The organism is Actinoplanes sp. NPDC026670, from assembly GCF_040638175.1.
GTDB lineage: Bacteria > Actinomycetota > Actinomycetes > Mycobacteriales > Micromonosporaceae > Actinoplanes.
The window spans coordinates 191,861-240,842 of sequence record NZ_JBEZXU010000008.1; the positions used below are offsets into that span (position 1 = coordinate 191,861).

Sequence of the window (48,982 nt, forward strand, 5' to 3'; positions counted from 1 at the left end):
GCGGCACCGAAGCTGGTTGCCCGCGCGCGGCACCGAAGCTGGTTGCCTGCGGCGCGGCGCTGAAACCGGTTGCCCGCGGCGTAGCCCTGAAACCGGTTGCCCACGGCGCGGGAGCCCGGGAACCATCGGCCGTATGAGCACACCCGAACCGGTCGCCGGAGCACAGCAGGGTCCCGATCCGGCCGCCCGATCGCCGGATGGATCTGATCCGGTCGCCCGATCGCCGGATGGATCTGATCCGGTCGCCCAGGCGCCGCAGGTCTCCGACCTGGTTGACCGCGCATCCCGGGTTCCTGATCTGGTCGCCCGTGCGCATCACCGGGCCGAACGGCTGGGATTCGGCATGTCCTGCGAAGAACCGGTTGGCCCCCTGCTCGCCGTCCTCGCCGCTGGGGTCGCGCCGGGCGGCCGAATCCTGGAGCTCGGCACCGGTGCCGGCATCGGCACCGCCTGGCTGGCCAGCGGCCTGACCGGTCGCGACGACGCCACCCTCACCACCGTCGAACTCGACCCGGTCCTGGTCACCGCCTTCCGGGACTCGCCGTGGCCGTCCTGGACCGAGATCCTCGAAGGCGACGCCGCAGCCCTCCTGCCCGGGCTCGGCCGGTTCGACCTGATCTTCGCCGACGCGGTGGCCGGCAAATGGACCGGTCTCGACCTGACCCTGAACGCCCTGGCCCCCGGCGGAGTCCTGATCGTCGACGACATGGACCTGTCCCGCTACACCGATTCCGAACACCGCGCAGCCGTCCAGCGGGTCGAGGACACCTTGGCCACCGACACGCGCCTGCTCACCGTCCGAATCCCGGCCGGCACCCACCTGACTGTCGCCACCCGCCGCCGCTAGAACACCCTTCGCGGTCGAGGTCTGGGTTCCCTGCCGCGACCTTGTGAGGTTGCCGCTCGTCGTTCGCCGTTCGTCGTTCGCCGTTCGCCGTTCGCCATTCGTCGTTCGCCGCTCGCCGCTCGCCGCTCGCCGCTCGCCGCTCGTGGATCTTGCACGAGTTTTCACGCTCGCGCCGATGTTGCAGCCTTTTGCGCGTCCCGACGGGAAGAAGGCTGCAAGATCTCCCCGGCGCAGTGGATCTTGCACGAAAAGCCACTCCCAAACGTGAAGAACCGTGCAAGATCGCTGCGAAGGTGGAGAACCGTGCAAGATCTACAGGGCTGGCTGGGGCGCTATTCTATTGCGAATAGGATATTTCGGTCATCGGCTGGGCGCCTCAGTTGCGTGCGTGACCGGTGCGACAGCCCGAAGGCTGGGCGGGAAAACGTCGCACGGCAGAGGTTTGACCGCGGACACGGCGAAAGCCTTGAAGCACCTTTCCGGGCAACCGCAACGTCACACGATCTGTGGGACGAGCACGGCCGGGATCGCCTATCCGGCTCGGGTGACGGAGTCCGTGGCCGGTGAGGTGTGAAGTTGATCAGCGGCCTGCCGGGCCGGACGGGGTGCCGGTCGTGGTGCGGACCACCAGGCGGGGCGGGATGATCACGGCCCGGGGGCCGGACGGGGTGCCCTCGATGCGTTCCACCGCGCGTTCGATGGCTCGGGCGGCGAGGCCGTCGATGTCCTGGCCGATCGTGGTCAGGTCGATGTGGGCCAGGCGGCTCAGGCTGGTGTCGTCGTAACCGACGACGCTCAGGTCGCCGGGGACGCTCAGGCCGTTGCGGCGCACCACGTCGAGCAGGCCGGTGGCGCTCAGGTCGTTGAACACGGTCACCGCGGTCGGCGGGTCCACCAGCAGTTTCTCGGCGGCCCGGGCGCCGTCCTCCTCGGCCGCGCCACCCGGCACCACCCGGATGTGCTCGGCCAGGCCGTGCCGGCGCATCGCCTCCTGGTAGCCGGCGCGCCGCTCGGCCGAGCCGTGCACGGTGCCGCCGTCCACGTGTGCGATCCGCTGGTGCCCCAGCGAGACCAGGTGGTCGACGGCCTGGTGGGAGCCGAGCGCGTCGTCGTTGTGCACCACGTCGACGTCCTTGCGGCGGGCGCTGCGCATCATCGCCACCACCGGCAGGCGGGCCGCGATCGACGCCAGTTCGGACGAGCGCATGTTGCCCCCGAACAGGACGATCGCCTCGCACCGGTCCTGGAGCAGGTCGCCGACGGCCGTACGCTCGCCGCGTCTCGGTGTCACCGCGCTCAGGGTGAGCTGGTAACCGGCTGCGCCCGCCGCGTCGTAGAGCCCGGTGAGCAGGTCGTGATGGAACGGGTGCCGCACGTCGAAGACCACCCCGAGCAGCCGGCTGCGGCCGCTGCGCAGCAGGCGGGCCCGGCTGTCCGGCCGGTAGCCGAGCTCCTGCGCGACCTTCAGCACCCGCTCGCGGGTGGACTCCCCGGCGCCCGGCGCGCCCCGCATCACGATCGACACACACGCCACCGACACCCCGGCCTCGGCCGCGACGTCGGCGAGCGTGATCCGCCGCTCCCCTGAACGCATGCCGCGATGGTACGGGGTGTGACAACTAGAACGTTCTACCGACATGGCAACTAGAACGTTCTAGGATCCTGGGAGTGGACACTCTCACCCCCGGCCGTCGCTGGGCCGCCCTGCTCGCGCTCTCCCTCGGCGGCTTCGGGCTCGGCCTGACCGAGTTCTCCGCCATGGGCCTGCTGCCCGAGATGGCTCGCGACCTGCTGCCCGCCGAATACGCCGCCGCGCCGTCGGACGCCGTTGCCCAGGCCGGCTGGATGATCACCAGTTACGCGCTTGGTGTCGTGGCCGGCGCGCCCACCATCGCGGCGCTCACCGCCCGGCTGCCCCGGAAGAAGCTCGTGCTCGGGCTGCTCGGGCTCTTCCTCGTGGGCACCCTGCTGTCAGTCGCAGCGCCCACGTTCGAGCTGGTCCTGGCCGGGCGGTTCGTGGGGGCCCTCGCCCACGGCGCGTACTTCGGCGCGGCCGCGATCCTGGCCGGGCGCATCCTCGGCCCCGGCAACCAGGGCAAAGGCTTCGCCATCGTGCTCGGCGGCCTGACCGCGTCCAACCTGCTCGGGGTGCCACTGGTCACCAGCCTCGGGCAGAGCCACGGATGGCGTACGGCGTACCTCATCGTGTCCTTGATCTTCGCTCTCAGCCTCCTGGCCGTGCTCGCGACCGTGCCCACCGTCGCCGCCGCCCCGGGCGGCTCGCCGCGCGCCGAGTTGCGTGCCTTCCGCTCGCCGCGGGTGTGGCTGGCGTCCGCCGTCGTGGCGGTCGGCACCGCCGGGTTCTTCGCCGTGAACAGCTACATCGCGCCGATCACCACCCAGGTGGCCGGGCTGCCGGACAGCGCCGTGCCCTACGTGATGGCGCTGATGGGGCTCGGCATGACCGTCGGCATCGCGCTCGGCGGGGCGGCCGCCGACCGCGACCTGCGCAAGACCATCAGGTACGGGTTCGGGGCCGTCGTCGCCGCGGTCGTCGTCTTCGGGATCGCCGCCGCCCATCCGGCCGCGCTCTTCCCGGCCGCGTTCCTGGTCGGGGTGACCAGCGCGTTCATCGGGCCGGCGCTCCAGTCGCACCTGATCGAGTCCGCGCCCGGAACCCAGCTGATGGGCGCGGCGGTCAACCAGTCCGCGGCCAACGTCGCCAACAGCCTGGGCGCGGCCCTCGGTGGCGCCGCCATCGCGGCCGGCTGGGGATACGTGTCACCGGTGTGGATCGGCGCCGTCCTGGCCGCGGCCGGTCTGCTGCTCGCGCTCCGCAGCCTGCGTCCCGCCCCGGCGCCTACCCCGGCCGCGGCCCCCGAGCCGGTCCCGGCCTGACCGCCGGCCGTCGCTCACAACGGTCAAACGCACCGCAATACCGCCGTAGGCGACGGCTGGCGGTCGGGCCTGCCGGTCGGCCGTCGCTCACGGTGGTCAAACGCACTGCAATACCGCTTTGGGCGACGGCCGGCGGGTGGCTGTGATTACTAGAACGTTCTATTCACGATGGGACTAGAACGTTCTAGGGTGCGGGGGTGGACACACTGAACTCCGGGCGCCGCTGGGCCGCGCTCATCGCGCTGTCGCTGGGCGGGTTCGGGCTCGGGCTGACCGAGTTCGTCGCCATGGGGCTGCTTCCCGACATGGCACGTGACCTGCTGCCCGGGACGTATGCGGCCTCGGTTCCGGACGCGCTCGCGCAGACCGGGTGGATGATCACGATCTACGCGCTCGGGGTCGTCGTGGGCGCGCCCACCATCGCCGTGCTGACCACCCGGGTGCCCCGGCGGCGGCTCGTCGTCGGGCTGCTCGTGCTGTTCGTGGCCGGGACCGCCGCGTCCGCGCTCGCGCCCACCTTCGAGCTCGTGCTGGCCGCCCGGTTCGTCGCGGCGCTCGGGCACGGGGCGTACTTCGGGGCGGCCGGCATTCTCGCGGCCACCATCCTCGGGCCGGGCAACCACGGCAAAGGCGTGTCGATCGTCATCGGCGGGCTGACCGCGGCCAACCTGATCGGGGTTCCGCTGATCACGGTGCTCGGGCAGTCGCGCGGATGGGAGGCGGCATATCTGGCGGTGGCGGCCGTGTTCGCGTTCAGCCTGGTCGCGGTGCTCACGACCGTACCGTCGACGGATGCCCCGACCGGCGGATCACCTCGCGCCGAACTGCAGGCCTTCCGCTCGCCGCAGGTCTGGCTCGTCGCCCTGGCCGTCGCCGTCGGCACCAGCGGGTTCTTCGCGGTGAACAGCTACGTCGCCCCGATCACCACGCACGTGGCCGGCCTCGAGGAGTCGACGATCCCGTGGGTGCTGGCGGCGATGGGGCTCGGCATGACCGTCGGCATCGCGCTCGGCGGCGTGGCCGCCGACCGTGACCTGCGGCGCAGTGTGCTGTTCGGGTTCGGCGGGCTGATCGGTTCGGTGGCGTTCTTCGCGCTGACCGCGGGACATCCGGCCGGGCTGGTGGTCGGCGCGTTCCTGGTCGGGGCGGCCAGCCTGTTCATCGTTCCGGCGCTCCAGTCGCGGCTGATCACGGTGGCGCCCGGGGCACAGTTGATGGGCGCGGCGGTCAACCAGTCGTCACTGAACATCGCCAACAGCATCGGGGCCGCCCTCGGCGGAACTGTCATCGCGGCCGGGTGGGGTTATCTCGCGTCGGCCTGGCTGGGCATCGCCCTGTCGTTTGCGGGGCTGCTGCTGGCGCTGCTCAGTTTCCGCCTCGACCGGCGTCCGGCGTCTGCCGAGGCGGTGGGGGAGCCGGTCCTGGTCTGAGCGCGGTCCGGACACCGGCGTTGTGATCATCCCGACGGGGCAGGGGCGCTGATCGGAACTCGGCCCCGTCGGCGGGCGTCGGAAACAGCATGACTTTCATCGGCGCTTCGCGTGCTGCCCTGTTCCTCGCCGTTCTCGCCGTGGTCGCCGCCGGGTGCACCTCGGAACGGCCCAGCGTGACCGGCCCGTCCGCGTCGGCGCCTGCCGCATCCGTGCAGCCATCCACGATCCCGGGGTCTCGGGCGCCGGACGGGTGGCAGACCATCGAGTATTCGGGGGTGCGGGTGGACGTGCCCGGGGACTGGGTGCGGGTGGATACCAAGGAGTGCGAGTTCGAGGCCGTGCGGTGGCAACCGGCCGGCGCGCCGGCGTGCCGGGTCACCAGTGGGCTCGTCTTCTACCTGGAGGCGACGTTCGACCCGGCGTACGGGCCCGGCATCCACCAGGGCAAGGACGGCACCTGGTCGGGGTACGTGTTCGCCGGTGAGTACGCGGTCTTCATGGCCGGGACCGACCGCCGGCTGATTCAGGACGTGCTGGACACGGCCCGGCCGCGCGTCCGGCGGTGAGTGGGCAACCAGCCCGGCGGCCGCGTGTCACCGTGCCGGCATCGCATCGACGGGGGGCAGCGATGCCGGCACGGGGTCCTGGTGTCGGGCCTGCTCAGGAGGCCGCGGTGGCGGTGGGCTTGAGGACCGAGCAGGTTTCGACGGCCTTCTTGACCGTGGCGTCGGAGGTGTCCGGGTTCGCGGTGTCGGTGACGCCGTTCTCCTTCAGGCAGTTCTCGTAGGCGGCGTTCGCGCCGCGGCCGCCACCACCGTTGCCGTTGCCGCCGTTGCCGCGGCCGGCGCCCATGCTCGGGCGCAGCGACGCGCAGGCCTCCTGAGCCTTCGTCCAGGTCGCGTCGTCGACACCTTCGGGCTTGCTGAAGGCGCCGCCACCGCCGGGGAAGCCGCCGCCACCACGGGTGCCGCCGCTGCCTTGCGGCCGGGGCTGGCCGGACGGGCGGACCCCGTCGGGCGCGCCCGAGGGGAAGCCGGCTCCGTCCGGGGCGCCGGACGGGCGGGCGCCGCCGTTGCCCATGCCGCCGCCGGGACCGCCGGACGGCATGGTGATGGTGACGCCGTTCTTGCTGAGACATTCGGTGTAGGCCGCGAACGCCGTGTTGCCTCCGCCGTTCTGGCCCGTGGTGCCGCTGTTGTCCGTGGTCGCCTCGTCCGAGCCGCACGCCGCCGAGAAGAGCATGGCGACCGAGACCGCGACGACGGCTACGGCGCGGCGGGGCGCCTTCGAACTGATCACCGGCACGGGGAATCTCCTTAAATCGGCACTGGTGCGGGGACGTGTGAAGGAAAGCGGCCGCACCTGTGCACAAGGTCGGACGATCCTAGGAGTTACCTAAGAACACGTTTCGGTGCTCCGAGCGAACTCCCAGGTAGGACCGAGCCCGCGGCGAGGACTGATCGCCACACTCGGCGACCATGGGTGTTGCACTGGCCGGTCGCCGGCGTTTGATCTGGCTCGCCGTGGCGGTCGTCGTGCTCGCGTTGATCGCCTTCGGCGTGGTGCGTGCGCTGACGGCCGGCGCGGCGCAGGAGGAGTCGAAGGCGGCCGAGCTCGTCGCGGCCGACAAGGGGGCGGTGACCACCGAGGTCGCCACCACCGGCACGTTGCAGGCGGCGCAGACGCGGAGCCTGTCGTTCGCGGTGTCGGCCGAGGTGGAGACGATCAAGGTGCGGGCCGGCAACACGGTGACCGCGGGGCAGGTGCTGGCCACCGTCGACGACGCGGACGCGGCGGAGAAGGTCGACGACGCTTCGACCACCCTGTCGGACGCCTATGACTCCCTCGAGGAAGCCGAGTCGGCTGCCACCTCCACCTCTTCGGGGTCCGAAGGCTGCAATGTGGCGGCGGCCTACACCTCGGTCTCGCCGAGTGCTTCGGTCTCGGCGTCCCCATCGGCGTCGGCTTCTCCGTCGGCCACGGCGTCCCCGACGCCCTCGAAGACGACGTCGAAGCCGCGCGCCACGGCCACGAAGACCTGCTCCACGTCGTCCACCGGCGGCTCCGGCTCGACTCGCGGCGGCGGCTCCAGCAGCGGCGACGCCATCCTCAGCGCTCAGCAGCGGGTCAACGCGGCCGAGGTGGCGCTGGAGGAGGCCGAGGAGAACCTGGAGGGGGCCACCATCAAGGCGCCGATCGCCGGGAAGATCATCTCGGTGAGCGGCAAGGTGGGCAGCACCGCCAAGTCCGGCTCCACCTTCATCACCCTGGCCGACATCTACGACATGCAGATCAGCGCCGACTTCCCGGAGGCCGACGCCGACCACCTGGAGGTCACCCAGAAAGCGGTGATCACCCTCGCCGACCGGCCCGGCGAGACGTTCGACGCGACAGTGGTGCAGGTCGACCCGGTCGGCACCAGCGACGGCACGCTCACCCGGTTCGGTGTGGTGCTCTCCTTCAACGACGCGCCGGACGAGCTGCTCGTCGGGCAGAGCGCCAACGTACGGGTGACAACCGGCAGCAAGGATGATGTGCTGCGGGTGCCCAGCACGGCGGTGCACGATGTGTCCGGGGACAGCGGCACCGTCCTCAAGGACGGCGTCGAAACCCAGGTCAAACTGGGGTTGCGTGGCGACCAGTACACCGAGATCGCCTCCGGGATCACCGAGGGCGACCAGGTCGCGAAGTCCTGGTAAGGCAGGATCCTCTCCACCCGTTCATAGGTCATTCAAAGAAAACGCTGATAGTTCTGTACGGTGCTTTCCGAAACCCGAGGTCCCGTGACCCTCACTGACGCCGCGGCCCGGCCCTTCCGGGTCCTGGTCGTCGACGACGAGCCGAACATCTCCGCGCTGCTCAGCGCGACGCTGCGGCTGGTCGCCTTCGACGTCCGCGTGGCCGAGACCGGACACGGCGCCCTCGTGGCGGTGCAGGAATTCGAGCCGGATCTGATCGTCCTGGACGTGATGCTCCCGGACGTCGACGGGATCGAGGTGGCACGGCGGCTGCGGGCCGCCGGCCACCAGGTTCCGGTCCTGTTCCTCACCGCCCGTGACGCGGTGGAGGATCGCATCCTGGGGCTGTCAGCCGGCGCGGACGACTATGTCACCAAGCCGTTCAGTCTCGAGGAGGTCGTGCTACGGATACGCGCGATCCTGCGCCGCAGCCAGCCGGAGGAGCCGCAAGAGGACACCGGGGTGCTGCGGTACGCGGACCTGGAACTGGACGAGGACGCGCACGAGGTGCGGCGCTCGGGCCGGCTGATCGAGCTGTCCCCGACCGAGTTCAACCTGCTGCGGTACCTGATGATCAACGCGGGCCGGGTGGTCAGCAAGGCACAGATCCTGGACCGGGTGTGGAAGTACGACTTCGGCGGCGACGGCCGGATCGTGGAGTCCTACGTCTACTACCTGCGCCGAAAGATCGACAAGACCGATCCGCCCTTGATCCACACGGTGCGGGGGGTGGGGTACGCGTTGAGGCTGCCCCGAAGCGACGATTGATCCCGTGGCGGTACTGGACTCTCAAATCCAGGCTCGTCCTGGTCGTCGGGGTGCTCTCCGGCGTGGCGCTGATCGTCGCCAACGTGGTCGGGGTGCTGCTGATCCAGCGCTACCTGGAAGACCGTATCGACGAGCAGCTGATCGGGATCAGCCGGCCGATGTCGGAGTTCTCGCCCAGCCCGAACGGCGGCTTCGTCCCGCGCGGCGGCCGCGGTCGTGTCATCGGCCCCGACCAGGTCATCTACTTCATCGACGCGGACGGCACGCTGGACACCAGCCGCAGCGACACCGCCAGCGACGTGCGCCCGGCGGTGCCGTCCCTGGAGGAGGCTGCCGCGCAGGCCGTCACGCGTACGCCCTACACGGTCTCGACCGACGGCGCGGACTGGCGGATGATCGCCGTCGAACGAGGTGACAGCGGCTCGTTCGCGGTGATCGGCACGTCGCTGGACGAGGTCGAGCAGACCACCCAGCAGCTGATGCTGATCGACGCCGGCGTCCTGATGCTGGTACTGACCGCGCTGGCCTTCGGCGCCGCGTTCGTGGTGCGGATCGGGTTGCGGCCGCTCACCGAGATGGAGGCGGTCGCCGCGGACATCTCCGGCGGCAACCTGTCCGGCCGGGTCCCCGGCACCGACCCGCACACCGAACCGGGCCGCCTCGGTCTCGCCCTGAACGCGATGCTCACCCGGATCGAGGGGGAGGTCGACGCGCGTACCGCCTCGGAGCACCGGCTGCGGCAGTTCGTCGCGGACGCCTCGCACGAGTTGCGTACCCCGCTGACCTCGATCCGCGGCTGGGCCGAGCTGTACCGCCGGGGTGGTGCCCCGCCCGGCCCGCAGCTGGACGAGACGATGGGCCGGATCGAGGCCGAGTCGGCGCGGATGGCGGTGCTGGTCGAGGACCTGCTGCGGCTGGCCCGGATGGACCAGCACCGCACCCTCGACCTGCGGCGGATCGACCTGCTGGAGATCGCGGCGGACACCATCCGGGACGCGCACGCCCGGATGCCCGGCCGTCAGGTGCTGCTGGCCGGGCTCAGCGACTTCGAGGACACCTTCGAACCGGCCACCGTGCTGGGCGACGACCACGGGTTGCGGCAGGTGGTGACGAACCTGGTGGCGAACGCGCTGAGCCACACCCCGGACGGCACCACGGTGACGGTCCGGGTCGGGCTGGACGGCGACGACGCGGTGCTCGCGGTGTGTGACGACGGCCCGGGGGTGCCGCCGGAGCACGCGGCGCGCGTCTTCGAGCGGCTCTACCGGGCCGATTCGAGCCGTTCCCGGGCCAAGGGCGGCGGTTCCGGGCTGGGCCTGGCGATCGTGGCGGCCATCGTGCAGCAGCATGCCGGCCGGGTGGAGCTGTTGGAGACCCCGGGCGGCGGGGCCACGTTCCGTGTGGCGTTGCCTGCGGTCGGTGACTCCGTGTGAGGTTTTGAGGTGGCTCCCAGGTTGCGCCGAAGCTCCTCATAGCCCGTAGCTCCAGAGTGTGCGCCATGAAGGTACGTCTGAGCCGCCACCCGTCGTTGGTGGTCAACGCCGTGATCGGCGTAGTGCTCGTCGCCGGGGCCTATACGGTGTACGAGACATTTTCCGGAACCGACGACGGGGCGACGGCCGCGACGGCCTCCGAGCGAACTGTCACCGTCCAGCAGGGCACGGTGACGAAGACCGCCACCGCGGACGGCACGCTGGAGAGCGCCAGCACCGCCAGCGCCACCTTCGAGACCAGCGGCACGGTCACCTCGATCAGCGTCAAGGTCGGTGACAAGGTCAAGAAGGGCCAGGTCCTGGCCAAGGTCGACCCGGCCGCCGCGCAGCGCTCACTGGACGCCGCCGAGGCCGACCTGGACGCCGCCCAGGACTCCCTGGACCGCGCCGAGGACGCCGGCTCGGACACCTCCGACGCCGAGAACCAGGTGACCGAGGCGAACCTCGCGGTCGACGAGGCCGAGGCGGCGGTCGAGGGCACCACCCTGACCGCCCCGATGGCCGGCACGGTCACCGCGGTCAACGGCACGCTCGGCGGCTCGGCCTCCGGAAGCAGCTCGTCGAGCTCCGGTTCCTCCTCAGGCGGCGGCTCCTCGGCCGGTGGTGGCTCGTCGAGCTCCTCGACATCGTCAAGCAGCAGCGGCTTCGTCGAGATCGCCGACCTCACCAAGATGCAGGTGTCGGCCAGCTTCGCCGAGGCGGACGCCACCAGCCTCAAGGACGGCCAGGTCGCCACGGTCACCTGGAACGCGCTCAGCGGCACCTCGCAGAGCGCCAAGGTCGCCGCCATCGACCCGTCCGCGACCACCTCCAACAGTGTGGTCACCTACGGCGTCACCCTCTCCCTGGACAAGGTGCCCACCGGCGCCAAGGTCGGCCAGACCGTCTCGGTCTCGGTCACCACCGGCTCCAAGGAGAACGTGGTCCTGGTCAACGCGGCCGCGATCACCTCGGTCGGCAACCGGCACACGGTCACCGTGGTCGCGGGCGGCGTCCAGGAGAACCGGTCGGTGGAGATCGGCCTGGAGGGCGACAGCGCCACCGAGGTCACCTCCGGGCTCACCGCAGGCGAGCAGGTCGTCGTCAAGACCACCTCGACGAGTACGGGCAGCGGCACCCAGCAGGGTGGCGGCGGATTCCCGGGCGGCGGAACCGGGTTCGGCGGCGGTGGCCTCACCGGTGGCGGCGGGGCGGCCCCCGGCGGCGGCGGGAGGCGTCAATGAGCAAGCCGGTGCTCCAGGTCACCGACCTGAAGAAGATCTACGGCCAGGGCGAGGCGACGGTGCACGCGCTGCGCGGGGTCTCCGCCACCGTGCACCGCGGCGACTACGTGGCCATCATGGGCTCGTCCGGCTCCGGCAAGTCGACCCTGATGAACATCCTCGGCGCGCTCGACATCCCCACCTCCGGGCAGTACCTGCTGGACGGCGTGGACGTGAGCAAGCTGTCCGACGGGCAGCTGGCGCTCGCCCGGAACCGGCTCATCGGGTTCATCTTCCAGTCGTTCAACCTCATTCCGCGTACGACGGCCGTGGCGAACGTGGAGCTGCCGCTGGCGTACGCCGGGGTGAAACCGAAGGAGCGCCGCCGGCGCGCCATGGAGGCCCTCGACGTGGTGGGCCTGGCCGACCGTGGCGGTCACGAGCCCAACCAGCTCTCCGGCGGCCAGCAGCAGCGTGTCGCGGTGGCCCGGGCCCTGGTCACCGAACCGGCGCTGCTGCTCGCCGACGAGCCCACCGGCAACCTGGACTCCAAGTCCACCGACGACGTGCTCCAGGTCTTCGACGACCTGAGCACCGCCGGCCGGACCATCGTGATCATCACGCACGAGGACGAGGTCGGCGCCCGTGCCAAGCGGCTGATCCGCCTGGTCGACGGCGCGATCGTCACCGACGTCCGGCAGTCGCCGATCCACCTGCCGCCGGTCGGCCCGCATCCGGCGGGCCACTCCTATCAGCCACCGGCCGGGCGCGCCGCGGTGTACTCCGGAGGGCGACACTCCCAGTGAACTTCTTCGAGGTAGTCCGTTTCTCGCTGCGCGGCCTGTCGGCCAACAAGCTGCGCTCCGCACTGACCATGCTCGGCATCCTGATCGGTGTCGCCGCGGTCATCCTGCTCGTCGCGGTCGGCAACGGCTCGGCCAAGACGATCAGCGACCGGATCGAGGCGCTCGGCACCAACACCATCACCGTGATGAGCACCGGTCGCGGCGGATCCAGCAGCACCGCCCTCACCAAGGACATGGCCGACGCGCTGATCGACCCGGAGCTGGCGCCGGACGTCAAGTCGGTGTCGCCGGTGGTCAGCTCGTCGTCGGCGACGATGACCTACGAGGGCACCGACCACTCGGTGGCCACCTTCGTCGGCACCACACCGTCCTGGTTCGCCGCCTCCACCACCCCGGTCGGGCGGGGCTCGGCGTTCACTGAGGACGACGTCGACCAGGGCCGGCGGGTCGTGGTGATCGGGCAGACCGTCGCCGAGGAGCTGTTCCCCGGTGTCGACCCGATCGACAAGCAGGTCACCGTCGGCGGCGCGCTGTTCACCATCGTCGGGGTGCTGGCGGAGAAGAGCTCCACCGGCTTCAACGACTCCAACGACACCGCGGTCGCCCCGCTCACCGCGGTGCAGCAGGTGCTCACCGGGTACGGCGCGCTCACCTCGATCATCGTGGAGGCCACCGACCCGGACAAAGTGGACGCCGCCCAGTCCGAGGTGTCCACGATCCTCAACCAGAAGCTGGACGTCGACTCGTCGTCGACCAGCACGCCGTACCGGATCCAGAACGCGTCCTCGCTGCTGGAGACCCAGACCGAGACCGCCGACACGTTCACCACCCTGCTCGGGGCGGTGGCCGCGATCAGCCTGCTGGTCGGCGGCATCGGCATCACCAACATCATGCTCGTGACGGTGACCGAGCGGACCCGGGAGATCGGCATCCGCAAGGCCCTCGGCGCGCCCCGCCGGGTCATCCTGACCCAGTTCCTGATCGAGGCGAGTCTGTTGAGTGTGCTGGGCGGCGCCCTCGGGGTGGCCGCCGCCCTGATCGGGAGCCAGTTCGAGATCGTCGGGGTGAAACCGGTGATCGTGCCCAGTTCGATCGGGTACGCCGTCGGCGTGTCCATCGCGATCGGCCTGTTCTTCGGCGGCCTGCCCGCCGCCCGCGCCGCCCGCCTGCGTCCCATCGACGCGCTGCGCTACGAGTGAGGACCCAGCAATGACGACGATGAACGACGAGACCGCGATCATCACCAAGATCGACGAACCGGACCGCGACGGCCTCTCCGCCGAGCTGGCGGCGGCCGCGCCGAAGAAGTGGTGGAACAAGGGCACCGTCGGCCTCGGGGTGGCGGTGCTGCTGATGGGCGGCTTCCTCGGCGGGGTGCAGGCGCAGAAGCAGTGGGGGACCAGCACCACCAGCGCGGCCGGCGGCTTCCCCAGCGGCGGGATGCGGGGAAGCGGAGGTGGCGGCAACTTCCCGGGCGGGCTGAGCGCCAGCGGCGCCCCCGGCGGCTTCGGCGGCCAGGGATCGGCGGGCACCACGACGGCTGCCGCCGTGGGCACCACCGGGAAGGTCAAGCTGGTCAACGGCAAGACCATCTACGTGGAGACCGAGGACGGCACGGTCGTCACCGTGAAGACCGACGGATCGACCACCGTCAAAACCGCGACGAAGGGCAAGCTCGCCGACGTCAAGGCCGGTCAATCGATCACTGTCGAAGGGGCGACCGCCGACGACGGATCGGTCACCGCGACCTCGGTGACCGCCACGAAATGACCCAGGTGTGACATACCCGCGAACTTATTGATGGGTGTGCGTCTCTGTTCCTAGGCTGACCACTTCAGATCTAGGGGGTGAGAGCCAAGTGCCCTCTCTGCACGGCCGGGAGGCCCTGCTCGCGGCCATCGACGCCCGGCTCTCCGCCGGCGGCGGGGTCGCCCTGCAGGGCCCGCCCGGCATCGGCCGGACCGCGCTGCTCGACGCCGTCGCCGACCAGGCCACGGCCCGGGGCGAGCTGGTCCTGCGCCTGCGCCCGGCCCGGGGCGAGCGGGTTCTGGCCTACGCCGGGATCGCCGACCTCCTCCGCCAGATCCCGGCCGAGGCGGTCGCCGCCCTGGCCCCCGCGCCACGGCACTCGCTCGCCGCAATGCGTCAGGGCCGGCCGTCCCGCACCGGCGTGCCGGCCCTGGCCCGGCGGCTCGTCCTGCCCGAGCTGCTGGCGCACTGCGCGCGTACCGGGCCGGTCCTGATCGTCCTCGACGACGCCCAGTGGCTCGACCCCGAGTCGGCCGAGCTGATCGGTTTCGCCATGCGGCGGCGACCAGGCGCCCGGGTCCGGATGGTCGCCGCCGAGCGCCGCCCCGGCCCGTCCCGCGCCATCCGGCTCTGCCCGGCCCCGGCGGTCGAGCTGGCCGTTGCGCCGCTGTCCCCGGACGATCTGACCGCCCTGCTCGAATCCCACGGGCTGCCCTGCCGGACCGCCAGCCAGCTGCACCGGGCCAGCGGCGGCAACCCGTTCCTCGCCCTGGAGCTCGGCGGCGCCGTCGCCCGCGGACCGTCCTGGCGGCCGGCCCCGCTGCCCGAGACGGTCCGCGAGATGGCCCGCGAACGGCTCGCGCTGCTCCCCGCCGACGTGGCCGAGACGCTGCTCACCGCGGCGCTGGCCACCGAGCCGACGATCGGGCTGATGCTGCGCGCCGGCCGCGACGACGCCGCCCGTGAGCTGCGGGTCGCCGTCGCCGCCGGGGTGATCGAGGTGTCCGGGGAGCGGATCCGGTTCACGCCGCCGATGCTGGGCCAGGTGCTCGCCGAGGAGACTCCGGCGGCCGACCGGAGCCGTGTCCATGCCGGGCTCGCCGCGGCCGCGTACGACCCGGTCGAGGCTCTTCGCCAGCAGGCGCTGCGCACCGCCCGCCCGGACGCCGCAGTGGCCGCCGACCTGGCCGCCGCGGCCGGCCGCTGCGCGCAGCGCGGCGCCGAACGCACCGCCGCCGAGCTGTACCTTCTCGCCGCCGACCGCTGCCCGCCGGACCGGTCCGCGGACCGTCTCGACTGGCTGGTCACCGCCGCCCGCACGGCCATCACCGGCGGCTCACCGGCGCTGGCCGGCCGGGCCGCCGAGGCCGTCCTGGCCGCCGACGCCCCGGCCGGGCACCGGGTCCGGGCCCGGCTGGTGCTGCTCGACCTGGCCGGCCAGGCGCTCGCCGAGATGGGCGAGACGTTCGCCGCCGCGCTCGCCGAAGCCGGCGACGACCCGGTGCTCGCGGCGCCGGTGCGGCTGCGGCTGACCTGGGCCGCGTTCCTGGTCGGCGACCTGGACGCCGGCGCCGACGAGGCCCGCCGGGCCGAGGAGGCCGCCCGGCTCAGTGGCGACCTGACGATCGAGGCGATGGCGCTGACCATGCAGGCGCAGCTCCAGCGGGTGCGCGGCGAGGACCGCTGGCAGGACACCCTGGACCGGGCGATGGCGCTGCCCGCCCCACCGGCGCCCGACTGGCTGCACTACGGCCCGCACTACATGGCCGCCCGGTTCGCGCTCTTCGACGACCGGCTCGACGAGGCCCGCGCAGAACTGCTGCGGTTGCTCGCGGTCGCCGAGCACGACCGGGTCGGCGAAGCCCGGGTCGAGGTGCTGCGCAGCCTCTCCGAGGTGGCCACCAGGGCGGGCCGGTGCCAGGAGGCTCTGCGGTACGCCCACCGCGCGGTCCGGGCCGCACAGGAGGCGGGCCTCAGCCCCGGGCCGACCTGGTACACCGCCGCGGTCGCCGAACTGGCCGGCGGCAGCCTGGAAGCGGCCGCCGGATTCGCCAGGCGCGGCATCAGGTCGTCGCAGCAGGAGGGCGACAGCCTCTACCTGCGCCGGCTGCTGCATGCGCTGGGCCAGGCACAGGTCCGGGCCGGTGACACCCGGGCCGGCGTGGTCACGTTGCGGCAGCTGCGCGACCAGGAGGCGGAGGCGGGCAGCTCCGACCCGATGATCGTCAGGTGGCGCGCCGACCTGGCCGCGGCCCTCGCGTCCCTCGGCGAGCACGCCGAGGCGGCGACCACGCTCGCGCTGGCCCGGGCGGCCGCCGAGCGGCTGGGCAGCACCCCGGCGCTCACCGGTTACCTGCACCGGGCCGCGGCGATTGTCAACTCCGAGTCCGGGCAGGCCGACACGGCGGCCGATCTGGCCAACGCGGCGGCCCGGCACTTCGAGCTGCTGCGGCAGCCCGTCGAGCAGGCTCACGCCCTGCTGGTGGTGGCCGGCGCCGAACGCCGGCGGCGACGATACGCGGCCGCACGGCAGGCGATCGGCGAGGCATCGACCCTTTTCCGTACGGCCGAGGCCCGTCCGTGGCTGCTGGAGGCGGAGCGGGCGCTGGCGCGTACCGAAGGCACTCCCGACCAGGGCCTGACGTCGACCGAACTGCGGATCGCCGGGATGGTGCGGGACGGCGCCAGCAACCGGGAGATCGCCACCCGCCTGTACCTGAGTGTCAAGACCGTCGAGGCCACGCTGACCCGGGTGTACCGCAAGCTCGGTGTGCGCTCCCGGACCCAGTTGCTGTCGGCCCTGCCGGTCGGGACCGTTATTCCCGTGGGCGAGATCACCAACCCGTCCTGACCAGCGGATCCACAACGCACAGTGACCCGGGTTACCGGAATCCGGTGGTGGCGATCACTTTCCGCACAGGAGTTTTACCTGGTGGATTTGGGGATGACGCACGGCCGGAGGATCGTTGAACACGTCAGAGTCCCCGTCACTATCCGTCGAGGAGTCTCGCCGTGAAGTTCCTCCGTAATGCCCGTAAGGCCGTCGCCGACCGTCTCGCCGAGCGCCGCGCCCACCGCCGCCTCAGCGACGAGCTGGCCGCTTTCCGCACCGCCGCGGAACGCAGCGAACTCGACCTGATGCTCGGTCGGCACAGCGCCGCCGAGACCGCCGAGATCGACGCCATCCTGAGCCGCCAGGACGCCACCCGCCGCTACAGCGAGTCCCTGCACACCGCGTACCGCGGCTGATCCCTCCAGCTCGGCCGGCCCGGACCGTCCCTGGGCGCGGCCTCTTCGGAAACCCCTGGTGTGCGGTTCGTGCACCGGGGGTTTCCGCGTTCTCAGGCTTCGATACCGAGGTGTTCCGTATCACTTAAGACCCCTGCCGATTGCGGTGATCATCTGAACGCGTAGTCTCTTCACGTTCAGCGGCCACCACCGCTCGGCGAACCGGCCGTCATCCCCGCAGCTCAGAAGGCTTTCGCGGGTTCGGGCCGGCTGATCCGCCGGCTGACCCCGATCTCGGGCCGCCGGCGGATCCGCTCTCAGAAGATCGAGTCGACCCACTCCGGGTGGTCGATGAACGGGTTCCGGTTGTGCTGGTACCGCTCGAAGATGATCTCGTTGCGGCGGCGCTCGGACGCATCCACCGGATCCCGGTCGTGCCACACCTTCAACACCGACAGCCGACCCAGCCGTGACGGCCTGTTGGACGGGACGGTTTCGGATACCTCCAGGTCCCGCTCCCGATCCTCATACCGCACGGCCATGTAGAAGAGCATCCGCGCGACGTCACCCTTGACCGCGTTCCTCGGCTCCCAGGAGTCATCGTCGAACCGGTTGCCTGGCGCCCTTGCGTAGGGCCTGTCGCTGACATCGAAGTCCAGGTGGCCCCGGTCCCCATTGACCGTCTTGTCCTCCGGACGCAGATGATGCAGGTCGGTGCCGGGGCCGGGATCGGTGTCGAACGGACCGCGCGACTTCGGCCAGACGTGCTCACGGTTCCACTGGCCGTCGTTGCCGCCGTTGAGTGCCTTGGACCGGCTGAACCCCGAATAGAACAGGATCACGTTGGCCCGATTGGCCGGGTCCTCGTCGGTCACCTTGAGGGCGTCCCACACCCGCTCGTACGTGATGGGCGTCGCCCCGGTCGAGATGATGCCGTGCAGGGCGTCCTTCAGGCGTTCCCCGGTCAGCCCACGCGCCGCGTCGTAGTAGTCGGCGTCCGCGGCCGGCGCGGGAGCCGGCGTCAGGGCCAGGGCGAGCACCCCGGCGGCGAGCACCGTCAGCACCCGGCGTGGCGAGGTCGATTTGCGCACAGCACTCCGTTCACCTGCGAATATCAGCGTGCCGAGCGTAGAAAGGCCAGCCGCTCCACCCCGTCGGAAACGCCGGTCCGCTCCCTCGAACGGGCGTACCGCGTACTACCGTCTCGGCATGACCTTCTCGATCGTCGCCCGTTCCGCGGACGGGACCGTGCACGGCGTGGCCGTGGCCAGCAAGTTCCTCGGGGTCGGCGCGGCTGTCCCGGCCGCTCTCGCCGACGTCGGCGCGGTGGCCACCCAGTCGTATGCGAACCTCGCCTACCGCCCGCAGGCCCTGACGCTGCTCGGCACCGGAGTGACCGCGACCGGCACGGTCCAGGCGCTGATCGCCGGCGACGGCGGACCGGTCACGCACCGGCAGGTCGGCGTGGTCGGCGTGGACGGTCCGGGCGCCACGTTCACCGGCGACCAGTGTCATCCGTGGGCCGGTGGGGTCGCCGGGGACGGCTACGCGATCCAGGGCAACATGCTGGCCGGGCCGCAGGTGGTCGCCGACATGGAGGCCGCGTGGCTGGCCGGCGCCGATCAGTCGCGGTTGCCGTACCGGCTGCTCGACGCGCTTCGCGCCGGTGACCTGGCCGGCGGTGACCGGCGTGGGCGGCAGAGCGCCGCGTTGCTGGTGGTGGCGAAGGGCATGGGGTACGGCGGAACCAGTGACGTCCTGGCCGACCTCCGCGTCGACGACCACCCGGACCCGGTCACCGAGCTGGCCCGGCTGCTGGAGTTGCACACCCTCTACTTCGAGCGCCCCGACCCGGCCACGCTGATCCCGCTCACCGGCGACATCGCCGACGAGGTCCGCACCAGGCTGGAGAAGGCCGGGCACACCGGCCCCGACCTGGACGAGGTCCTGGCGAGCTGGGCCGGCATCGAGAACCTGGAGGAACGCATCGTGGCCGGCGCCATCGACCCGCTGGTCCTGGCCCAGTTGCGAGCGGCGGCTCAGGCCGGCTGACGGCGGCGGCTCCGGACACCGGACAGCAGGCCGGACACGATCGCGCAGCCCACGGTCAGGCCGACCAGGAGCATGAGGGCGCCGACGGCGTACAGGCCGGTGGTGTCGGAGGCGGCTGCGTTGCGGGTCCAGGCGGCGGTGAACGCCAGCGTCAGCGCCGCCGACGCCAGCACCGGGTGGACACCGGCCAGCACGGCGGCGGCCAGCAGGACCAGCAGGGCGAGCCCGCAGGCGGCGACCTGCGCGACCTCGTAGGAGTTGCCCGGACCGAGGAAGACGGCCCATGCCAGCACGGAGAGGGCGGCCACCAGCACGGTGGCCAGGGCCTGGAACATGAGTCCACGTTTAGCTGACATGGACGTGACCTTAGAACATGAAGTCACGGAGGCGCTGCTGCTGGCCCGCGCCGCCGCGATGATCGGCATCGACAGGGCTTTATAGCCTGGCGGGGAGCTCTCGGGTGTGACGATCGGGAGGAACCGATGCGTTGGTCAGCGAGTGTCGCCGTACTGCTGATGCTGTTGTCCGGTTGTAGTTTCGGGGTCCGGGTGGAGTATTCGGACTCCGCGGCGGATTCGCCGGCCGAGTCCGGGAGATACCTGCCGGGGCCGTGGCAGGAGTCGGACTGCATCACGCAGTTCGCCGGCGGCTGGACCAAGGTCGCCTGCACCGACCCCGACGCCCAGGCGACCGTCACGAAGGTCAGCCACGCCGAGGGCAACCAGCGGTTCACCCTGAAACCGGACTGCCCGCCCGGCACCGACCAGGCGGTGAGCCTGCCCGGCGCGACCTCGCAGACCTACGTCTGCGCCCGCAACCTGAAACCGCCGCACCCCGGCGACCCGGGCATGGGCGGCGGCATCATCGAGGTCGGCGACTGCCTCCACGGCGACGGCAAGAACGTCGCCGAGGCCCCGTGCGACGGCTCCGGCGACAAACCCAACTACAAGATCTTCCAGATCGGCGGCAAGTGCCCGGTCGAGCGCACCGACGAGGCGTTCAACCTGGGCGCCACCGTGCTCGGCGTCCCCGAGGGCGGCTACGCCTGCGCCGAGAAACTGTGATCCCGGCCCGTCGTGCGGGCCGGGATCAACAGGTCACAGCCGGGCCAGCGCCGACGACGGATCCTCCATCGCATCGGCCACCGAACGCAGGAAACCGGCCGCCGCGCCGCCGTCACACACCCGATGATCAAAGACAAAGGACAACTGCGCGATCTTTCGTACGGCCAGAGCACCGTCCACCACCCACGGGCGGTCGATGATCCGGCCGACGCCGAGCATGGCCACCTGCGGGTGGTTGATGATCGCCGCGCTGCCGTCGACCCGGAACGCGCCGTAGTTGTTCAGCGTGAACGTCCCGGCCGACAGTTCGGCGGGTGTCGACTCGCCGCGCAGCGCCCGTGCCGTCACGTCCCGGATCGCCACGTCCAGGGTGGTCGCCGTCATCGTCCCGGCGCCGGTCACCGCCGGAACCACCAGACCGCGAGGGCTCTGCACGGCGATGCCGAGGTTGATCCGGTCGAGTTCGACGATCTCCTGCCGTTCGGTGTCGAGGCGGGCGTTGAACACCGGATACTCTCGCAGCGCGGCCACCGTGAACCGCGCCACATACGCCATCAGGCCCGGCGCGCCGGGTTTGCCGCGGCCGCGTTCGCGCAGCTCCCACAGGGCGGTCGCGTCGACGTCCACCCACACCGTGGCCTCGGGGATCTCGGCCCGGCTGCGACTGAGAACGGCCGCCACCTGCTTCCGGAACCCGTTCAGCGGAACCCGCCGCTCCCCGCTCCCGGCCGCCGGCTCACCGGCGTGCGCGGACGTCGTCGTTCCACTGTGCGCCACCGCGGGACGGGCCGCCGGTTCACTCGCCGGGGCCGCCGGTGTGTGCCTGGTCCGGGCCGCTGCCTCGACGTCCTGCCTGGTGATCACGCTGCCCGGGCCGGTGCCCCGGAGCGTGGACAGGTCGACGCCGTTCTCCCGGGCCAGCCGCCGGACCAGCGGCGACGCCACCTTCGGCGCGGCCGGGCGGGCGGGCGGCTCGGGAGCGGCCGGCCGGGAATTGCGGGGACGGCGGTGCCGGGCGGCTGCGGCCGGGCCGGGCGTGGTTCCGTACCCGATGAGGACGTTGCCCGATCCGGCCCGCTCCTCCTCGCGGTAGGTCGCGGCCGCGGCCGTCTCGCTCGCGGCGCCCGGATCCGCTTTCTCCGCTTTCTTCACGGCGGCCGGATCCGCTTTTTCCGCGGTGGCCGGATCCGCTTTCTCCACGGCGACCGTGATCAGTGGGGCGCCCACGTCGAGCGTGCTGCCCTCGGCGGCGTGCCGGGTGGCGACCCGGCCGGCGTGCGGCGACGGGACCTCGACCATCGCCTTGGCGGTCTCCACCTCGACGATCGGCTGGTCGACGACGATGATGTCGCCCTCGGCGACGAGCCAGCGGACGATCTCCGCCTCGGTCAGGCCTTCGCCGAGATCCGGGAGGACGAAGGTGCGGGCGGGGGCGGTCACGCGTACTCCCATTGCAGCTCGTCGACGGCGTCCAGGATGCGGTCGACCGACGGGAGATGGACGTGCTCCAGCTTCGGCGGCGGGTAGGGGATGTCGAAACCGGTGACCCGCCGGATCGGGGCGTGCAGCGAGTGGAAGCAGCGTTCCGTCACACGGGCCACCACCTCCGACGACACACTCGCGAACCCGGCCGCCTCGGCGACCACCACGGCCCGCCCGGTCGACCGGACCGCCGCGCACACCGTCTCGTCGTCGAACGGCACGATCGAGCGCAGGTCGACCACCTGCAGGCTGCGGCCCTCCTGGGCGGCCGCCTCGGCCGCCTCCAGCGCCACCGGCACCGCTGGGCCGTAGGCGATCAGCGTGGCGTCGGTGCCCGGCCGGCGGACCACCGCCTTGCCGATCGGCGGCGCCTGACCCGTCAGATCCGCCTCGACCTTCGAGAAGTACAGCTTCTTCGGTTCCAGGAAGACGACCGGGTCGGCCGACTCGATCGCTTCGCGGAGCAGCCCGTACGCGTCCGCCGGATCCGACGGCGCGATGACGTGCAGGCCCGGCGTGTGCGCGTAGTACGCCTCCGACGAGTCGCAGTGATGCTCGACCCCGCCGATCCCACCGGCGTACGGCACCCGGATGACCAGCGGCACCTCCACCCGGCCGCGAGTGCGGTTGCGCATCTTCGCCGCGTGGCTGACCAGCTGCTCGAACGCCGGATACGCGAACGCGTCGAACTGCATCTCCACGACCGGGCGCATCCCGTTCATCGCCATCCCGATCGCCATGCCGAGAATCCCCGACTCGGCGAGCGGCGTGTCGAAGCAGCGCTGCTCGCCGAACTCGGCCGACAGCCCGTCGGTCACCCGGAAGACACCGCCGAGCGGGCCGACGTCCTCCCCGAACACGACCACCGACGGGTCGGCGCGCATCGCGTCACGCATCGCCCGGTTCAGGGCGGTGGCCATGGTGATCTTCTCCGGCATCAGCTGACCTCCTCACGGGACAGTTCGTCGGCGACCAGGGCCTGCTGCTCCCGCAGTTGCGGGGTGGGCTGCGCGTAGACGTGCGCGAACAGGTCCCGGTAGTCGGCCGACGTCTCCTCGTTCAGGCCCGCCCGCATCCGCTCGGCCAACTGTTCGGCCTGCTCGGCGTACCCCCGCGAGGTTTGATCGTCGAGAAGCCCGCGCCCCAGCAGATAGGTCTCCAGCCGAGTGATCGGGTCGCGGGCCAGCCACGGGGTCACCTCGTCGGCGGAACGGTAACGACCCGGATCGTCGGCGTTCGTGTGCGCCTGCACCCGGTAGGTGTGCGCCTCCACCAGCTGCGGGCCCTCACCCGCCCGCGCCCGCGCCACGGCGGCGCCGAGCACCTTCAGCAGGGCGGCGACGTCGTTGCCGTCGACCCGTTCGCCTGCCACGCCGTACCCGATGCCCTTGTGCGCCAGCGACGGCGCCGCCGTCTGGCGGGCCAGCGGGACCGAGATCGCATACTCGTTGTTCTGGATGAAGAACACCACGGGGGTACGGAAGACCGCAGCGAAGTTGAGCGCCTCGTGGAAGTCGCCCTCACTGGTCGCGCCGTCACCGCAGACCGCCATCACGACTGTCGGCTCGCCGCGCAGCCGGGCCGCGTGCGCCACCCCGACCGCGTGCAGCAGATGTGTGGCCAGGGGCGTGGCCTGCGGCGCGACCCGGGTGGCGTGCGGGTCGTAGCCGCTGTGCCAGTCGCCGCGCAGCAGGGTCAGCGCCTGCACCGGGTCGACACCGCGGGCCACGATCGCCGCGCTGTCCCGGTAGGTGGGGAACAACCAGTCGCCGTCGCCGAGCACCTGGACGCAGGCGACCTGGCAGGCCTCCTGCCCGTGCGAGGACGGATAGACGGCCAGCCGGCCTTGGCGGACCAGGGCGTTCGCCTGGTCGTTGAAACGCCGGGCGGAGATCAGCGCGGCGTACGCACGCACCAGTGCCTGAGGGTCGGGCAGATCGTGGCCGACGTGCGGAACGGGGTGGCCGTCCGGGTCGATGAGCGTCACCGGCTCCGTGGACGGCAGCAGGAGAGCTGCGTCACGTGTCATGCAGGAATTGTGTCCAGCTTGCCAAACGATCACCATAGGCGGGGAAAAGACGAGATATTGTTTCGCATAGGGCCGTCTTCCAGGGCCGATCGTCTTCGCCCCGGCCGCCGTCGACCCACCCGAGAAGACAGGTGGCCACGCACGTTCCCGCGGGGTTGGGCGGCCGGGCGTGGCCGGAAAGGCTGGTGGCCGCATGATCGACGACACCGACCGGCGGATCCTCGCCGAACTCGGCCGGGACGGGCGGATGTCCATGCGCACGCTCGCTGAGACGCTGCACATCTCGCGTGCCAACGCCTACGCCCGGGTCGCCCGTCTCCAGCAGGACGGGGTGATCCGCGGTTTCCACGCCGACGTCGACCCGGTCGCGGCCGGCCTGACCACGGCCGCCTACGTGACGCTCAACCTCCAGCAGGCGAACTGGCGTGAGGTGCTGGGCCGCCTGCGTTCCCTGCCCGGGGTGGTGCACATCGGGCTGGTCGGCGGCGACTTCGACGTGATCCTGCTGGTCCGGGTGGCCGACAACACCGAGCTGCGACACCTGGTCCTCGACGAGATCCAGGGCATGGCCGGAGTGGTGAGCACCCGCACCCTCCTGCTCTTCGAGGAGTCCACCCCAGCCGGCCGCCCCACCCCCTAAACCTCCACACTGCTGTGCGCTGCCAGCCCTGCCACAGATCTTGTCGACTTCGGTCACGCCACTCCACAAGATCGACAGGAGGCTGGGACCTCGAAAGCTCTCCATTCAGAGCCTCCGTGGCCGGGATCTGCCGTCTGTTCCCGGCCGGGACCGCGAGCCGTCGCTGAGCACCGGAATGCGGGCGGTATTTCCTGTGTGAGCGACGGCCGGGACCGCGAGCCGTCGCTGACCGCTGGAATGCGGGCGGTTTTACCGTGTTCAGCGACGGCTGGGACCGCCGGCCGTCGCTGAGCGCGGGAATGCGGGCGGTTTTGCCGTGTTCAGCGACGGCTGAGGCCGCCGGCCGTCGTTGACCGCTGGAATGCGGGCGGCATTACCGTGCTGGGCGACGGCTGGCGGTCTGTGGCTCGTTCTGCGGGGTCGGCTGCTGTGGGTGGCGTGGGCCGGCAACGTTGACCAGCGCACACGTTGGCGGTTTGCGTGCGCTGGTCATCGCCCGAGCAGGGACGAGAGCACACGCACGGCTGATCGTGGGCGTTCAGCCACGCTGGGACGACGACCCGGGCACACGCAACGCCAACGTGTGCTCCTGTCATCGCTGCGGCGCTGCCCGCCGGTGGCGTTCGACGCGCCGGATTGGCTGGTTCTGGCCGCTGTTCGGGGGCGCGTTTGACAGCTGTGGCGGCTAGCCGGGCGGTTGTGGCCGGTTCTGGCCCGCTGTCTTCGGGCGGGGCGGGGCCAGCGAAAGCGGGTCCCGGGGGTCTGAGCCGTGAGTGGGCCGGCTCTGAATGGGTTTCATCAGCCGACCAGTGGCAGGGTCACCGCGAGCGGCCAGGTCACGACGAGGGCGCCGGTCAGGGCGGTCAGCCAGGTGGGCGCGGAACGCCGGTTGAGCAGGAAGCTCCACAGTGTCTGCCAGAGCAGCAGGCCGATCAGCGGGAACAGCACCAGCACCACGAAGCCGTGGGTCAGCCCGGTGACGGCCGCGGCGGCCAGCACGACCACGAAGACCGCGGCGACCGCGAGCAGGGCGATCGGGTCGCCGCCGGTGACACGTTCGGCCGCGTAGGCGAACAGGGCGAACGCCGCCCAGATGATCAGAAGCAGCCACCAGCGGTCCCCGACAGGCAAAGCATGGGTCAACCCCAGATGCACGGGTACGGCGATCGCGATCGCCGCATACGGCAGCACCAGCAGGAGCCGGCCCCGGCCGAGCCCCGCCCCGGCCGAGCGGTCATCCCCGCCCGCCTCATCAAGGACACCGCCGTGCCCGGCCGCCTCATCAAGGACACCGCCGTGCCCGGCCGCCTCATCAAGGACACCGCCGTGCCCGGCCGCCTCATCAAGGGCGCCGCCGTGCCTGGCCGTCTCGTCGAGGGCGCCGTCGTGCCCGGCCGCCTTGTCAAGGGCGCCGTCGTTCCTGGCTGCCTCGTCAGGGATGCCGTCGTGCCCGGCTGCCTCGTTCCCGCCGCGGGCGCTCGTGGCTGCCTCATTGTCGGCACGGGCGCGCCTGGTGTCGTACAGCAGCAGGATCGTGCCGGTGACGGCTGCGTAAACGGTGACGTAACCGGCGATCGCGAGGGGCAGCAGCGTGGTCGGCAGGAGCCGGGCGGTCACCGCGCCGACCGCCGCCGCAACCGTCGCGACCACCGTGACCGTGACGCGGGTGCGGAGCGTCCCCCGTGGTGTCGCCGGACGTGCGACGCCGATCCGGGCCACCAGCGGGTGGAAGCCGATCAGGAAGGCCAGCCCGAGCAGGGCGGCCCCGGCGAGACGGCGGCCGGGGAACGGGATCGCGGCGCTGTCGAGTGGCCCGCCGAAGGTCTGGTCGAGCCAGGCGACCGTCTCCCGATGGGTGGCCGGCGCGTACAGGACGGTGATGTGCTCGACGCCGGGGATGACCCGGACCGCGCGGTCGGCACGTTGCGCGGCGACCGTGGTGGCGGCCTCCCGGAAGCCGGGGAACTCCAGGCCGCCGACGACGGTGAGTAGCCGGGCCGGGCGTTCGGCGGAGGCGGCGACCGCGCTCGGCAGGGAGATCGCCACGGTCGCGGTGACGTCCGGGTGGGCGGCCGAGTATCTGGTGACGGCGCCCGCGCCCATCGAGTGCCCGACCAGCGCGATCCGGGCCGGGTCGACGTCGGGCATCGAGCGCAGGTACGCCACCGCGGCGGCCAGGTCGGCTTGCAGGGCCTCGGTGGAGTTCTCGGTGCTCGCGGTCTGATCGGGCAGCGGGTGGGTGTTGGCGCCGTGCCCGGCGAGGTCGAGCAGCACGACCGGGTAGCCGCGGGCGGCGAGGGTGTCACCGAACGGGGCCATCAGCCGGGCCGACCCGGAGAAGCCGTGCGCCACGACGACACCCGGACGGCGGCCGCCGGCTGCCGGGTGCACCACGTCGAGCGGCACCCCGGCCGCGGTGACGTGCTCCCGGCGCAGGCCGTCGCCGGCTCCGGCGATCAGCCAGGCGCCACCGGCCAGCAGGACGAGCAGAAGCAGCAGCGTACGTCTCAAGGAGCCCCTCCCGCGGCGGATCCTATCGTCCGTTGTCACCGCGCTGTAGATTCCTGGCCGTGAGCGGGAGTGAAATGGCGCAGAGCCAGGTACTGGTGGGCGCCGCGAAACTGCCCGGCGTCCGAATCGACCGGGCCGCATATCTTCGGGATGCCCTGAAGCGTTTCTGCACCGAGGACGAGATTCGCCGCGCCATCGACGAGAGCCCCGCGGCGGCCGGTATTCCCCGTGAATTCCTCGACCGGGCGGCGAACGAGTCGATCAACTCCGAGGCGGGCCGGGCCAGTGCGCTGTCGGCCGCTGCCGGGCTGCCCGGCCTGCTGTTCCTGCCGGCCACGGTGCCCGCCGACGCGGCCCAGTATTTCGGGCACATGCTGCGGATCGCGCAGCAGCTGGCGTATCTCTACAGCTGGCCCGACCTGTTCGGCGACGACGTCGACGAGGCGTCCGAGGGTGTGCTGACCCTCCTCGTCGGCGTGATGGTCGGGATCCGGCCGGCGGGCGACGCGGTGGAGAGGGTCGCCGGCCTGCTCGCCGAGGAGCCGTCGCGGGAGTCGATCACCAAGGGCCTGGTCTACCCGGTGGTGGCGAAGGTGGCCGCCTACCTCGGGGTGGAAATGGCGAAACAGACATTCGCCCGTTCCATTTCCAAAGCCGTCCCGATCCTCGGCGCTGTGGTGTCCGGTGGATTCACCCTGGCGACCTTTCTGCCGATGGCCCGAAGGCTGAAGAATCACCTCGCCGGCCTGCCGCTGGCGAATCCGGCGCATCGGGTGATCAGCGCGGATTTCGAGGAGTCCCGGCCCGACAGCCCGGCGTGATCCGATGTGACAGCATCGCGGTATGGCGCGAATGTCCGCAGTGGAGCGACGGGTCCGGGCGGCGTTCCATGCCGGCGCCGAGATCGAGTTCTCGGCGGGTGATCCGCCCCTGCCCGGCGCGGTGGTGGCCGGCCTGCTGTGCCGGCCCGTCGACCGGGCCGAGCATCCGCGGGCGGCGCTGCGGCTGCGTGGCGCCACCATCACCGGCCCGGTCGACGTCACCGACGCCGAGATCGCGGTGCCGGTGCGGTTCCGTGACTGCCGGTTCGAGGAGGCCGTCGACTTCTCCGGCGCGCAGCCGGCCGATCTGCGGTTCACCGGCTGCGAGCTGCGCGGGCTGCGGGCCCGGCTGGTGGCGGTGCGGGGTGACGTCAGCCTGGCCGGCTGCGCCGTCGAAGGTCCGGTCGACCTGTGTGACGCCCGGGTCGGTGGTGACCTCGTCCTGGAGCGGGCCCGCCTGGACAACCCGTCCGGCCGGGCGCTCGCCGCGGCCCGGCTGACCGTCGGCGGCAGCCTGCTCGGCGCCGGCCTGCACGCGGCCGGGGAGCTGTGGCTCGACGGCGCCCAGGTGGGCGGGAGCCTGGTGCTCGACGGGGCGGTCCTGCGCAACCCGTCGAAGCGGGCGGTCGCCGGTGACCGCTTGGTGGTCGGCGGGAACCTGCGTGCCGGGGACGGGTTCGACGTACACGGTGATCTGCTTCTGATCCATGTTCAGGTGGGTGGTCAGCTCTGGTTCGTCGGTGCGAAACTGACCGCCCCGGACGGGTGGGCACTGCATCTGGGCGGTGGAAAGGCCGACAGTGTGTGGCTGTGTTTCGCCGAGGCGCCGGTCGGGCGGGTGCGGCTGTCCGGGTTGCGGGTCGAGACCCTCTTCGACGACCCGGCGGTGTGGCCGGCCCGGCTGGACCTGGTCGGGTGCACGTACCGGCTGCTGATCGCGCGATCGTTCAAGGGTCGGCGGCCCGGTCCGGCCGCGGTGGTCACGGTGCCGGTCCGCCGCCGGCTGGAGTGGCTGCGCCGCAGCCCGGACGGCTACATGCCACAGCCGTACGAGCAGCTCGCCGACGCGTACCGCCGCGGTGGCCAGGACGTCGAGGCCCGCCGGGTGCTGCTGGAGAGGCAGCGCCGCCGCCGGGCCACCCTGCGCCTGCCCGGGCGGATCGCTGGCTGTCTGCTCGACGGCCTGGTCGGGTACGGCTACCGCACCTGGCTGGCCGGCCTCTGGCTGCTCGTCTTCTGGGCGCTCGGCGCGGCCGCGTTCACCGCCTGGCCACCGCCGCCGCGCAACCCGGCCGAGGCCCCGGAGCCGTCGGCCGCCCTGTACGCGCTGGACCTGCTCCTGCCGATCATCAATCTGGGCCACGACACGGCCTGGAAACCGGCCGGCGCCGCGCAGTACGTGGCGGCCGTGCTGGTCGTGATGGGCTGGGTGCTGACCACCGCGGTGGTGGCCGGCCTGTCCCGGATCATCAACCGCTGACCCTTGACCCTTGACCTGAAGTCCGGTTGAGGTCGCACGATGGGCCGATGACCGGTACGGACGAGGCATGGCAGGCACTGGATCGGCAGCGGACCGTGGAGATCACCACGATCGGGCGGCGCAGCGGACAGCCGCGCCGCATCGAGACATGGCGTTACCAGGCGGCCGGCCGCTATTGGCTGACCGGCACCCCGGGTTCGCGTGACTGGTATGCCAACGTGCTCGCCCAGCCCGCTTTCACGGTGCATTTGAAAAATCTCGATCTGGCGGTACGGGGACGCCCGGTGACCGACCACGACGAGCGGGTCCGCATCTTCGGCGAGATCGTGCCGGCCCTGGACTGGGACGGCGGCACCCTGGAGAGCTGGATCGCCGGAAGCCCGCTCGTCGAGATCGAATTCGGTCAGCCCGCGGCGGGTTCGGGCTCCGGCTCGGGTTCCGAGAAATAATCGCGCAGCACGGCTATCCGCCCGTTGCGCAGCCGGAAGATCTGCACCAGCGACATCGTCGTCCGGGTGCCGTCGGCTTGCGCCAGGACGACATCGATCTCGGCGATGAACACGGCCGGATCGGCGGTGTCGTGCAGGACGTAGGCGGTCCGTTCGATGTCGATCGTGCCCGGCGGCGCCGGCCGGGTGTGGTAGGCGGCGGTCCCGGCCCGGATGGCGTCCCGCCCGGCCAGGTGGCGAAGCGGATGACCCGCGGCGACGAGGGGCGCTTCGAGGACGCCGTCCTCGGTGAACATCGCGGCGATCGCGTCCGGGTCACGGGTGATCGCGCCGGCGTACAGGTACCGCTCGAAGATCTGCTGATGAGTGAGCTCCACTCTCCACTCTATCCCCGCGCCGGTCACGACCCGCTGACGAAACCGAAGTCGGCGGGCGGCACGGTTCTGACCGCCTGTCCGACGCGTTCGAGATGGACCTTCGCGGCTTCCGCCGGCGGCAGGCCGGCCGCCTCCTTGCGGGCCGGGTCGTCCCTGCGCTCCCAGACGAATCGGGGACCATCCAGAGGCCGCCGGACCGGTTCGGCCAGTTCGGTCAGGAACGCCTCGTCGGTGAAACCGAGCGCCCGGATCCAGTCGACGCGGTCGGCGGTGATCGGGACACCGAAGGCCCGGTCGATCCACGCGAGCTGGAACGCCGCATGCGCCGACGGCCGGAGCAGCAGCGCGTCACCGTAGGCGGCGAACGCGTACGGCTCGATCCGTCCCTGCACGAACTCCCGGTCGCCGGAGCCGAGCCAGAAATCGGGTGTGCGATACCGCTCGTACGCGTCGAGTTCCCGCCGCTGGTCCTCGGCGAGCAGCACCCGGCCCCGGTCGCCGAAGGAGCTGACGGCGCGAAGGGCCGCCTCGTGCTCACGTGGCACCCCCAGGAAGGGCAGCAGGTGGACGAGCATCGACTCGTCGCGCAGCTCGGCGATCACCGTGGCGACACCGGAGTCCCGGGAATCCGTCAGGAACGCTCGCAACTGAGCGGGATCGGTGCCGAGCCCCGCACACCGGCGCCGGGCGACCAGGCGGCCCAGGCCGTCGGCATGGCCGGGCCGGTCGATCAGCCGCGGCACGAGTGCTTCGCTCGCCGGATGCGCGGCGACCCGCTCCACCACCAGCGGCGGCAACGGACCACCCACCGACAGCGCCCCGATCAGTTCCCCGGTGACACCGGCCGCGCCCGACAGTGCCAGGAACTCGGCCGCCACCCGCCGAAGCGGCACCCCACGGCCACCGCGGATCAGGCCGAGCAGCAGGGCGGCCAGCGGCGGCGGGCAGTCGTGAACCAGCCGACGGTGTATCCGGACGTCGCCGAACAGCCGGACCACATCATCGTCGGCCTGCGTTGCGACGAACCACTCGAGGTATCCGGCGGTCGCTGTGACACCCGCCGACACGTACCGCCCGATCATGAACGGCATCACCTCGGGCAGGCGATGCACGCCCAGCTCACGGGCACGTTCCGGCGCGATCGCGTCGAGTGCGGCCGCCGCCATCCCGAGCGGCTCCCGCCGGGCGACGATCAGCTCGGTCAGGGCCGTCACTGCCGTGCCACCGGCCTCCGGCCCCACCCGCTCCAGCCCGGAGCAGGCCCAGAAACCGAGCTCGGGGTCCGCCAGCGCGTCCAGCAGCAGCGGCACCGTCTCGGCCAACGGCACACCGTCGAGAAATTCGATCAACTTCCCTTCCGGATGGTACGGCGAGGGCGTGAACTCGCTGTCCCACGCGGTGTCGTCGCGGACCTCGGTGCGAAACCTCTCGAACAGTTCCCGCGTGCGGCTCATCGGTTCCCCTCCAGGATCGGGAACGGTGACGGCGCGGCCGGGGCACGACCCTCGCAGGCCGCCGCGGCCAGGTCCACGTGCCAGCGGGCGATTCGTTCTTCGGTGATGTGCCGCATCGCCCGCTCCAGGTTCCGCGCGCAGTCGCCGGCGTCGGCGGGATTCTGCGGCCGGCGCCGGGACAGCTCGAGGACCGCCTCGTCGGTGCTTCTCGTGTAGGCGTGGTGGCCGCCGCCTGCGCGGATCACCGCCAGCCATTCTTTCGCGGTCCGCAGGCCGTGCGCCCAGATCAGTTCCCGGCCCTCGGCGGTGTAGGTCCGGAATCCGTCGGCAAGCTCCTCGGTGGTCGGCGCCCGGCTGTCCGGCCGATCCGGCCGGGCCGGGATGTGTGGGGCCGGGAACGGCGGCACCCACAACGCGGCCTGCCAGCGGCGCAGCGCCTGCCCGGCGTACTGGCTCAGCAGGTGCTCGGCGATCCCCGGCAGGCGTTCGTCGTCGACGGCCGGCCCGGGGACCGCCGCCCGCAGCCCTGCCAGGTAGACCGCCCGTTCCCCGGGCAGCATCCGCAGCCGCAACCAGTCCACCTGGCCCGCCCGGCGGCACTCGGCGACCGGGAGCGTCTCCCGCAGGGCTTCGAACGGATCCTCGCCGGGCCGCAACATCGGCCCGGGCGGTGCGGGCGGCAGCGGATCGGCCCCGGCCCGGATCAGCCGCCCGGCGAACAGCAGCGCCTCCTCGGCGGAGCGGCGAGCCCGGACTTGGGCGACCAGCGGGCCGCGACGCGGGTCGGTGCGGCGGGCGTCCGGGTCCAGGCGGGCGGCTTCGGCGATGGTACGGACACCGGTCCGCAGCGCATAGTCGAGATCGTTGCGCTCCACGGCCCGCAGGCAGTCGAACACCACGTCGAGTTTCGGCAGGTACGGGTCGACATACCAGCTGCCGTCGTCGGCCTCCAGTTCGGCCCGCACACCGGCGAGCGTCACCGGCGACGGATCGGCCAGCCAGGCCCGCAGCGCCGCGAGAGCAGCCGGTTCGCCGTTGTCGGCAGCCCGGGCCACCAGGGGTGCGACGGCTGCCTCCGCCATCGCGAGGGCCGCCCGCAGCAGCCGGTCCCGCTGGTCGTCGTCGAGTTCCGCGGTGAGGTCCGTGATCTGCCGGCCGACGTCCCGGCTGGGCGGCGGCTGGCGCTCCGGGGCCTCGGGCGGCGGCACCCCGTCAGCGTAGGGTTCCGGGCCAACCCCGGAGAATCACGTGAGATCGTCGGCGAGCAGGTCCATCAGCAGGCCGTCGTGCCAGCTGCCGTCCGGGCCGCGTTCGTACCGCCGCATGACGCCGACCGGGCGGAACCCGACCTTGGCGTAGCAGCGGATCGCCGCCTCGTTGTCGGCGGCCGGGTCGATGACCAGGCGATGATGGCCGAGGTCGTGGATCAGGTGCCGGGCCACGGCACGGACCGCGTCGGCGCCGAGGCCGAGCCGGTGCACCGTGGGGGACAGGTAGATGTCGATGCCGGCGTGCCGGTAGTCGGGGTCGGCCTCCTCGCTCCACTGGATGGCGCCGACGACCCGCTCCTGGTGGACGATCACATACACCGACGTGTCCGGGTCGTCGAGGCCCTCCGCGACATCGGCCGCCAGGTCTTCGCCGCCGCCCCACCGGCCGTACACCTCAGGGGTCTTTCGAATCTCGGCCAGCGCCGGAACGTCGTCCGGGGTGGCCGGCCGCAGTCGGACCAGCTCGCCGTTCAGCATGGCGTTCACCGTACGGCCGCGGGCGCCGGATTCGCCTCGCCCCACGCCAGCATCGCGTCGAGCACGCTGCTGAGGCTGCGGCCCTGCCCGGTCAGCTGGTAGACGACCCGGGGCGGCACCTCGGCGTGCACGGTGCGGGTGAGGATGCCCTGATGCTCCAGCGCCCGCAGCCGGTCGGTCAGTGTCTTCGCGCTCGGCATGCCCAGCACGGTGCGCAACTCGGTGAACCGTTTCGGCCCCGGCAACAGCTCCCGCACCACGAGAGTCGCCCACTTGCCGTCCAGAACCTGGAGGGTCCGCTCCACGCCACAACCGGGTTCGAGCTGCTCAGAGCCGATGGTTTCCATCGGGAAACAATATAACTTTCTGGGTACTGCTATCCAGCGGGAACTACGGTCGCCACCATGACCGAGACCACCGTCGTCCTGCACGGCGCCACCGGAACTCAGGGCCGCGCCATCCTCCGCGGCCTGCTCACCGCCGGGCACCACGTCCGCGCCGTCGCCCGAAACCCCGTCGCTCACCCCGGCGTCCAGCCGTTCGCCGCCGACCTGCTCGACGTCGAGGCACTGACCGCGGCCTACACCGGCGCCGACGCGGTCGTCGTCCAACTTCCGATCAACTTCGAGGATCATGCGGTACGGCAGACCGAAGCGATCCTGGCCGCCCTCGCCAAGGCCGGAGTCCCGAGGGCCGTCTTCAACACCGGCGGTGGCCTGCCTCCGTCGTCGCCGATCGGGGTGCCGTTCGTGGACGCCCGCATCCGCCTCGCCAGCGAACTGCCGAACGTCGTCGAGCACGCGTCGGTGACCGGCCCGGCCGGCCCGTACCTGGAGAACCTGGTCGCCCCCTGGTCCCGCCGGCTGATCGCCGAACAGGGTGAGCTCCGCTATCCGATCCCGGCCGAGGCCCCGGTCCCGTGGCTTGCGGCCGCCGACCTGGGCACGGTGATCGCCGATCTGACGCTCGCGGCGGCTCCCGCACCCGCGTGTGTCGTCGCCGGCCCGGTCCCGCTCACCGGCCCGGAGCTAGCCGCCGCCCTCACGGCTGCCCTTGGCCGCCCGGTCCGCTGGCAGACCATCGACCCCAGCGAGTACGCCCGCATGCTGACCCCGCACCTCGGCGCGGCCACCGCCGCCGGCATCGCCTCGGTCTACACCAGCCCGGCCCCGGCCCCCGACCCGGCAACCCTCACCCACGGCGAGACCACCGCGATGGCCTGGGCGGCAGACCAGACCTTCTGAGCGGTACGGCGACCGTTTTCTGGTTGATCGCCGCGGTGGGCTGACCGTCGCGGGTCCCGCCGGCCGATGGGCTGCCGAAGCCGGGGCGGGCATCATCGCCGGGTGCTTGGGTTGAGCCGGCTTCGGCTGACGTTCTTCGTGGCCGCGGGCCTGCAGGTGGCGACGATCTACCTGGATCACCGGCTGGTGCCGTACTGCGGGACCGTCGCCATGGCCGCGCTGCTCGCCCTGGCGTGGTCCGCCCCGGCGCCGGCCGGTCACCCGTGGACCCGCCCTGCCGCCGTCGCCGGGCTGTCACTGCTGACCGCGGCGGCGGCGCTGGCCGATCACCGTGCGGGTGGTTACGGCTGGGCGATGGAGGTTGCGGCAGGTGACGGGCTCGCCACCGGGTCCGGTGCGCCGGGCACTGCCGCGGCGGCGATCGAGTCGCTCCTCGTGGTCGCCGGGGGCCTCGCGGTCGTCGCGGCTGTCCTGGGCCGGCCCGGACAACCGGTCCGCTGGTGGCATCTCCCCGGACTGCTCGCCGCCATGGCACTGACCCTGACCAGCGTCCAGTTCCCGAACGAGACCGAGCCCCGCCAGGCGCGCTACGACCAGGCCGCCGCGGAACAGCAGAGTCGCCTCCGGATCGACGTGAGATTCTCCGAGACGGCCGGTCTCATGGTGGAGACCGTTTGGGCTGAGACACGAGTCCTGGCTCCTCCCCACGCCATTCAGCGGATGACCGCCACCGAGTCCCTGGCGGAGGTGTTCCGCAAGGTTCCGCCCCCGGAGCCCGCGGAGGCCCGGAGCCGCGCCCTGGAACGGGACGCCCGCCGGGAGTCGGGTCTGTTGGCGGTGCCGTATCCGCCGTCGTTCGTCGAAGGCGGGACCGACTGGGTCCGCGCCTGGCCGGCGATCAAGGCCGCCCTGCTCGCCCTCGGCCTGTTCATGCTGGTCATGGCACTGTTCCCGCTGTCGGCCGATCGGGCTTGACTCGTCAGCGGCTGGAACCTTCAGGACCTCCTTGACCGACCGAACCGGACTGATCAGGCGCGGCGGCCCAACAGCTGGCGCGCCTGCCGGTACAGCGCCTGAGCCGGCGTTTTCAGAATGAGGAACAGGCCGCCGACAACCAGCGCCACAGCGCCGGCGACGACTTTCGCGAACGCCTTCTGAGCGACGTCGAAAAGAACGACGAACGGTAGGATCAGAAAGTACAGACCGAGCGTGCCGATGCCGAGGAGAAGATGGGCCCAGATCGGCCACCCGGCCAGATCCTTCTCGAGAAAGTGCGGTTCGGGTTCCGGCCGCCCCGGCAGCTGCTGATACATGGATCCACAGTAGGTAGCCCCCACAATCAGGAATGCCGCCGCAATTCGCACCGGATCCAGCCGCACGCCCGTCTCCAGCAACGTCTCGGATCCACCCTGGACGACGAATTCCGGCGTCAGCCCGGTCACGGCCAGGACCGCGAGCCGTCGCTCAGCGCGGGAATGCGGGCGGTTTCACCGTGCTCAGCGACGGCTGAGGCCGCCGGCCGTCGCTGAGCGCCGGAATGCGGGCGGCATTACCGTGCTGGGCGACGGCTGGGGCCGCGAGCCGTCGCTGAGCGCGGGAATGCGGGCGGTTTTGCCGTGTTCAGCGACGGCTGAGGCCGCCAGCCGTCGCTGAGCGCTGGAATGCGGGCGGCATTACCGTGTTCAGCGACGGCTGGCGGTCTGTGGCTCGTTCTGCGGGGTCGGCTGCTGTGGGTGGCGTGGGCCGGCAACGTTGACCAGGGCACACATTGGCGGTTTGCGTGCGCTGGTCATCGCCCGAGCAGGGACGGGAGCACACGCACGGCAGATCGTGGGCGTTCAGCCACGCCGGGACGACTACGCGGGCACACGCAACGTCAACGTGCGCCCGTCACCGGGTCCGGAACGCCTTGGTGGGAGCGCGAAGACGTCGCCGCGCACGCAGTTGCTTCGAGGGCCGGGGGCCAGCGGCTCCGGCTCGTGGGGCGTGACCTCCGCTCGCCATCCGCCGAGCGTCAGCCCGTCGGCGGCGTAGCCCTCGAGCCGGCTGTCGACCGCGTCGCCGAGAATCCCAGCCTGTTCGAGGAGGATGAACAGCGCGTCCGCGGCGCACGACACCATCTCTTCGGCCTGCTCTGCGCTCGTGCCCGGGTTGAGTTCCCGGAAGGCGCGGCGGGCCGTGGTCAGGAGACGATCGGCATCCGACACGGTGAAGTCACGGCGTAGCCGCAGGGACAGATGCATGCCGTCGACGAGCGGATCATCGCCGATCATCTCCACCTCGTCGGTCACGGCCACACGATAACCGGTTGGCTGGGAGCCGGGGGCGGGGCAAGGTTGGGCGTGGTCACCATTCAGCGAGTACGGGTCAGGTGGAGTGCCGCCGGCCGGGGCGCGGCGCAGGCCGAGGCCCGGCGAGGGCTCTGCCGGCCGGCCCGGCTGCCGTCGTCGCTGCCCGGTGGAGCGGTGGTCGTGCACGATTTGCTGGCTGATGAGGCTTCCGGCTATGCGTGGCACGAGGACGTCCGGGCGCTCGACTTCGAGCGGGTCCGTGACATCGGCCTGGAGCTGACCCCGGACGGGGACGGAGTCGTGGTGGGCAGGCTGCCGGGCTGGGGTTCGCCGCCACACCACGGCGGGTCGCGCCGGCTGTTCCGGCTCAGGTCCAGGCAGGTGGGGGAGTACCTGGCGAACTTCCGGTTCACCGGTGGCTGCTGCGCCTCCACCTGGCATTACGAGGAGTGGCTGGTCCGGGTCGGAAACGAGCTCGCCGACGCCGAGCAGTTCCCGCGGCAGCGGCCGGTCCACCAGACCGACCATCGGATGCACCTGTACGGCGGCCCGGCCCGCACGAGATGACGGCGCTCACCTGTCGCCGCGCCGGAACATGTCCCGCCACGTCTTCCGCGGCGCGAGGACACCGGCGGCTGTCTCCCGGCTGATGACGACGGAGGTCTCCTCGGTCGCGCTGTTGACCAGGATGCCCGCGCACTCCGGATCGTCGGCCGCCATCCGCAGCAGCACCTCACCGGAGATGCCGGCGTTGAAACGGGGACCGTATCTGCGCGCGAAGGCCTCCGGATCGGCGTACGTGAGGATCCGGCTCTGTCCGCCGTGCTCGGTGCGGCCCACGCCGAGCGTGCCGTCGGAGACCAGATTGCCCTGCTCATCGGGGACCGGGTCGCCGCTGACGACCACACCTGCCACGGATTCCCGGAAGCGGCTGACGAACCGGTCGTAGGCGTCCGCGCTGCGGTCCGTCAGGTACTCGGTGATGGCGTCCGACAGCGGCGTGTCACTCATGGTACGAAACCTACCGATGTCCCGGGCGGGGCACTGATGACGCCGCCCGGGACGCTGGGTCACCCGTACGGATTGAAGGGGATCTCAGCCGGTTTGGCGGCGTTCAGCAAGTATTCGAACGAGCCGTCTTTGATCTTGATGGTGGCCGAGCCGAAGTCGGCGGCCATCAGGCGGTCGCGGAGTTCGACGGTGGGGTAGCCGTTCCAGTCGACCAGGGGCGGGTAGCGCCAGTTGTGGTAGTGGTTCTCCGGCGGCTCGTCGTTGCTGTTGGCCAGCCGGAAGAAGTGCGTCGACAGGCCGTCCTTGTGGTAGACGACCTTCGGGTGGCTGCCGTCGAAACGGACCTGCGAGCGGGCGTACGTCTTCTGCGAGCTGTGCTGGGTGGTGCTCACGTAGTCGACCTGGTTGGTGGCCTGGTTGACCCACGAGATGACGTGTTCCCAGTCGTGGCGGTGGCCGCCCAGCCCGCTGCCGGCGACGGCCTGGTCCTTCTCGAAGTAACTGGCGTACACGATCGCGCACCAGCCGTTGTTGCACTTCGACCGGGCGTACGTCTGCGAGTTGTCCAGATCGGACTGGTCGCGGCAGCTGCCGTTGACCGCGCCTGTCGTCTTCAGGCCGGGTGCGAGGGTGCCGTCGGGGCCGATGGCCGCGGTGGCGTAGCAGCCGTCGCCGTCGTAGTCGAACGCGGGGGAGAACGACTGCTCGTACCCGCCGGCGTTCTGCGGGAGGTTGTGCGGGGGATCGGCGAAAGCCGGGGTGGCCGTGGCTGCGAGGAGCAGCACGGCGAAGCCGGTGGCGGTTCCGGCTCGGGCGAGGCGACGCATAGGGGGCCCTTCGTTGGGTCGCGCGATTGGAAGGGATCTTTACCGTTGGGGTCGACGGCAGTCAATAGACGGGGCCCCGCCGGAGCGGGGCCCCGTGGGCTCAGCCGATGTGGAACGGGTCGCCGTAGACGCTGAAGTCGAGCGGCGTGTTCAGGTCGAAGTTGCCGTTGTTCAGGAATACCCGCTGCGCGGTGTCGATCCGGGTGACGTCTTCGTGGGCCGCCTCCTTCTTCATCTCGACGACCCGCTCGTCCAGGAACGCGTTCAGCCAGGCGCGCTCGTCACCGCCCTGCGCGGGCGGCTTCGCCTTCTTCAGGGCGCGGGTACGGATGGACCGCATCCCTTCATAGCCGTGCACCACCGACGCGTCGTAGTAGGCGAACTGCCCGAGCGCACGTACCCCGTCGGATTTGCCGTCCCGGACCGACGGGTTGAAGTAGACCCGGTCCCGCTCGGACTCCTGCGCGGCCTGGAACACCGGGTCGGCCGCCGCGGTCTTCCAGTCCCTGGTGAAGTTGGGGTCGAGCCCGGCGTGCGAATCGGTGCCGTTGACGTTACGCAGCGCCGGAAGGTACTTGGCCAGCACGTTCGACGGTTTGGTGGCGGTGTAGGCCTCGACGAGTTCCAGCATGTCGCCGGTGCCCGAGCAGAAGCCGATGATCCCGGCCGTGTAGCCGCGGCCGTCGCCGATGTCCTCGATGTAGGAGAACTGGGCCCGCCAGTTCAGCGACGAGTTCTCGGCCGCCGAGACGATCTGCATGGCGATGTCCTTCTTCGCCGGATCGTCGAGGTTCTTCCCGGCCGGCGCCGACGTGGGGGTGGTGGTGCCGCCGGGCAGGGTCCACTTCTGGTTGGCGGTGGCAGCGCAGGTCCAGATCTGCAGGCGGGTGCCGTTGGCGCTGCTGTTGCCGGTCACGTCGAGGCACTTGCCGGAGCCGGTGTTCACGAGTGTGCCGTTGGAGGCGGTCCACTTCTGGGCGCCTGTGGCGTTGCAGTCGTACAGCTGGATCTTGGCGCCGTTGGCGGTCGACGCGGCCGTGACGTCGAGGCATTTGCCGAACGCCCGGATGGTGTTGTCGGTGTTGCCGACGGTCCACTGCTGTGCGGCGCTGCTGTTGCAGTCGTAGAGCTGGATCGCGGTGCCGTTGGCGGTCGCCGCGCCGGCGACGTCGATGCACTTGCCGCCGAGGCCCTTGATCGGGCCGGCTGTGGCGGCGCTGGCCGGAAGCAGTCCGACGATGATCGCCGTACCGGCGATGACCAGGCCTGATGCTGCGTAGGCGAGTGTCCTTACGCGAATCATGGCGCTCCTGTGAGAGGGGGAACGAGGGGTGGCGCGCGCGTTGGGGACGGACTCTACGACTGTTAAGTAGCTTTATCAATGTTTGCTGACGGGGCTTGACGCAGGCCGTGCGGTGGCACAGGATGAGGCAACTGTTAAACACTTTGCCTATTACGGAGGCTCGGATGGCGCGGCTGGCCGGCTCGTCCAAACTGCTGCGGGCCATGAACGAGAGCGCAGCGCTGGAGCTGCTTCTCGAGCCGGGCAACCTCACCCGGGCCGACCTTCGCAAGATCACCGAACTGTCCACGCCGACGATCTCCGAAGTGCTGCGCCGCCTGACCGAGGCCGGTCTGGTCGACGTCGTCGGGCACGCCAGCGGCCGGCCAGGGCCGAACGCCGAGATCTACGCGGCCAACCCGGACGCGGCCTACGCCGTGGCCGTCTCGGTGCGTGACGTCGGGACCAGCGGCACCCCGTCGGTGGTGGCCGCGCTCTGCGATCTTACCGGCGCGGTCCGGGCCCGGTTCGAGTCCCGCATCGATTTCCTCGGCGCCGACCCGGGCGCCGTGCTCGCCGGCCTGGTCGGCCGGCTGCGCGAGCAGGCCGACGTCGAGGCCGGGCTGATCCGGCACGTGCAGCTCGGCGTGCCGGGCTCCTACGACCCGCGCACCGACACGATCCGCCTGGTCGACGTGCCCGGTTTCGACCGCCCCGGCCTGCGGTCCGCGATCGCCGCCGAGCTCGGCACCGACGTCGGCGTGGACAACGACGTCAACCTGGCCGCCGTGGCCGAGCGGCGGCGCGGCGCGGGCCAGGACGCGGAGAACTTCGCGCTGCTCTGGATCGGCCAGGACGGTCTCGGTCTGGCCATCGACATCAACGGCACGCTGCTGCGCGGCACCCGCGGGGGCGCCGGCGAGATCGGGTACGTGCCGCTCTACTCACCCGACTCCCCGCACCGCAAGCTCGACCTCCAGGACCTCTTCGGCGGCGCCGCGATCATGGAGCTGGCCCGGGACAACAGCGTCTCCGGGAGCACCCCGGCCGAGGTGGTCGAGGTGGCTGCCGCGACCGGTGCCGAAGTGTTCATCGAAACCCTCGCCGACCGGATCGTGGTCGGCCTGGCGGCGGTCACCGCCATCCTCGACCCCTATCTCGTGGTGCTCGCCGGCCCGATCGCCCAGGCCGGCGGCGACACCCTGCTCACCGCGGTGAACAACGCGTTCCGGCGGGCCGCCCCGCTGGAGAGCTCGTTCGCCGTCACCACCATCGAAGACGACGCGGTGCTGGTCGGCGCTCTCGACGCCGGTCTCGCCGCGGTCCGGCACGCCTTGATCACCGCCATTCGGGACAGCTAGTCCTCATGTGAAAGGCCGAAATAGTGAACAAACGGATACCCCATGCCCTTTTTGCCCTGGTAACTGCGGGTTTGCTGGTCAGTGCCTGCACGCCGGCGCCCAAGGAGAACAAGATCGCCGACCCCGGGACCGCGGTCTCCGGGACCGTCGAGCTCTGGCACTTCTTCACCGAGCGTGAGGCGAAAGCCATCGACGAGGTGATCAAGGACTTCTCGGACGGCCACCCGAACATCAAGGTCACCGTCAAATCGGGACAGGACGACTCCAAGGTCACCCAGGCCATCGGCGCCGGCAACGGGCCGGACATCGGGCTCTCCTACTCCACCGACATCGTCGGCAAGTTCTGCTCCTCCGGCGCGTGGGTGGACCTCAACCCGTACATCTCCCGCGACAAGGTCGATCTCGGCAAGCTCAACGCGACGACCCGGACGTACACCGAGTTCGAGGGCAAGCGCTGCGCGATGCCGTTCCTCGCCGACGCGTACGGCATGTACTACAACAAGGATCTCTTCGCCAAGGCCGGCCTCACCGCCCCGCCGAAGAGCCTCGACGAACTGACCGAGTACGCCAAGAAGCTCACCGTGCGCAACCCGGACGGCTCGCTCAAGACGGTCGGGTTCCTGCCGCTCTACGACTTCTACGAGAACTCGGCCTCGCACCTCGCCCCGGCCACCGGCGCCAAGTGGCTCACCGCCGAGGGCAAGAGCGCGGTCGGCACCGACCCCGGCTGGAAGACCCTGCTGGCCTGGCAGAAGAGCCTCGTCGACTGGTACGGCTACGACAACCTGACCAAGTTCAAGGCGAGTCTCGGCGACGAGTTCAGCGCCGACAACGCCTTCCAGAAGGGCCAGGTCGCGATCAACGTCGACGCCGAGTACCGCCTCGCGTTCCTCAAGGACCAGGCCCCCGACCTGAAGTACGGGGTGGCGCCGCTCCCGACGAGTGACCCCGCCCGCTACGGCGGTGGCTACGTGACCGGCAACATCGTCGGCATCAGCAAGAACGCCAAGAATCCCGAGGCGGCCTGGGAGCTGATCAAGTACCTGACCACCGACGACAAGGCGGTCGTCAAGCTGGCCGGTCTGCTGAAGAACGTGCCGACCACGACCACCGCGATCGCCGACCCGGGACTCAACGCCGACCAGGACTTCAAGGCGTTCATCGACATCTTCAACAACCCGAACTCGATGACCTCGCCGCCGTCGTCGTCCGGTCCCGCCTACCAGGAGACCTTCGGGACGTTCCTGACCAGCTACCAGTCCGGCAAGGTCGCCGACCTGAACCAGGGCCTGCTGGAGGCGGACAAGCAGATCAACAGCGTCATGTCACTGGGTGGCTGAACGAGTGAACGGCACTTCCCTGCGCCGGGGCGCGACGACGTTCACGTTCGTCGCGCCCGCGCTCCTCGGCATCGCGATCTTCTTCGTCTACCCACTGCTCTCGGCGATCTACTTCTCGTTCACCAAGTTCGACCTGCTGTCCGTACCGCAATGGGTCGGTCTTGACAATTATCGCCGGATGGGCGAAGACCCCTTCCTGCTCCAGGCCGTCCGCAACACACTGTGGATGGTCGTGGTGTTCGTCCCGGTCCGGATCCTCGGCGCGATCGGCCTGTCGATGCTGCTGGTGCAGCTCAAGCGAGGCGCCGGATTCTTCCGGACGATCTTCTACCTGCCCGCCCTGGTGCCTCCGGTGGCCGCGACCATCGCGTTCGTCTACCTGCTCAAGCCGGGCACCGGCCCGGTCAACCACGTCCTCGAGATGATCGGCATCGACGGGCCGCTCTGGTTCAACTCTCCGGCCTGGGCGAAACCGTCGCTGGTCCTGCTGGGCCTCTGGGGCATCGGCGACCTGATGATCATCTTCCTGGCGGCGGTGCTGGGCGTCCCGGAAAGCCTCTACGAGGCCGCGTCGCTGGACGGCGCGAACGCCTGGCACAAATTCCGGTCGATCACGCTGCCGACGATCCGCCCGGTGATCCTCTTCGCGGCGGTCACCGGCGTGATCTACACGCTGCAGTACTTCGACCAGGCGGCGGTGGCCGGCTCGATCGCCAGCGGGCAGGCCACCGTCGGCGCCGGGATCTCCCAGTCCTTCGGCTACCCGGAGGGCTCCACCTTCACCTATCCACTGTGGCTCTACACCGTCGGGTTCCGGTACAGCGCGCTCGGCTACGCCAACGCGCTCGCCATCGTGCTGTTCCTGGTCGCGCTGTCGGTCACCGTGATCCTGCTGCGCCGCGCCAAGGCGTTCTCCGGGGAGGAATCGTGACCGCCTTGTCGCTCTCGGACCGCAAGGCCGGCCGCCGGCAGCAGAGGCTCGCCTGGATCGCCCGGCACAGCATCGCCATCGCCCTCGCGATCATGTTCGTCACCCCCGTCGTCTACCTCGTCCTGCTCTCACTGATGACCAGCAACCAGGCGCTCACCAGCGACTACTGGCCCAACACCTGGCATCCGGAGAACTACCTCAAGGTCTTCCAGGCCACCCCGCTGCCGCACTACCTGCTCAACACCGTGCTGTACGCGGTGACCGCCACCGTCCTCACCCTCGTGGCGAGCGTGCCCGCCGCGTACGCCCTCGCGAAGTTGCGATTCCGTGGCCGCAACCTGATGTTCCTCGTGGTGATCTGCGTGATGATGCTGCCGCCGCAGGTGGTGACCGTCCCGCTGTACCTGATGTGGGCGCGCTACGGCCTGACCGGCTCGCTCGCCCCACTGATCATCCCGGCGCTGTTCGGTGACGCGTTCTGCATCTTCCTGCTGCGCCAGTTCCTGCTGACCATCCCGAGCGAATATCTGGACGCGGCCCGGGTCGACGGCTGCGGCGAGTGGCGGACCCTGCTGCGGGTGGTGCTGCCGATGGCGCGTCCGGGCATCGCGGCGGCCGGGCTGTTCCAGTTCTTCTACTGCTGGAACGACTACTACGGCCCGCTGCTCTACACCAGCGAGAACGAGAGCTCGTGGACGCTCTCACTGGGCCTGGCGTCGTTCCGGACCGTCCACCACGTCGACTGGAACCTGGTCACCGCCGCCACCGTGCTGGCCATGGCCCCACTGATCGTCATCTTCTTCTTCGCCCAGCGCTCGTTCGTGCAGGGCATCACGCTGACAGGATTCAAAGGGTGAAAATCGCAGTCGTCGGAGGCGGATCGACCTACACGCCCGAGCTGGTCGACGGGTTCGCCCGGCTCGGCTCGACCGTCTCCGAACTGGTGCTGATCGACCCGGCCGCCGAACGGCTGGAGATCGTCGGGGCGTTCGCCGCCCGGATCTTCCGGCACTACGGGCACCCGGGGAAGGTGACCTGGACGTCCGATCTGGACGCCGGGGTCACCGACGCCGACGCCGTGGTCATCCAGTTGCGCGTCGGCGGGCAGCAGGCCCGGATCACCGACGAGACGTTCCCGCTGGACTGCGGCTGCGTCGGGCAGGAGACCACCGGGGCCGGCGGGCTGGCCAAGGCGCTGCGCACGGTCCCGGTGATCCTCGGCGTCGCCGCGCGCATCCGGGCCCGGGCCAAGCCGGGCGCGTGGATCGTCGACTTCACCAACCCGGTCGGGATCGTGACCCGGGCGCTGCTCGACGACGGTCACCGGGCGGTCGGGCTGTGCAACGTGGCGATCGGGTTCCAGCGGCGGTTCGCCGGTTACCTGGGCGTCGATCCGTCGGCGGTGGTGCTCGACCACGTCGGCCTGAACCATCTGACCTGGGAACGGGCGGCGCGGGTGGACGGTGTCGACCGTCTGCCTGGCCTCATCGAGAAGCATATGTCGGAAATGTCCGATGACGTGGACATTCCGCCTGGCATCATCGCGATGCTCGGTGCAGTCCCTTCTTACTATTTGTCCTATTTCTACAAGCATGACGAGCATGTGCGGCAATCGATCGGCGCGCCCACAAGGGGCCAGCGGGTCGCCGAGATCGAGGCCACCCTGCTCGACATGTACCGTGACGTCACCCTCACCGAGAAACCCGCGCTGCTCGGCGAGCGCGGCGGCGCCTACTACTCGGAGGCCGCGGTCGGGCTCATCGCCTCCCTCTCCGGGCTCGACGACGCGTCCGTCCACTCGGTGAACGTGCGTAACCACGGCATCCTGCCCTTCCTCCCGGACGACGCGGTCATCGAGGTCTCGGCCCGGGCGGGCCTCAACGGGCCGGCGCCGCTTCCGGTCACCGCATTGCCGCCCGACCTGGCCGCATTGATCACACACACCTGGGGGTACGAGGAACTGGCGCTCGACGCGGCCCTGCGCGGCGGGCGTGACCGGGTGTACCGGGCGCTGCTCGCACACCCGCTGATCGGCCAGCACGAGTACGCCGACGCCCTCACCGACAAGCTGATCGCGGCCGGCCGTGCCCACCTCGCGTGGGCCCGATGAGCGACCTGGACCCGCGGCCGCACCTCCATCTGACGAGCGACCTCTATCTGGCGGTCGACGGCGGCAACTCGAAGACCGACGTGGTCCTCGGTGACGCCTCCGGCAAGGTGCTCGCCACCGCTCGCGGCGGCACGTCCTCACCGCACAACATCGGCCTGCCGGGCACTGTCGAGGTGCTCGGCGGCCTGATCGCGGAGGCCCGCGCCCGGGCCGGGCTGGCCGCCGGCACCCCGATCGAGACGATCGCCGTCTACCTGGCCGGCGCCGACCTGCCGATCGAGGTGACCCGCCTGCACGAGGCCGTCTCCGCGCAGGGCTGGGCCCGGCGGGCGCTGGTCGACAACGACTGCTTCGCACTGCTCCGGGCCGGCACGTCGGCTCCTGACGCGGTCGCCGTGGTGTGTGGGGCCGGCAACAACTGCGTGGGGCGCGCGGCCGACGGGCGTACTGCCAGATTCGTCGCTCTGGGCCCGATCTCCGGAGACTGGGGCGGCGGCCATGACCTGGCCGAACACGCCCTGCGCGAGGCCGCCCGCGGCGAGGACGGGCGGGGCCGTCCGACCGCCCTGTCCGCGGCGGTCGCCGCCCATTTCGGGCTGCCGACCGTGGAACAGGTGAGCATCGCCCTGCACCTGGGCGAGGTGTCCCGCGACCGGATCCCGGAGCTGACGCCGCTGCTGTTCGAGGCCGCGGCGGCGGGCGACGGGGTGGCATCCGCGCTGGTCACCCGTCAAGCGTCGGAGATCCTGGCCCAGCACCGGGCGGCCGCCACCCGCCTCGACCTGCTGACCGCCCCGCACGCCGTCGTCCTCGGCGGCGGCGTCCTCCAGGCCCGCATCCCACAACTGCACGACGCGGTCGTCAGCGGCCTGCACGCCCAGGCGCCGCAGGCCACGGTGACGGTCCTGGCCACCCCGCCGGTGACGGGGGCAGCGCTGCTGGCCCTGGACACCCTGAACACCACCCCCGACGCCGAGCCCATCCTCCGAGCCGCCCTGTCCGCCCTCACCTGACCCACCCCGGCGTGGCGATTCCGTGAGCCGTCGCTGAGCGTCCTTTCCGGGCCCTTGAAAGAGCGGTGAGCGACGGCTGGTGGTCTTGGTCCGCCTGCGTCGGGTGTGGCGATTCCGCGAGCCGTCGCTGAGCGTCCCTTCCGGGCCCTCGAAAGAGCCGTGAGCGACGGCTCGCGGTTGTGGTCCGGGCTGCGGTGTTTCATAGGTTTCTGCGGTCGGGGCGGTGTGTGGGCGGGTCTGATCATTGACTCGGCCCGATGGGTTCAGAAGGATTTCCGTTCAGTTTCTTTACGATTTCGACTGAGCGGAGAGGCCACCGCCGCATGACCCGTCCCCGTTTCGCCGGCCTGGTAGCGGGCCTGCTCGCCACTGCCGGTCTCGCCATTCCCCAGGCCGCGCAGGCCGCTCCCGCCGCCACCGTGCAGGCGTGGTTCAGCTCCGAGTCGCGCACCGCGGGCTACGAGCCGAAGAACGGCAACTGGTACACCAGCCCGGCCACCGGCTTGGCCGGCACGCCGTACCAGATCAGCCGTCAGGCCGACATCGCCACCGCCGCGGCCGCCGGCGCCGCAACGATCTCGGTCGACACGAATCAGAAGTTCCAGACCGTGCTCGGCGTCGGCTCCTCGCTGGAGGAGTCGACGATCTTCAACCTGGCCCGGATGAGCACGACCGGCCGGACCAACGCTCTGCGGACTCTCGTCGACCCGAGCGCCGGGGCGGGTTTCAACGTCGCCCGGATCACGTTCGGCACCAGCGACTTCACCTCGCACGACTTCTACACCTACAACGACGGCGCCGCCGACCCGTCGCTGTCCCGGTTCTCGATCCAGCGGGACATCGACTACAAGATCATCTCGACGCTGCGCGAGGCGCTGGCGATCAACCCGAACCTCAAGATCTTCGCGAGCGCCTGGTCGGCGCCCGCGTGGATGAAGAGCAGCAACTCCCTCATCACCGGCAGCCTGCTCGACCAGCACATCCCGACACTTGCTACTTACTACCGCAAATCAATTCAGGCGTACGTGGCGCAGGGCATCCCGATCTACGGCCTGACCCTGCAGAACGAGCCGTTGTTCGAGCCGGCCGACTACCCGGGCATGCGGGTGACCGCCGACCAGGAACGGCGCCTCGCGATCGCGCTGCGGACCGAGCTCGTCAACAACGGACTCGGTGCTACCAAGATCTGGGCCTTCGATCACAACTTCAGCGAGGGTCTCGCGTACGCCCAAGGGGTCTTGACCGCCGACGCCCGGGCCTCGGTCGACGGAATCGCCTTCCACGACTATGCCGGGGATCCGTCCGCGATGGCGGCGGTGAAGGCGCAGTTCCCGGACAAGGACGTGCTGATGACCGAGCGTTCGGTCTGGGGCACCTCGGGCGCCGACCGCATCGTGCAGTACTTCCGCAACCAGTCCACGCTCTACGAGGGCTGGGTGTCGATGCTCGACCAGAACCGCGCGCCGGAGCGCTGGAGCGGCTCGCCCGACCCGACGATGCTGGTGCAGAGCACGTCCAACCCGGACACGTTCTGGAAGACCCCTGATTTCAACATGGTCGCCCAGTTCTCGAAGTTCGTGCAGGCCGGCGCGAAGCGGGTCGCCACCGGTTACGGCTCGACCGGCACGGTCACCAACGTGTCGTTCGTGAACCCGGACAACTCCCTGGTCACCGTGGTGGTCAACCAGACCGCGTCGAACCAGACGTTCACGCTGCGGGCCGGCGACCGCCAGTTCACCAGCACCCTCCCGGCGAAGACCACCGGCACGTACGTGTGGGCCGGCGCCGGTGACGCGGGCAGCGGCCCGGCACGGTCGGGCCGGATCACCGGTTTCGGCGGCAAGTGTGTCGACGTCCCGAGCGCGTCGACTGCCAACGGCACCCAGGTGCAGCTCTGGACCTGCAACGGCTCGTCCGCTCAGACCTGGACCGTCGGCGCCGACGGCACGATCCGCGCCCTCGGCAAGTGCCTCGACGTGAACGCCGCGTCCAGCACGAACGGCACGAAGGTCCAGATCTACGACTGCAACGGCACCACCGCCCAGCAGTGGACCGCCGGCGCCGACGGCACGCTGCGCTCGCTGGGCAAGTGCCTGGACGCCACCGGCCCGTCCTCGGCCGACGGCACGAAGCTCCAGCTCTGGGACTGCTTCGCCGGCGACAACCAGCGCTGGACCCTCCCGTAACACCCCTGCTCCCGGCGATCTTGTGGAGTTCCGGCACACCCGCGGAACTCCACAAGATCGCGGCCGGCGCGCCACCCCCACGGCGGAGTATGTGGCGGGGGGCGCCACCCAAGGCAT

General features: G+C 71.0%; 47 protein-coding genes. 29 read left to right on the forward strand and 18 right to left on the reverse strand.

From position 1 onward, the window contains the following. The first annotated feature begins 133 nt into the window (after positions 1 to 133). Complete coding sequence (locus AB0E94_RS10885) at positions 134 to 847, forward strand: class I SAM-dependent methyltransferase (protein ID WP_360324993.1); 714 nt, start codon at positions 134 to 136, stop codon at positions 845 to 847. A 580-nt stretch (positions 848 to 1,427) separates the two neighbouring features. On the opposite strand, the gene AB0E94_RS10890 is transcribed toward AB0E94_RS10885, so the two are convergent. Next, on the reverse strand, positions 1,428 to 2,441 hold the full coding sequence (locus tag AB0E94_RS10890) for a LacI family DNA-binding transcriptional regulator (RefSeq protein WP_360324996.1): 1,014 nt from the start codon (positions 2,439 to 2,441) through the stop codon (positions 1,428 to 1,430). A 74-nt stretch (positions 2,442 to 2,515) separates the two neighbouring features. Between AB0E94_RS10890 and AB0E94_RS10895 the strand changes: the two genes are divergently transcribed. From AB0E94_RS10895 to AB0E94_RS10905, 3 genes are all read left to right on the forward strand, one after another. Next, entirely contained in the window at positions 2,516 to 3,745 is a 1,230-nt protein-coding gene (locus tag AB0E94_RS10895; protein ID WP_360324998.1) for an MFS transporter, read from the forward strand. 197 nt (positions 3,746 to 3,942) lie between these two features. After that, positions 3,943 to 5,175 carry an MFS transporter gene (locus AB0E94_RS10900; RefSeq protein ID WP_360325001.1) on the forward strand — a complete coding sequence of 411 codons (1,233 nt, stop codon included), beginning with the start codon at positions 3,943 to 3,945 and terminating at the stop codon, positions 5,173 to 5,175. Positions 5,176 to 5,264: 89 nt separating this feature from the next. Next, positions 5,265 to 5,744 (forward strand): hypothetical protein, encoded by a 480-nt coding sequence (locus AB0E94_RS10905; protein WP_360325004.1) that lies wholly within the window; start codon positions 5,265 to 5,267, stop codon positions 5,742 to 5,744. A gap of 94 nt (positions 5,745 to 5,838) precedes the next feature. Here the strand turns inward: AB0E94_RS10905 and AB0E94_RS10910 are convergent, their stop codons facing one another. Beyond that, positions 5,839 to 6,483: a hypothetical protein gene (locus tag AB0E94_RS10910; protein WP_360325006.1), complete on the reverse strand. Its 645-nt coding sequence runs from the start codon at positions 6,481 to 6,483 to the stop codon at positions 5,839 to 5,841. 173 nt (positions 6,484 to 6,656) lie between these two features. On the opposite strand from AB0E94_RS10910, the gene AB0E94_RS10915 reads away from it, so the two are divergent. The 9 genes from AB0E94_RS10915 to AB0E94_RS10955 all read left to right on the forward strand — a co-directional run bounded on the left by AB0E94_RS10915 (position 6,657) and on the right by AB0E94_RS10955 (position 17,183). Beyond that, complete coding sequence (locus tag AB0E94_RS10915) at positions 6,657 to 7,877, forward strand: efflux RND transporter periplasmic adaptor subunit (protein WP_360325009.1); 1,221 nt, start codon at positions 6,657 to 6,659, stop codon at positions 7,875 to 7,877. An 84-nt stretch (positions 7,878 to 7,961) separates the two neighbouring features. After that, positions 7,962 to 8,684: a response regulator transcription factor gene (locus AB0E94_RS10920; RefSeq protein WP_360325011.1), complete on the forward strand. Its 723-nt coding sequence runs from the start codon at positions 7,962 to 7,964 to the stop codon at positions 8,682 to 8,684. After that, positions 8,681 to 10,117 (forward strand): HAMP domain-containing sensor histidine kinase, encoded by a 1,437-nt coding sequence (locus AB0E94_RS10925; RefSeq protein ID WP_360325014.1) that lies wholly within the window; start codon positions 8,681 to 8,683, stop codon positions 10,115 to 10,117. Before AB0E94_RS10920 ends, AB0E94_RS10925 begins: the two co-directional genes overlap by 4 nt. 65 nt (positions 10,118 to 10,182) lie before the next feature. Next, the gene (locus tag AB0E94_RS10930; protein WP_360325017.1) at positions 10,183 to 11,400 is read left to right on the forward strand and encodes a biotin/lipoyl-binding protein; all 1,218 of its coding nucleotides are present in this window, start codon (positions 10,183 to 10,185) and stop codon (positions 11,398 to 11,400) included. Further along, on the forward strand, positions 11,397 to 12,185 hold the full coding sequence (locus AB0E94_RS10935) for an ABC transporter ATP-binding protein (protein WP_360325019.1): 789 nt from the start codon (positions 11,397 to 11,399) through the stop codon (positions 12,183 to 12,185). Before AB0E94_RS10930 ends, AB0E94_RS10935 begins: the two co-directional genes overlap by 4 nt. Beyond that, positions 12,182 to 13,384 carry an ABC transporter permease gene (locus tag AB0E94_RS10940; protein ID WP_360325022.1) on the forward strand — a complete coding sequence of 401 codons (1,203 nt, stop codon included), beginning with the start codon at positions 12,182 to 12,184 and terminating at the stop codon, positions 13,382 to 13,384. The genes AB0E94_RS10935 and AB0E94_RS10940 overlap by 4 nt, the downstream gene beginning before the upstream one ends. Before the next feature lie 10 nt (positions 13,385 to 13,394). Beyond that, positions 13,395 to 13,955, forward strand: coding sequence for a hypothetical protein (locus tag AB0E94_RS10945; protein WP_360325025.1), 561 nt, complete (start codon positions 13,395 to 13,397; stop codon positions 13,953 to 13,955). Between the two features lie 88 nt (positions 13,956 to 14,043). Then, positions 14,044 to 16,785 (forward strand): AAA family ATPase, encoded by a 2,742-nt coding sequence (locus tag AB0E94_RS10950; RefSeq protein WP_360325027.1) that lies wholly within the window; start codon positions 14,044 to 14,046, stop codon positions 16,783 to 16,785. A 161-nt stretch (positions 16,786 to 16,946) separates the two neighbouring features. After that, complete coding sequence (locus AB0E94_RS10955) at positions 16,947 to 17,183, forward strand: hypothetical protein (RefSeq protein WP_360325029.1); 237 nt, start codon at positions 16,947 to 16,949, stop codon at positions 17,181 to 17,183. Positions 17,184 to 17,479: 296 nt separating this feature from the next. Here the strand turns inward: AB0E94_RS10955 and AB0E94_RS10960 are convergent, their stop codons facing one another. Next, complete coding sequence (locus tag AB0E94_RS10960; protein WP_360325032.1) at positions 17,480 to 18,253, reverse strand: endonuclease; 774 nt, start codon at positions 18,251 to 18,253, stop codon at positions 17,480 to 17,482. A 118-nt stretch (positions 18,254 to 18,371) separates the two neighbouring features. On the opposite strand from AB0E94_RS10960, the gene AB0E94_RS10965 reads away from it, so the two are divergent. Beyond that, on the forward strand, positions 18,372 to 19,214 hold the full coding sequence (locus AB0E94_RS10965; RefSeq protein ID WP_360325034.1) for a DUF1028 domain-containing protein: 843 nt from the start codon (positions 18,372 to 18,374) through the stop codon (positions 19,212 to 19,214). Here AB0E94_RS10965 and AB0E94_RS10970 read toward each other — a convergent pair. After that, positions 19,202 to 19,570: a hypothetical protein gene (locus AB0E94_RS10970; protein WP_360325037.1), complete on the reverse strand. Its 369-nt coding sequence runs from the start codon at positions 19,568 to 19,570 to the stop codon at positions 19,202 to 19,204. The genes AB0E94_RS10965 and AB0E94_RS10970 overlap by 13 nt on opposite strands. A gap of 126 nt (positions 19,571 to 19,696) precedes the next feature. Here AB0E94_RS10970 and AB0E94_RS10975 point away from each other — a divergent pair, with 126 nt between their 5' ends. Then, the gene (locus tag AB0E94_RS10975; protein ID WP_360325039.1) at positions 19,697 to 20,278 is read left to right on the forward strand and encodes a hypothetical protein; all 582 of its coding nucleotides are present in this window, start codon (positions 19,697 to 19,699) and stop codon (positions 20,276 to 20,278) included. A 33-nt stretch (positions 20,279 to 20,311) separates the two neighbouring features. Here AB0E94_RS10975 and AB0E94_RS10980 read toward each other — a convergent pair whose 3' ends face one another. The 3 genes from AB0E94_RS10980 to pdhA are packed head-to-tail and all read right to left on the reverse strand — an operon-like array spanning position 20,312 to position 23,789. After that, complete coding sequence (locus AB0E94_RS10980; protein WP_360325042.1) at positions 20,312 to 21,730, reverse strand: dihydrolipoamide acetyltransferase family protein; 1,419 nt, start codon at positions 21,728 to 21,730, stop codon at positions 20,312 to 20,314. Continuing rightward, positions 21,715 to 22,698 (reverse strand): alpha-ketoacid dehydrogenase subunit beta, encoded by a 984-nt coding sequence (locus tag AB0E94_RS10985; RefSeq protein WP_360325044.1) that lies wholly within the window; start codon positions 22,696 to 22,698, stop codon positions 21,715 to 21,717. The genes AB0E94_RS10980 and AB0E94_RS10985 overlap by 16 nt, the downstream gene beginning before the upstream one ends. Next, positions 22,698 to 23,789: a pyruvate dehydrogenase (acetyl-transferring) E1 component subunit alpha gene (pdhA, locus tag AB0E94_RS10990; protein WP_360325047.1), complete on the reverse strand. Its 1,092-nt coding sequence runs from the start codon at positions 23,787 to 23,789 to the stop codon at positions 22,698 to 22,700. Before pdhA ends, AB0E94_RS10985 begins: the two co-directional genes overlap by 1 nt. A 193-nt stretch (positions 23,790 to 23,982) precedes the next feature. Here pdhA and AB0E94_RS10995 point away from each other — a divergent pair, with 193 nt between their 5' ends. Then, positions 23,983 to 24,429 carry an Lrp/AsnC family transcriptional regulator gene (locus AB0E94_RS10995; RefSeq protein ID WP_317792406.1) on the forward strand — a complete coding sequence of 149 codons (447 nt, stop codon included), beginning with the start codon at positions 23,983 to 23,985 and terminating at the stop codon, positions 24,427 to 24,429. Positions 24,430 to 25,227: 798 nt separating this feature from the next. On the opposite strand, the gene AB0E94_RS11000 is transcribed toward AB0E94_RS10995, so the two are convergent. Continuing rightward, positions 25,228 to 26,940 (reverse strand): alpha/beta fold hydrolase, encoded by a 1,713-nt coding sequence (locus AB0E94_RS11000; RefSeq protein WP_360325050.1) that lies wholly within the window; start codon positions 26,938 to 26,940, stop codon positions 25,228 to 25,230. Positions 26,941 to 26,999: 59 nt separating this feature from the next. On the opposite strand from AB0E94_RS11000, the gene AB0E94_RS11005 reads away from it, so the two are divergent. Genes AB0E94_RS11005 through AB0E94_RS11015 form a run of 3 tightly spaced genes read left to right on the forward strand, consistent with a single transcriptional unit; the run spans position 27,000 to position 29,690 of the window. Next, complete coding sequence (locus AB0E94_RS11005; RefSeq protein ID WP_360325052.1) at positions 27,000 to 27,761, forward strand: hypothetical protein; 762 nt, start codon at positions 27,000 to 27,002, stop codon at positions 27,759 to 27,761. A 22-nt stretch (positions 27,762 to 27,783) separates the two neighbouring features. Beyond that, complete coding sequence (locus tag AB0E94_RS11010; RefSeq protein WP_360325054.1) at positions 27,784 to 29,241, forward strand: pentapeptide repeat-containing protein; 1,458 nt, start codon at positions 27,784 to 27,786, stop codon at positions 29,239 to 29,241. Positions 29,242 to 29,288: 47 nt separating this feature from the next. After that, entirely contained in the window at positions 29,289 to 29,690 is a 402-nt protein-coding gene (locus AB0E94_RS11015) for a nitroreductase/quinone reductase family protein (RefSeq protein WP_360325057.1), read from the forward strand. On the opposite strand, the gene AB0E94_RS11020 is transcribed toward AB0E94_RS11015, so the two are convergent. From AB0E94_RS11020 to AB0E94_RS11040, 5 genes are read right to left on the reverse strand one after another with little or no spacing between them, the layout of a single operon-like run. After that, a complete protein-coding gene (locus AB0E94_RS11020) occupies positions 29,645 to 30,067 on the reverse strand; it encodes a nuclear transport factor 2 family protein (RefSeq protein WP_360325059.1) in 423 nt (140 codons plus the stop codon). The two genes, AB0E94_RS11015 and AB0E94_RS11020, sit on opposite strands and share 46 nt — an antisense overlap. 23 nt (positions 30,068 to 30,090) lie before the next feature. Further along, positions 30,091 to 31,521 carry a hypothetical protein gene (locus tag AB0E94_RS11025; RefSeq protein ID WP_360325061.1) on the reverse strand — a complete coding sequence of 477 codons (1,431 nt, stop codon included), beginning with the start codon at positions 31,519 to 31,521 and terminating at the stop codon, positions 30,091 to 30,093. After that, positions 31,518 to 32,729, reverse strand: coding sequence for a hypothetical protein (locus AB0E94_RS11030; protein ID WP_360325064.1), 1,212 nt, complete (start codon positions 32,727 to 32,729; stop codon positions 31,518 to 31,520). Before AB0E94_RS11030 ends, AB0E94_RS11025 begins: the two co-directional genes overlap by 4 nt. Positions 32,730 to 32,765: 36 nt before the next feature. Beyond that, the gene (locus tag AB0E94_RS11035; RefSeq protein ID WP_360325066.1) at positions 32,766 to 33,269 is read right to left on the reverse strand and encodes a GNAT family protein; all 504 of its coding nucleotides are present in this window, start codon (positions 33,267 to 33,269) and stop codon (positions 32,766 to 32,768) included. Positions 33,270 to 33,274: 5 nt separating this feature from the next. Continuing rightward, positions 33,275 to 33,616 carry a helix-turn-helix domain-containing protein gene (locus AB0E94_RS11040; protein WP_360325069.1) on the reverse strand — a complete coding sequence of 114 codons (342 nt, stop codon included), beginning with the start codon at positions 33,614 to 33,616 and terminating at the stop codon, positions 33,275 to 33,277. Between the two features lie 57 nt (positions 33,617 to 33,673). On the opposite strand from AB0E94_RS11040, the gene AB0E94_RS11045 reads away from it, so the two are divergent. Together AB0E94_RS11045 and AB0E94_RS11050 are read left to right on the forward strand one after the other, a co-directional pair. Then, the gene (locus AB0E94_RS11045) at positions 33,674 to 34,513 is read left to right on the forward strand and encodes an NAD(P)H-binding protein (protein WP_360325071.1); all 840 of its coding nucleotides are present in this window, start codon (positions 33,674 to 33,676) and stop codon (positions 34,511 to 34,513) included. A 111-nt stretch (positions 34,514 to 34,624) separates the two neighbouring features. After that, entirely contained in the window at positions 34,625 to 35,488 is an 864-nt protein-coding gene (locus AB0E94_RS11050; RefSeq protein WP_360325074.1) for a hypothetical protein, read from the forward strand. Between the two features lie 53 nt (positions 35,489 to 35,541). Here AB0E94_RS11050 and AB0E94_RS11055 read toward each other — a convergent pair whose 3' ends face one another. Together AB0E94_RS11055 and AB0E94_RS11060 are read right to left on the reverse strand one after the other, a co-directional pair. Beyond that, positions 35,542 to 35,955 (reverse strand): hypothetical protein, encoded by a 414-nt coding sequence (locus AB0E94_RS11055; RefSeq protein ID WP_360325076.1) that lies wholly within the window; start codon positions 35,953 to 35,955, stop codon positions 35,542 to 35,544. A 414-nt stretch (positions 35,956 to 36,369) separates the two neighbouring features. Continuing rightward, positions 36,370 to 36,804 (reverse strand): hypothetical protein, encoded by a 435-nt coding sequence (locus tag AB0E94_RS11060; protein WP_360325078.1) that lies wholly within the window; start codon positions 36,802 to 36,804, stop codon positions 36,370 to 36,372. A 51-nt stretch (positions 36,805 to 36,855) separates the two neighbouring features. Here AB0E94_RS11060 and AB0E94_RS11065 point away from each other — a divergent pair, with 51 nt between their 5' ends. Further along, positions 36,856 to 37,371: a hypothetical protein gene (locus tag AB0E94_RS11065; protein WP_360325080.1), complete on the forward strand. Its 516-nt coding sequence runs from the start codon at positions 36,856 to 36,858 to the stop codon at positions 37,369 to 37,371. 6 nt (positions 37,372 to 37,377) lie between these two features. Here AB0E94_RS11065 and AB0E94_RS11070 read toward each other — a convergent pair whose 3' ends face one another. The 3 genes from AB0E94_RS11070 to AB0E94_RS11080 form a co-directional block, all read right to left on the reverse strand. Further along, the gene (locus tag AB0E94_RS11070; protein WP_360325083.1) at positions 37,378 to 37,815 is read right to left on the reverse strand and encodes a hypothetical protein; all 438 of its coding nucleotides are present in this window, start codon (positions 37,813 to 37,815) and stop codon (positions 37,378 to 37,380) included. Between the two features lie 59 nt (positions 37,816 to 37,874). Further along, entirely contained in the window at positions 37,875 to 38,642 is a 768-nt protein-coding gene (locus AB0E94_RS11075; protein ID WP_360325086.1) for an NPP1 family protein, read from the reverse strand. Between the two features lie 100 nt (positions 38,643 to 38,742). Continuing rightward, the gene (locus AB0E94_RS11080) at positions 38,743 to 39,945 is read right to left on the reverse strand and encodes a chitosanase (RefSeq protein WP_360325089.1); all 1,203 of its coding nucleotides are present in this window, start codon (positions 39,943 to 39,945) and stop codon (positions 38,743 to 38,745) included. Positions 39,946 to 40,109: 164 nt separating this feature from the next. Between AB0E94_RS11080 and AB0E94_RS11085 the strand changes: the two genes are divergently transcribed. The 7 genes from AB0E94_RS11085 to AB0E94_RS11115 all read left to right on the forward strand — a co-directional run bounded on the left by AB0E94_RS11085 (position 40,110) and on the right by AB0E94_RS11115 (position 48,865). After that, the gene (locus AB0E94_RS11085; RefSeq protein ID WP_360325091.1) at positions 40,110 to 41,285 is read left to right on the forward strand and encodes an ROK family transcriptional regulator; all 1,176 of its coding nucleotides are present in this window, start codon (positions 40,110 to 40,112) and stop codon (positions 41,283 to 41,285) included. 71 nt (positions 41,286 to 41,356) lie between these two features. Next, entirely contained in the window at positions 41,357 to 42,625 is a 1,269-nt protein-coding gene (locus AB0E94_RS11090; protein ID WP_360325094.1) for an ABC transporter substrate-binding protein, read from the forward strand. 4 nt (positions 42,626 to 42,629) lie between these two features. Then, positions 42,630 to 43,556 carry a sugar ABC transporter permease gene (locus AB0E94_RS11095; RefSeq protein WP_360325097.1) on the forward strand — a complete coding sequence of 309 codons (927 nt, stop codon included), beginning with the start codon at positions 42,630 to 42,632 and terminating at the stop codon, positions 43,554 to 43,556. Next, complete coding sequence (locus tag AB0E94_RS11100) at positions 43,553 to 44,413, forward strand: carbohydrate ABC transporter permease (protein WP_360325099.1); 861 nt, start codon at positions 43,553 to 43,555, stop codon at positions 44,411 to 44,413. The genes AB0E94_RS11095 and AB0E94_RS11100 overlap by 4 nt, the downstream gene beginning before the upstream one ends. Next, positions 44,410 to 45,666 (forward strand): 6-phospho-beta-glucosidase, encoded by a 1,257-nt coding sequence (locus tag AB0E94_RS11105; RefSeq protein WP_360325101.1) that lies wholly within the window; start codon positions 44,410 to 44,412, stop codon positions 45,664 to 45,666. The genes AB0E94_RS11100 and AB0E94_RS11105 overlap by 4 nt, the downstream gene beginning before the upstream one ends. Beyond that, the gene (locus AB0E94_RS11110; protein WP_360325103.1) at positions 45,663 to 46,679 is read left to right on the forward strand and encodes a BadF/BadG/BcrA/BcrD ATPase family protein; all 1,017 of its coding nucleotides are present in this window, start codon (positions 45,663 to 45,665) and stop codon (positions 46,677 to 46,679) included. The genes AB0E94_RS11105 and AB0E94_RS11110 overlap by 4 nt, the downstream gene beginning before the upstream one ends. A gap of 323 nt (positions 46,680 to 47,002) precedes the next feature. Next, positions 47,003 to 48,865: a ricin-type beta-trefoil lectin domain protein gene (locus tag AB0E94_RS11115; RefSeq protein ID WP_360325106.1), complete on the forward strand. Its 1,863-nt coding sequence runs from the start codon at positions 47,003 to 47,005 to the stop codon at positions 48,863 to 48,865. Positions 48,866 to 48,982 lie beyond the last annotated feature (117 nt).

Bases quoted from the DNA above. Each gene is read 5' to 3' on its own strand.
- AB0E94_RS10885 (WP_360324993.1), top strand. From the start codon at position 134: ATGAGCACACCCGAACCGGTCGCCGGAGCACAGCAGGGTCCCGATCCG.
- AB0E94_RS10890 (WP_360324996.1), bottom strand. From the start codon at position 2,441: ATGCGTTCAGGGGAGCGGCGGATCACGCTCGCCGACGTCGCGGCCGAG.
- AB0E94_RS10905 (WP_360325004.1), top strand. From the start codon at position 5,265: ATGACTTTCATCGGCGCTTCGCGTGCTGCCCTGTTCCTCGCCGTTCTC.
- AB0E94_RS10915 (WP_360325009.1), top strand. From the start codon at position 6,657: ATGGGTGTTGCACTGGCCGGTCGCCGGCGTTTGATCTGGCTCGCCGTG.
- AB0E94_RS10930 (WP_360325017.1), top strand. From the start codon at position 10,183: ATGAAGGTACGTCTGAGCCGCCACCCGTCGTTGGTGGTCAACGCCGTG.
- AB0E94_RS10935 (WP_360325019.1), top strand. From the start codon at position 11,397: ATGAGCAAGCCGGTGCTCCAGGTCACCGACCTGAAGAAGATCTACGGC.
- AB0E94_RS10945 (WP_360325025.1), top strand. From the start codon at position 13,395: ATGACGACGATGAACGACGAGACCGCGATCATCACCAAGATCGACGAA.
- AB0E94_RS10965 (WP_360325034.1), top strand. From the start codon at position 18,372: ATGACCTTCTCGATCGTCGCCCGTTCCGCGGACGGGACCGTGCACGGC.
- AB0E94_RS10970 (WP_360325037.1), bottom strand. From the start codon at position 19,570: ATGTCAGCTAAACGTGGACTCATGTTCCAGGCCCTGGCCACCGTGCTG.
- AB0E94_RS10975 (WP_360325039.1), top strand. From the start codon at position 19,697: ATGCGTTGGTCAGCGAGTGTCGCCGTACTGCTGATGCTGTTGTCCGGT.
- AB0E94_RS10980 (WP_360325042.1), bottom strand. From the start codon at position 21,730: ATGGGAGTACGCGTGACCGCCCCCGCCCGCACCTTCGTCCTCCCGGAT.
- AB0E94_RS10985 (WP_360325044.1), bottom strand. From the start codon at position 22,698: ATGCCGGAGAAGATCACCATGGCCACCGCCCTGAACCGGGCGATGCGT.
- pdhA (WP_360325047.1), bottom strand. From the start codon at position 23,789: ATGACACGTGACGCAGCTCTCCTGCTGCCGTCCACGGAGCCGGTGACG.
- AB0E94_RS10995 (WP_317792406.1), top strand. From the start codon at position 23,983: ATGATCGACGACACCGACCGGCGGATCCTCGCCGAACTCGGCCGGGAC.
- AB0E94_RS11010 (WP_360325054.1), top strand. From the start codon at position 27,784: ATGGCGCGAATGTCCGCAGTGGAGCGACGGGTCCGGGCGGCGTTCCAT.
- AB0E94_RS11015 (WP_360325057.1), top strand. From the start codon at position 29,289: ATGACCGGTACGGACGAGGCATGGCAGGCACTGGATCGGCAGCGGACC.
- AB0E94_RS11025 (WP_360325061.1), bottom strand. From the start codon at position 31,521: ATGAGCCGCACGCGGGAACTGTTCGAGAGGTTTCGCACCGAGGTCCGC.
- AB0E94_RS11035 (WP_360325066.1), bottom strand. From the start codon at position 33,269: ATGCTGAACGGCGAGCTGGTCCGACTGCGGCCGGCCACCCCGGACGAC.
- AB0E94_RS11040 (WP_360325069.1), bottom strand. From the start codon at position 33,616: ATGGAAACCATCGGCTCTGAGCAGCTCGAACCCGGTTGTGGCGTGGAG.
- AB0E94_RS11045 (WP_360325071.1), top strand. From the start codon at position 33,674: ATGACCGAGACCACCGTCGTCCTGCACGGCGCCACCGGAACTCAGGGC.
- AB0E94_RS11070 (WP_360325083.1), bottom strand. From the start codon at position 37,815: ATGAGTGACACGCCGCTGTCGGACGCCATCACCGAGTACCTGACGGAC.
- AB0E94_RS11075 (WP_360325086.1), bottom strand. From the start codon at position 38,642: ATGCGTCGCCTCGCCCGAGCCGGAACCGCCACCGGCTTCGCCGTGCTG.
- AB0E94_RS11080 (WP_360325089.1), bottom strand. From the start codon at position 39,945: ATGATTCGCGTAAGGACACTCGCCTACGCAGCATCAGGCCTGGTCATC.
- AB0E94_RS11085 (WP_360325091.1), top strand. From the start codon at position 40,110: ATGGCGCGGCTGGCCGGCTCGTCCAAACTGCTGCGGGCCATGAACGAG.
- AB0E94_RS11110 (WP_360325103.1), top strand. From the start codon at position 45,663: ATGAGCGACCTGGACCCGCGGCCGCACCTCCATCTGACGAGCGACCTC.
- AB0E94_RS11115 (WP_360325106.1), top strand. From the start codon at position 47,003: ATGACCCGTCCCCGTTTCGCCGGCCTGGTAGCGGGCCTGCTCGCCACT.